55 protein-coding genes, 1 tRNA gene and 1 pseudogene (2 of these 57 running past the window's edge) are annotated in these 56,155 nt (G+C 68.6%); 38 read left to right on the top strand and 19 right to left on the bottom strand.

All coding sequences use genetic code 11. The features are described 5' to 3' along the window. The 5 genes in view from ACGFSB_RS22200 to ACGFSB_RS22180 are tightly spaced (at most 25 nt apart) and all read left to right on the top strand, a layout consistent with a single transcriptional unit that may run on beyond the window. Positions 1-67: the end of an ABC transporter substrate-binding protein gene (locus ACGFSB_RS22200; protein WP_393401848.1), read on the top strand. 1,190 nt of this gene lie to the left of the window's left edge; 67 of the gene's 1,257 nt are visible here — the last part of the coding sequence; the start codon falls outside the window, past its left edge; it ends in the stop codon at positions 65-67. Continuing rightward, positions 64-1,017, top strand: a complete 954-nt coding sequence (locus ACGFSB_RS22195) for a carbohydrate ABC transporter permease (protein WP_393401845.1) — start codon at positions 64-66, stop codon at positions 1,015-1,017. Before ACGFSB_RS22200 ends, ACGFSB_RS22195 begins: the two co-directional genes overlap by 4 nt. Continuing rightward, the gene (locus tag ACGFSB_RS22190; protein ID WP_393401843.1) at positions 1,010-1,864 is read left to right on the top strand and encodes a carbohydrate ABC transporter permease; all 855 of its coding nucleotides are present in this window, start codon (positions 1,010-1,012) and stop codon (positions 1,862-1,864) included. The genes ACGFSB_RS22195 and ACGFSB_RS22190 overlap by 8 nt, the downstream gene beginning before the upstream one ends. 25 nt (positions 1,865-1,889) lie before the next feature. Further along, positions 1,890-2,954 carry a Gfo/Idh/MocA family protein gene (locus ACGFSB_RS22185; protein WP_393401841.1) on the top strand — a complete coding sequence of 355 codons (1,065 nt, stop codon included), beginning with the start codon at positions 1,890-1,892 and terminating at the stop codon, positions 2,952-2,954. Next, complete coding sequence (locus tag ACGFSB_RS22180; protein WP_393401839.1) at positions 2,951-3,964, top strand: Gfo/Idh/MocA family protein; 1,014 nt, start codon at positions 2,951-2,953, stop codon at positions 3,962-3,964. Before ACGFSB_RS22185 ends, ACGFSB_RS22180 begins: the two co-directional genes overlap by 4 nt. A gap of 45 nt (positions 3,965-4,009) precedes the next feature. On the opposite strand, the gene ACGFSB_RS22175 is transcribed toward ACGFSB_RS22180, so the two are convergent. Then, positions 4,010-5,347 carry a CAP domain-containing protein gene (locus tag ACGFSB_RS22175; RefSeq protein WP_393401835.1) on the bottom strand — a complete coding sequence of 446 codons (1,338 nt, stop codon included), beginning with the start codon at positions 5,345-5,347 and terminating at the stop codon, positions 4,010-4,012. A gap of 148 nt (positions 5,348-5,495) precedes the next feature. On the opposite strand from ACGFSB_RS22175, the gene ACGFSB_RS22170 reads away from it, so the two are divergent. The 5 genes from ACGFSB_RS22170 to ACGFSB_RS22150 all read left to right on the top strand — a co-directional run bounded on the left by ACGFSB_RS22170 (position 5,496) and on the right by ACGFSB_RS22150 (position 10,417). Continuing rightward, entirely contained in the window at positions 5,496-6,833 is a 1,338-nt protein-coding gene (locus ACGFSB_RS22170; protein ID WP_393401833.1) for a radical SAM protein, read from the top strand. Positions 6,834-6,953: 120 nt separating this feature from the next. Next, a complete protein-coding gene (locus tag ACGFSB_RS22165; RefSeq protein ID WP_393401831.1) occupies positions 6,954-8,015 on the top strand; it encodes a saccharopine dehydrogenase NADP-binding domain-containing protein in 1,062 nt (353 codons plus the stop codon). A 5-nt stretch (positions 8,016-8,020) separates the two neighbouring features. Further along, a complete protein-coding gene (locus ACGFSB_RS22160) occupies positions 8,021-8,905 on the top strand; it encodes an NAD(P)H-binding protein (protein ID WP_393401829.1) in 885 nt (294 codons plus the stop codon). A 117-nt stretch (positions 8,906-9,022) separates the two neighbouring features. After that, on the top strand, positions 9,023-9,766 hold the full coding sequence (locus ACGFSB_RS22155; protein WP_393401827.1) for an SDR family oxidoreductase: 744 nt from the start codon (positions 9,023-9,025) through the stop codon (positions 9,764-9,766). 96 nt (positions 9,767-9,862) lie between these two features. Continuing rightward, positions 9,863-10,417 (top strand): GNAT family N-acetyltransferase, encoded by a 555-nt coding sequence (locus ACGFSB_RS22150; protein WP_393401825.1) that lies wholly within the window; start codon positions 9,863-9,865, stop codon positions 10,415-10,417. A 16-nt stretch (positions 10,418-10,433) separates the two neighbouring features. Here the strand turns inward: ACGFSB_RS22150 and ACGFSB_RS22145 are convergent, their stop codons facing one another. After that, on the bottom strand, positions 10,434-11,963 hold the full coding sequence (locus ACGFSB_RS22145; protein WP_393401823.1) for an amino acid permease: 1,530 nt from the start codon (positions 11,961-11,963) through the stop codon (positions 10,434-10,436). Positions 11,964-12,022: 59 nt separating this feature from the next. Continuing rightward, a complete protein-coding gene (locus ACGFSB_RS22140) occupies positions 12,023-13,015 on the bottom strand; it encodes a hypothetical protein (protein WP_393401821.1) in 993 nt (330 codons plus the stop codon). A gap of 263 nt (positions 13,016-13,278) precedes the next feature. On the opposite strand from ACGFSB_RS22140, the gene ACGFSB_RS22135 reads away from it, so the two are divergent. The 7 genes from ACGFSB_RS22135 (at position 13,279) to ACGFSB_RS22105 (ending at position 22,246) form a co-directional block, all read left to right on the top strand. Next, positions 13,279-14,751 carry an FGGY family carbohydrate kinase gene (locus tag ACGFSB_RS22135; RefSeq protein ID WP_393401818.1) on the top strand — a complete coding sequence of 491 codons (1,473 nt, stop codon included), beginning with the start codon at positions 13,279-13,281 and terminating at the stop codon, positions 14,749-14,751. Beyond that, positions 14,748-16,193, top strand: coding sequence for an FAD-dependent oxidoreductase (locus tag ACGFSB_RS22130; protein ID WP_393401816.1), 1,446 nt, complete (start codon positions 14,748-14,750; stop codon positions 16,191-16,193). Before ACGFSB_RS22135 ends, ACGFSB_RS22130 begins: the two co-directional genes overlap by 4 nt. Positions 16,194-16,207: 14 nt before the next feature. Next, on the top strand, positions 16,208-17,419 hold the full coding sequence (locus ACGFSB_RS22125; RefSeq protein ID WP_393401813.1) for an FAD-dependent oxidoreductase: 1,212 nt from the start codon (positions 16,208-16,210) through the stop codon (positions 17,417-17,419). A 256-nt stretch (positions 17,420-17,675) separates the two neighbouring features. Beyond that, the gene (locus ACGFSB_RS22120; RefSeq protein ID WP_393401810.1) at positions 17,676-18,863 is read left to right on the top strand and encodes a thiolase family protein; all 1,188 of its coding nucleotides are present in this window, start codon (positions 17,676-17,678) and stop codon (positions 18,861-18,863) included. Between the two features lie 83 nt (positions 18,864-18,946). After that, the gene (locus ACGFSB_RS22115) at positions 18,947-20,464 is read left to right on the top strand and encodes a long-chain fatty acid--CoA ligase (protein WP_393401807.1); all 1,518 of its coding nucleotides are present in this window, start codon (positions 18,947-18,949) and stop codon (positions 20,462-20,464) included. Between the two features lie 75 nt (positions 20,465-20,539). Further along, positions 20,540-21,364, top strand: coding sequence for a sulfite exporter TauE/SafE family protein (locus ACGFSB_RS22110; protein ID WP_393401805.1), 825 nt, complete (start codon positions 20,540-20,542; stop codon positions 21,362-21,364). A 51-nt stretch (positions 21,365-21,415) separates the two neighbouring features. Further along, entirely contained in the window at positions 21,416-22,246 is an 831-nt protein-coding gene (locus tag ACGFSB_RS22105; protein WP_393401802.1) for a precorrin-6A/cobalt-precorrin-6A reductase, read from the top strand. Here ACGFSB_RS22105 and ACGFSB_RS22100 read toward each other — a convergent pair. The 3 genes from ACGFSB_RS22100 to ACGFSB_RS22090 form a co-directional block, all read right to left on the bottom strand. After that, entirely contained in the window at positions 22,243-24,330 is a 2,088-nt protein-coding gene (locus ACGFSB_RS22100; RefSeq protein ID WP_393401799.1) for an MDR family MFS transporter, read from the bottom strand. The genes ACGFSB_RS22105 and ACGFSB_RS22100 overlap by 4 nt on opposite strands. Positions 24,331-24,475: 145 nt before the next feature. Continuing rightward, positions 24,476-25,255 carry a precorrin-6A synthase (deacetylating) gene (gene cobF, locus ACGFSB_RS22095; RefSeq protein WP_393401797.1) on the bottom strand — a complete coding sequence of 260 codons (780 nt, stop codon included), beginning with the start codon at positions 25,253-25,255 and terminating at the stop codon, positions 24,476-24,478. 85 nt (positions 25,256-25,340) lie between these two features. Beyond that, positions 25,341-25,919 (bottom strand): DUF309 domain-containing protein, encoded by a 579-nt coding sequence (locus tag ACGFSB_RS22090; RefSeq protein WP_393401795.1) that lies wholly within the window; start codon positions 25,917-25,919, stop codon positions 25,341-25,343. 108 nt (positions 25,920-26,027) lie between these two features. Between ACGFSB_RS22090 and ACGFSB_RS22085 the strand changes: the two genes are divergently transcribed. From ACGFSB_RS22085 to ACGFSB_RS22065, 5 genes are all read left to right on the top strand, one after another. After that, positions 26,028-26,101 (top strand) — tRNA-Pro (locus tag ACGFSB_RS22085). A gap of 1,662 nt (positions 26,102-27,763) precedes the next feature. Further along, the gene (locus tag ACGFSB_RS22080; RefSeq protein ID WP_393401792.1) at positions 27,764-28,342 is read left to right on the top strand and encodes a hypothetical protein; all 579 of its coding nucleotides are present in this window, start codon (positions 27,764-27,766) and stop codon (positions 28,340-28,342) included. A 36-nt stretch (positions 28,343-28,378) separates the two neighbouring features. Then, the gene (locus tag ACGFSB_RS22075; protein ID WP_393401790.1) at positions 28,379-29,311 is read left to right on the top strand and encodes a hypothetical protein; all 933 of its coding nucleotides are present in this window, start codon (positions 28,379-28,381) and stop codon (positions 29,309-29,311) included. A gap of 235 nt (positions 29,312-29,546) precedes the next feature. Next, positions 29,547-30,575: an NAD-dependent epimerase/dehydratase family protein gene (locus ACGFSB_RS22070; RefSeq protein ID WP_393401788.1), complete on the top strand. Its 1,029-nt coding sequence runs from the start codon at positions 29,547-29,549 to the stop codon at positions 30,573-30,575. Between the two features lie 55 nt (positions 30,576-30,630). After that, positions 30,631-31,755 (top strand): IS630 family transposase, encoded by a 1,125-nt coding sequence (locus tag ACGFSB_RS22065; protein ID WP_393401786.1) that lies wholly within the window; start codon positions 30,631-30,633, stop codon positions 31,753-31,755. Here ACGFSB_RS22065 and ACGFSB_RS22060 read toward each other — a convergent pair. Then, positions 31,752-32,162 (bottom strand): VOC family protein, encoded by a 411-nt coding sequence (locus ACGFSB_RS22060; protein WP_393401783.1) that lies wholly within the window; start codon positions 32,160-32,162, stop codon positions 31,752-31,754. The genes ACGFSB_RS22065 and ACGFSB_RS22060 overlap by 4 nt on opposite strands. A 170-nt stretch (positions 32,163-32,332) precedes the next feature. Then, a complete protein-coding gene (locus ACGFSB_RS22055) occupies positions 32,333-33,697 on the bottom strand; it encodes a DNA-binding protein (RefSeq protein ID WP_393401781.1) in 1,365 nt (454 codons plus the stop codon). Between the two features lie 232 nt (positions 33,698-33,929). Between ACGFSB_RS22055 and ACGFSB_RS22050 the strand changes: the two genes are divergently transcribed. The 4 genes from ACGFSB_RS22050 to ACGFSB_RS22035 are packed head-to-tail and all read left to right on the top strand — an operon-like array spanning position 33,930 to position 34,955. After that, positions 33,930-34,313, top strand: a complete 384-nt coding sequence (locus ACGFSB_RS22050; RefSeq protein WP_393401778.1) for a hypothetical protein — start codon at positions 33,930-33,932, stop codon at positions 34,311-34,313. Then, positions 34,310-34,504, top strand: a complete 195-nt coding sequence (locus ACGFSB_RS22045; RefSeq protein ID WP_393401775.1) for a hypothetical protein — start codon at positions 34,310-34,312, stop codon at positions 34,502-34,504. The genes ACGFSB_RS22050 and ACGFSB_RS22045 overlap by 4 nt, the downstream gene beginning before the upstream one ends. Beyond that, positions 34,501-34,638, top strand: coding sequence for a hypothetical protein (locus tag ACGFSB_RS22040; RefSeq protein ID WP_393401772.1), 138 nt, complete (start codon positions 34,501-34,503; stop codon positions 34,636-34,638). The genes ACGFSB_RS22045 and ACGFSB_RS22040 overlap by 4 nt, the downstream gene beginning before the upstream one ends. 26 nt (positions 34,639-34,664) lie before the next feature. Beyond that, complete coding sequence (locus ACGFSB_RS22035) at positions 34,665-34,955, top strand: hypothetical protein (protein ID WP_393401770.1); 291 nt, start codon at positions 34,665-34,667, stop codon at positions 34,953-34,955. 234 nt (positions 34,956-35,189) lie between these two features. On the opposite strand, the gene ACGFSB_RS22030 is transcribed toward ACGFSB_RS22035, so the two are convergent. Continuing rightward, on the bottom strand, positions 35,190-36,134 hold the full coding sequence (locus ACGFSB_RS22030; protein ID WP_393401767.1) for a LysR family transcriptional regulator: 945 nt from the start codon (positions 36,132-36,134) through the stop codon (positions 35,190-35,192). An 89-nt stretch (positions 36,135-36,223) separates the two neighbouring features. On the opposite strand from ACGFSB_RS22030, the pseudogene ACGFSB_RS22025 reads away from it, so the two are divergent. From ACGFSB_RS22025 to ACGFSB_RS22015, 3 genes and pseudogenes are all read left to right on the top strand, one after another. Further along, positions 36,224-37,144 (top strand): annotated as a pseudogene (locus tag ACGFSB_RS22025) (zinc-binding dehydrogenase). Next, positions 37,141-38,133: an alpha/beta hydrolase family protein gene (locus tag ACGFSB_RS22020; protein ID WP_393401764.1), complete on the top strand. Its 993-nt coding sequence runs from the start codon at positions 37,141-37,143 to the stop codon at positions 38,131-38,133. The pseudogene ACGFSB_RS22025 and the gene ACGFSB_RS22020 overlap by 4 nt, the downstream one beginning before the upstream one ends. After that, the gene (locus ACGFSB_RS22015) at positions 38,130-38,876 is read left to right on the top strand and encodes an SDR family oxidoreductase (protein ID WP_393401762.1); all 747 of its coding nucleotides are present in this window, start codon (positions 38,130-38,132) and stop codon (positions 38,874-38,876) included. Before ACGFSB_RS22020 ends, ACGFSB_RS22015 begins: the two co-directional genes overlap by 4 nt. Positions 38,877-39,061: 185 nt before the next feature. On the opposite strand, the gene ACGFSB_RS22010 is transcribed toward ACGFSB_RS22015, so the two are convergent. After that, entirely contained in the window at positions 39,062-39,502 is a 441-nt protein-coding gene (locus ACGFSB_RS22010) for a hypothetical protein (protein WP_393401759.1), read from the bottom strand. After that, positions 39,499-40,062 (bottom strand): hypothetical protein, encoded by a 564-nt coding sequence (locus ACGFSB_RS22005; RefSeq protein WP_393401756.1) that lies wholly within the window; start codon positions 40,060-40,062, stop codon positions 39,499-39,501. Before ACGFSB_RS22005 ends, ACGFSB_RS22010 begins: the two co-directional genes overlap by 4 nt. A gap of 512 nt (positions 40,063-40,574) precedes the next feature. Here ACGFSB_RS22005 and ACGFSB_RS22000 point away from each other — a divergent pair. The 4 genes from ACGFSB_RS22000 (at position 40,575) to ACGFSB_RS21985 (ending at position 44,271) form a co-directional block, all read left to right on the top strand. Next, a complete protein-coding gene (locus ACGFSB_RS22000; protein WP_393402023.1) occupies positions 40,575-40,874 on the top strand; it encodes a hypothetical protein in 300 nt (99 codons plus the stop codon). Positions 40,875-41,001: 127 nt separating this feature from the next. After that, positions 41,002-41,496, top strand: coding sequence for a hypothetical protein (locus ACGFSB_RS21995; RefSeq protein WP_393401753.1), 495 nt, complete (start codon positions 41,002-41,004; stop codon positions 41,494-41,496). Positions 41,497-41,967: 471 nt separating this feature from the next. Beyond that, complete coding sequence (locus ACGFSB_RS21990; RefSeq protein ID WP_393401751.1) at positions 41,968-43,050, top strand: integrase core domain-containing protein; 1,083 nt, start codon at positions 41,968-41,970, stop codon at positions 43,048-43,050. A gap of 252 nt (positions 43,051-43,302) precedes the next feature. Continuing rightward, complete coding sequence (locus ACGFSB_RS21985) at positions 43,303-44,271, top strand: Dyp-type peroxidase (RefSeq protein ID WP_393401748.1); 969 nt, start codon at positions 43,303-43,305, stop codon at positions 44,269-44,271. A 77-nt stretch (positions 44,272-44,348) separates the two neighbouring features. On the opposite strand, the gene ACGFSB_RS21980 is transcribed toward ACGFSB_RS21985, so the two are convergent. From ACGFSB_RS21980 to ACGFSB_RS21965, 4 genes are all read right to left on the bottom strand, one after another. Beyond that, positions 44,349-44,543: a hypothetical protein gene (locus ACGFSB_RS21980; RefSeq protein WP_393401746.1), complete on the bottom strand. Its 195-nt coding sequence runs from the start codon at positions 44,541-44,543 to the stop codon at positions 44,349-44,351. Between the two features lie 203 nt (positions 44,544-44,746). Beyond that, on the bottom strand, positions 44,747-47,065 hold the full coding sequence (locus ACGFSB_RS21975; protein WP_393401743.1) for an FdhF/YdeP family oxidoreductase: 2,319 nt from the start codon (positions 47,063-47,065) through the stop codon (positions 44,747-44,749). 69 nt (positions 47,066-47,134) lie between these two features. Beyond that, positions 47,135-47,542: a cofilin family protein gene (locus tag ACGFSB_RS21970; RefSeq protein ID WP_393401741.1), complete on the bottom strand. Its 408-nt coding sequence runs from the start codon at positions 47,540-47,542 to the stop codon at positions 47,135-47,137. 176 nt (positions 47,543-47,718) lie between these two features. Beyond that, the gene (locus tag ACGFSB_RS21965) at positions 47,719-50,271 is read right to left on the bottom strand and encodes an ATP-dependent Clp protease ATP-binding subunit (protein WP_393401739.1); all 2,553 of its coding nucleotides are present in this window, start codon (positions 50,269-50,271) and stop codon (positions 47,719-47,721) included. A 238-nt stretch (positions 50,272-50,509) separates the two neighbouring features. Between ACGFSB_RS21965 and ACGFSB_RS21960 the strand changes: the two genes are divergently transcribed. Further along, positions 50,510-51,022 carry an Hsp20/alpha crystallin family protein gene (locus tag ACGFSB_RS21960; protein ID WP_393401736.1) on the top strand — a complete coding sequence of 171 codons (513 nt, stop codon included), beginning with the start codon at positions 50,510-50,512 and terminating at the stop codon, positions 51,020-51,022. 91 nt (positions 51,023-51,113) lie between these two features. Here ACGFSB_RS21960 and ACGFSB_RS21955 read toward each other — a convergent pair whose 3' ends face one another. Then, positions 51,114-51,344 (bottom strand): hypothetical protein, encoded by a 231-nt coding sequence (locus tag ACGFSB_RS21955; protein WP_393401734.1) that lies wholly within the window; start codon positions 51,342-51,344, stop codon positions 51,114-51,116. A gap of 265 nt (positions 51,345-51,609) precedes the next feature. Then, positions 51,610-51,978 (bottom strand): NUDIX hydrolase, encoded by a 369-nt coding sequence (locus ACGFSB_RS21950; protein WP_393401731.1) that lies wholly within the window; start codon positions 51,976-51,978, stop codon positions 51,610-51,612. A gap of 927 nt (positions 51,979-52,905) precedes the next feature. Here ACGFSB_RS21950 and ACGFSB_RS21945 point away from each other — a divergent pair. From ACGFSB_RS21945 to ACGFSB_RS21930, 4 genes are all read left to right on the top strand, one after another. Then, complete coding sequence (locus ACGFSB_RS21945) at positions 52,906-53,109, top strand: 3-hydroxyacyl-CoA dehydrogenase family protein (RefSeq protein WP_393401729.1); 204 nt, start codon at positions 52,906-52,908, stop codon at positions 53,107-53,109. Further along, positions 53,106-53,276, top strand: coding sequence for a hypothetical protein (locus tag ACGFSB_RS21940; protein WP_393401727.1), 171 nt, complete (start codon positions 53,106-53,108; stop codon positions 53,274-53,276). Before ACGFSB_RS21945 ends, ACGFSB_RS21940 begins: the two co-directional genes overlap by 4 nt. A gap of 32 nt (positions 53,277-53,308) precedes the next feature. Continuing rightward, positions 53,309-54,208: a hypothetical protein gene (locus ACGFSB_RS21935; protein ID WP_393401725.1), complete on the top strand. Its 900-nt coding sequence runs from the start codon at positions 53,309-53,311 to the stop codon at positions 54,206-54,208. Positions 54,209-54,446: 238 nt separating this feature from the next. After that, positions 54,447-54,575, top strand: coding sequence for a hypothetical protein (locus ACGFSB_RS21930; protein WP_393401722.1), 129 nt, complete (start codon positions 54,447-54,449; stop codon positions 54,573-54,575). Positions 54,576-54,599: 24 nt separating this feature from the next. Here the strand turns inward: ACGFSB_RS21930 and ACGFSB_RS21925 are convergent, their stop codons facing one another. Continuing rightward, positions 54,600-55,391 carry a DUF2637 domain-containing protein gene (locus tag ACGFSB_RS21925; RefSeq protein WP_393401719.1) on the bottom strand — a complete coding sequence of 264 codons (792 nt, stop codon included), beginning with the start codon at positions 55,389-55,391 and terminating at the stop codon, positions 54,600-54,602. Positions 55,392-55,796: 405 nt separating this feature from the next. Next, positions 55,797-56,155, bottom strand: partial view of a YhgE/Pip domain-containing protein gene (locus tag ACGFSB_RS21920; RefSeq protein ID WP_393402002.1) — the final stretch only. 922 nt of this gene lie beyond the right edge of the window; only the last 359 of its 1,281 coding nucleotides appear in the window; the start codon falls outside the window, past its right edge — the gene reads right to left on this strand; its stop codon occupies positions 55,797-55,799.

The raw sequence follows: 56,155 nt of genomic DNA, 5'->3' as shown, positions 1-56,155 counted from the left end.
CATCGAGAGCGCCGCCCGCACCCTCGGAGAACAGATGGACCGGGCCCTGAAGGAGGAACGCACATGATGAGTGTCTTTCCCTCCACGGCGGCGGCGAAGGCGGCCGGGCGCAGGAAGACGGCAACAGCAACCGGACCCGCGCCCAAGTCCCGCGGTCAGCGCGCCGCCTACCTCTTCATCGCGCCCCTCGGCATCGGCTTCGCCGTCTTCTACTTCTGGCCGCTGCTCCAGACCTTCTACTACAGCTTCACCGAGTTCGGCGCGTTCGGCGGCAACACCTGGGTCGGCACGGACAATTACGTACGCGTCCTCAAGGACGTCACGGTCTGGCAGGCGCTCGGCAACACGCTGATCTACTGCCTCATCGGGCTCCTCGCCCTGCCGCTCGCGATAGGTGTCGCCGCGCTGCTCAACCGGCGCGGACTGCGCGGAGTACCGGTCTACCGCGCCCTGTACTTCATCCCGTTCGTGACGCTGCCCGTAGCCGTCGGCCTCGTCTGGAACTGGCTCTACAACGGAGACTACGGACTGATCAACGAAGTCTTCGAGTGGTTCGGCGCCGACCGCCACTACTGGGTCTCCGACCCCTCGACCGCCGTGTACGCGATCGGCACCGTCATGGTCTGGTCGACCACCGGCTACTACTTGATCATCTTCATGGCGGGCATCAAGGGAATCCCCCAGGACTACTACGAGGCAGCCGAGTTGGACGGCGCGGGACCGCTGCGGCGCTTCTTCACCATCACGCTGCCGCTGCTCAGCCCGACGATCTTCTTCGCTTCCATCATCTGCATGATCAACTCGCTGCAGACCTTCGACCTCATCTACATCATGATGGCCGAGAAGAACCCGGCGATCGGCGACACGCAGTCGGTGGTGAGCCTCTTCTACAAGTGGGCCTTCATCGAGAACGCCCAGGGCGCCGCAGCCGCGCTCGCCTTCCTGCTCATGCTGATCATCGCGGCGCTGACGCTGGTGCAGTTCAGGCTGCAGAAGAGGTGGGTGCACTATGCGTGAGTCCGCAGCCAGGCCATCGAACCGTCGACGTATCAACAGCGGATCACTCGCCACCCACGCGGCGCTCTCGCTGGGCGCCCTGGTGATGGTGTTCCCCTTCCTGTGGCAGCTCCTCACGGCGGCCAAGTCCCTCGCCGAGACGGCAAAGGTGCCGCCGACCTTCCTGCCCGACACCTGGAACTGGTCGAGCTTCGAAGAGGTCTTCACCGCGCTGCCGTTCCGGGAGATGCTCTTCAACAGCGTCTTCAACACCGTGGGGCGCACGGTCGGGCAGCTCGTCTTCTGCTCCCTCGCCGCCTACGCGTTCGCCCGTATGCAATTCCGGGGCCGTAACGTCCTGTTCGCGCTCTTCCTGTCGGTCCTGATGGTCCCCAGCTCGCTGCTCGTGCTTCCGCAGTACGACATCATCCAGCGCCTCGGCCTGCTCAACTCGGCGCCCGCGCTGTTCCTGCCCGGCATGTTCAGCGCGTTCGGCACGTTCATGCTGCGGCAGTTCTTCCTGACCCTGCCCAAGGAACTGGAGGAGGCCGCGCGGATCGACGGCGCGGGGGCGTTCCGCATCTTCTGGTCGATCATGCTGCCGCTGGTGCGGCCCGCGCTCGCCGCGCTCGCCGTCATCACCGCGATGTGGTCGTGGAACGACCTTCTGTGGCCGCTGATCGTCAACACCGACCCGGAGAAGATGCCGATCAGTGCGGGACTGACCTCGCTCGAGGGGCAGTTCGAGACCAACTACCCAGTGATGATGGCTGGTTCACTCATCGCGAGCCTGCCCATGCTGGTCGTCTACGCCTTCCTGCAGAGGCACTTCGTGCAGAGCGTCGCACTCTCCGGATCCAAGAGCTGACCTCCCAGGAAAGGTAACTCCCTTCATGCGACCGCTTCATATCGGCCTGCTCGGCGCGGGCGGCATCGCCCGCGCGCATCTGCCGGGCTGGCTCGAACTGGGTGCGCGCGTCAGCGTGTACACCGTCGACGGCTCGGCGGAGAAGCTAGCCGCCGAGTATGCCGAGTACGCGGGGCGCGGTGTCACCGCCGTGTCGAGCCTCGACGAACTGCTCGCCGACTGCACGGCCGTCGACATCTGCACCCCGACCCCCACCCACAAGGAGCTCGCCCTCGCGGCCGTCGCCGCGGGCCTGCACGTCATCTGCGAGAAGCCCCTCGCGCTGAACGCCCCGGACGCCGAGGAGATCGCGGCAGCCGCCGAAGCGGCGGGCGTCCGGCTGCACCCCGCCCACGTCGTGCGGTACTTCCCGGCGTACGCCGCCATGCGACAGGCCGTCGAACGCGGTGAGCTGGGTGATCTCGCGGTCCTGCGGTTCACGCGGGGCGGCGCGCGTCCGCAGTGGGCACCCTGGTTCGCCGACCCCGCCAAGTCCGGCGGCGTGATCATGGACCTGATGGTCCACGACATCGACATCGCCCGCTGGATCGCGGGAGACGTGATCCGCGTGCACGCCCAGACCCGTGGCGTCGAGCACGCCACCGGCGACGCGCGGGCCGAGGTCGTCTCCGCCACGGCCGTCCTCACCCACGCCTCCGGCGCGGTCAGTCACATCACCGGTCTGTGGGGACTTCCGGACCAGCAGTTCCGTACGACGTTCCGGATCGCGGGCGGCGACGGCCTGCTGCGGCACGACTCCACTGCCGTGCCCGGCTACCGGATCACCGCTCAGGGGGTGCGCGCGGCCGACGAGGGCATTCCGTCGAGCCCGATGACGGAGAGCCCCTACCTCGCCGAGCTGCGGGAGTTCGCGGCTTCCTGGGCGGAGGGCGGTGGCGAACCGCGGGTGAGCGCGCGGGACGGGATCGAGGCGGTGCGGATCGCGGCGGCCGCGGTCGAGTCGAGTCGTACGGGCCGTGCGGTGGAGATCCGCACGGGCGCCACGGGTGTCGAGACGGGCACCACGGATGCCAAGGAGGTCACGCGATGAAGGTCGCCGTGTTGTCGTTCGCCCATGTCCACGCCGGTGGATATCTGCGGCTGCTCTCCCGGATGCCGGGGGTGGAGGTCATCGGCAGCGATCCGGACACCGGGTCGGCCGTGCCCGGCGAGGTGCGGGGGCGCGCGTTCGCCGAGGAGCTGGGGGTCGCGTACGCGCCGACGTACGACGAGGTCTTCGCCTGGGGCCCTGACGCGGTGATCGTCTGCTCCGAGAACGCGCGCCACCGGCCGCTGGTCGAGCTCGCGGCGGCCCACGGCGTGGACGTCCTGTGCGAGAAGCCCCTCGCCACGACGGTCGAGGACGGCGAGGCGATGCTGGCCGCGTGCCGCGCGGCCGGTGTGCGGCTCTCGGTCGCCTTCCCGGTCCGTTTCAGCCCCGCGTACGCGGCAGTCAAGGCGGCCGTCACGTCGGGCGACACGGGCCGGGTCCTGACGGTGTCCGGCGCGAACAACGGCGCCATGCCGACGCGATCACGGCGCTGGTTCGCCGATCCCGGACTCGCGGGCGGCGGCGCCCTGATGGACCACACGGTCCACATCGCCGACCTCCTGGACGACCTCTTCGGCGAGGCCCGCCCCGTCGACGTATACGCGCAGACGAACAACCGCATGTACCAGGGCGAGGTCGACGCCGAGACCAGCGGTCTGGTCACGGTGACCTACGACAACGGCGCGGTGGCCACGATCGACTGCAGCTGGTCCCACCCGCGCTCCCACCACTCGTGGGGCGGGCTGGAACTCACCGTCGTCGCTGAGCGCGCGACCCTGGAGATGGACGCGTTCGACCAGTCGGTCGAGGGCTACAGCGAACGCGACCGGCAGGGGTTCGAACTCCCCTTCGGGGCTGATCTGGACGAGCGGATGCTGCGTGCGTTCCTGTACGGGCCGCGGGAGGGCGGCATGGAAGTGGCCGACGGAGAGGGCGGGCTGCGGACGCTGAAGATAGTGGCGGCGGGCTATGCGTCGGCCCGCAGCGGGGTTCCCGTGCCGGTGGGCTGAGGGCTGCCGCGCCTCTCGGCGGTCCGCGTCAGTCCTCGGCGGTCCTCAGCCGCCGAAGAGCTGGGTCCAGTACGTCCCCGCCGAGCCGCCGCCCGCGAAGCCGACGCCGAGGTGGGTGAAGGAGGGCTTGAGGATGTTGGCCCGGTGGCCTGGGCTGTTCATCCAGCCGTCGACCACCTCGGTGGGGGTGCGCTGCCCGCAGGCGATGTTCTCGCCGATCGCGCGGTGCGAGCTGCCCGCGGCGGACGCGCGGTGCCAGGGTTCGCCGCCGTCCGGTGACGTGTGGGCGTAGAAGGCTCGGGCGACCATGTCCGCGCTGTGACCCTGCGCTGCCGCGGTCAGGAGCGGGTCGGGAGAGAGGGGGCGAAGACCGGCCGCCGTGCGTTCGGAGTTGGTGAGGCGCAGCACGGCGGACGCCCAGTCGCCCAGGCCCTGCGGAGTGAGCGGGGTGGCCCACACCGCCGTCCAGTACAGGTCGCCGGTGCGGGCGTCGGCGGTGTGGGCCACGCCGACTTCCGTGTACGCGCGGTTCTGCACCGTACGCTGCGACTGCTCGCCGGAGAGGCAGTACTCCACGAAATCGGCGGGCGTGCGCGGACCGGAGACCAGATGCTCGCCGATGGCCAGGTACGCGTACCCGCCCGCGACGACGCGCTGATAGAGCGACGTACCGTCCGCGTTCTCCGAGCTGAGCGCGGACCGCGCCGCCATGCCGGTGGCGTGCGCGTGCGCGGCGGCGGTGAGGCGGGCGTCGAGGACGACGGGCGGGGCACCGGCCGACGCCCGCGCGGCGTTGACCAAGGGCAGGAATCCGTCAGGGGATGGCAGGGACGGCGGGAGCGGCGGGGCGGAACGAGCCTGTGATGGCCGCCCCGAAGGCGCAGCAGGCGGCTGCGTGGCCTCGTCCTCCGCCACGTCCACCCCGAAGTCCCGAGCCACCCCCGCGAGCCCGTCCGCGTACCCCTGGCCGAGCGCCCTCAGTTTCCATCCAGGACCCCGCCGGTAGATCTCCGCGAGCAGCAGCACCGTCTCGCTGTCGGGCCGGGGCGGTGTGAAACGGGCCACAAGCCCGCCGCCGGGCCCGTGCACCTGGAGCGCGATGGCGGGCAGCCGGCCGAGGGGAGTGCCGGGCTCGGCGGGGCTGACGGCCACGGTGACGCGGCTCGCACCGGCGCGCAGGCGCCGCCCGTCGACTGTGACCGTGTCGCCCTGGAGCCGGGCGCCGGACGTGGTGGGCTGGTTGTAGAAGACGAAGTCGCCGTCGCCCGCGACCTTTCCGCTGTCGCCGGTGACGATCACGGACAGGTCGAAGGGGCCCGGTACCCGAAGGGTGACGGCGCCGTCCGGCAGGGGCACGTTCCCCCCGGCAACCAGCTCGTTCATGCGACCAGCTCGTTCATGCCAGGACAACGTGAGGCCGGTACCGGGAGGTTCCCGCCGCCATCGCACCGGCGGGCAGGTATTAGCGTTGGAGCAAGTCAGTACCAGGGGGAAAGCACAATTCACCGACAGGATCCGAGGTGCCCGGCAGATGGCAAGCCGCAGCGAGAGCCGTACCCAGCTCGTAGAGGGACTCATGGAGCGGTTCCCGCAGGTGCCGCGGGAGGCGGTGATCAAGGAGGACCTGCTCAGGGGCGGTATGGCGTTCGACGAGTCCGCGCTCAGCGACAATGAGGGCGGCGAGGTCAAGCCCAAGTCGTACTTCATCTTCTCCTTCGACCACAGCACGCTCCCCGAGCTCGGCGCCGCCGCCCTGCGCCGCCCGCCCGAGGAGATCGTCCTCACCGGCGGCCCGTACGACCTGCGCCGCACAGTCGTCTCGGTCCGCGTGAACCCCTCGTCGCCGTACCGCGTGGCGGCCGACGACGACGGCGTACTCGGCCTCTATCTGGACGGCGTACGGATCTCCGACGTCGGCCTGCCGCCGATGCCGGACTACTACCGGCACACGCTGGAGAACGGCAAGTCGGTCATGGAGGTGGCCCCCACCATCCAGTGGGGCTACCTGATCTACCTGACCGTCTTCCGGGTCTGCCAGTACTTCGGCGCCAAGGAGGAGTGCGGGTACTGCGACATCAACCACAACTGGCGCCAGCAGAAGGCGGCGGGCCGCCCCTACACGGGTGTGAAGCCGATGGACGAGGTCCTCGAGGCCCTCGCCATCATCGACAAGTACGACACGGCGAAGTCCTCCACCGCGTACACGCTGACCGGCGGCGCCATCACCACGCAGCTCCAGGGCAAGGACGAGGCCGACTTCTACGGGCAGTACGCGAAGGCCATCGAGGAGCGCTTCCCCGGCCGCTGGATCGGCAAGGTCGTCGCGCAGGCGCTGCCCAAGGCGGATGTGCAGCGCTTCCACGACTACGGCGTACGGATCTACCACCCCAACTACGAGGTGTGGGACCCGTATCTCTTCGAGCGCTACTGCCCCGGCAAGGAGCGCTACGTGGGCCGCGACGAGTGGCACCGCCGCATTCTCGACTCCGCCGAGGTGTTCGGGCCGCGCAATGTCATCCCGAACTTCGTGGCGGGCGTGGAGATGGCGGAGCCGTTCGGCTTCAAGACGGTCGGCGAGGCCATCGACTCCACCGTCGAAGGGCTCCAGTACTTCATGTCGCGCGGCATCACGCCTCGCTTCACCACGTGGTGCCCGGAGCCCACGACACCGCTTGGCAAGGCGAACCCGCAGGGCGCCCCGCTGGAGTACCACGTCCGCCTACTGGAGGCGTACCGCGCGACGATGGAGGACAACGGCCTGACGTCGCCGCCCGGTTACGGTCCCGCGGGGCCGGGACGCGCGGTGTTCTCCGTCTCCTCCTTCATGGACAGCCTGGCCCCGGACGCGGCGGCCGAGGAAACGGTCTGAGGAAGCTCCGCCTCCGCCGTCACCCAAGTGAGGGTGGCGGCGGAGGCGCGTTGACGAACATGCTCAAGGTACGTAGGTTCCGCACCAGTTGCGTACCTTTGGTATGAAAGCGAGTTGAGCATGACAAAGAAGTCGCTCTTCGCAATCTACGGAGCCTATGGCCACACCGGACGCCTCGTGGCGTCCGAACTCCTTGCAAGAGGTGAGGAGTTACTCCTGGTCGGCCGCAACGTCGAGGCGTTACGCGCACTGGCCGATGAACTCGACGCGGGGGAGCGGGTCCGCACCCGTACCGCCTCCGTGGACGACGTCGCGGCCCTGCGCGAGGTCATGACGGCCGCCGACGTCGTCATCCACTGCGCGGGCCCCTTCGCCATCACCGGTGCCTCCGTCGCCATGGCCGCCGCTGAAGCGGGCTGCCACTACATCGACCACGCCCTCGAGCCCCACCACGTGAAAGGGGTCTTCGACACCGCGCAGGCCACAGCGCAGCGCACCGGCGCTGTCATGATCCCCGGCCTCAGCTTTTACGGGGGCCTGGGCGACCTCCTGGCGGGGGCGCTCGCGGACGGCATCGCGCGCATCGACCGGATCGACCGGATCGTCATCGCGTACGCCGTGAACGGCTGGCGTCTGACCACCGGCGCCAAGAACACCGCCACCCACCTCTTCGCCGAGACCGAACGCCTCACCTTCAGTGAAGGCGCCCTGCACGCGGGCTATGTCGAGCCCCGCAACGCGGTGTTCCCCTTCCCGCCGCCCCTGGGCCCGCGCACGATGATCGCGCCGTTCCCGTCGTGCGAGGTCGTGACGGTGCCGCGCCACGTCCCCGTCCGCAACGTGGACCTGATGCTCAGCACCAGCGCCTTCGAGGCGAAGGACGCGTTCGAGAGCGAGCACATCGGAGCGGCGGAACGGGCGGGCACCGACTTCACCATCGCCGCCCAGGCCATCTGGGAAGGCGGCGGTGTGGCAGGGCAGTTGACGGGCCACGACCTCTGGCGGGCCGGAGCGCTGGCCTCGGTGGAGGCGGCGGTACGGATCGCGGAGGGGAGAGGCCCGGCGAAGACGGGCGTCCTCGCACCCGGCGAGGCGTTCCCGGCGGAGCCGTTCCTGCGGGAGCTCGCGGGGCAGGGCGCGTTCGCGCTGACTCTGCGGCGCGGAGAAGGCGGAGAGGAGTGAGCGGGATGCCGTCGAGCAAGGAACCGGTCCTTGTCACCGGAGCCGCGGGTGGACAGCAGGGTTCCACCGGCCGCCATGTGGTGCGGCTGCTTCTCGAACGTGGTGAGGCGGTACGTGCCTTCGTGCGCACCGATGACGAACGCGCCGCCGCCCTGCGGGAGATGGGCGCGGAGGTGGTAGTCGGCGACCTGCGCGAGATCACGGACGTGCTGGCGGCGGTGCGGGGTGTGCGGCGCGCCTTCTTCACGTACCCGGTGACCGATGGCCTGCTGGAAGCGTCCGGCGCGTTCGCGGCGGCGGCCCGGCAGGAGGGGCTCGAACGGGTCGTCGAGGTGTCGCAACTGGCGGCGGCGCCGGATGCCGGGACGCCGCGGATGCGGCAGCACTGGGTGGCCGAGCAGGTCTTCGACTGGGCCGGGGTCGGAGCGGTGCACCTCCGTGCCGGGGTCTTCTTCGAGAACCTGGACTTCCTGGTACGGGCGGGCGGCGGGCGAGAGCTGGTCATGCCGCTCGGCGCGCCGGACACCGTGCTTCCGCTGATCGCGGGGGAGGACGTGGCCCGGGTGGGCGCGGGGCTCCTCGCGTCGCCGGTGCCGGAGTGCCCGGACCCCGTGGTGCTGCTGACGGGGCAGGTGCTTTCCGTGGCCGAGATCGTGGAGACGTTCGGTGGCGGCCTGAAGTACGTGGACGCGGCGCCGGAGGAGTGGCGGGAGCGGGCGATGTCCCTGTACGGGGACGCGCATGTGGTGGCGCACTTGGACAAGCTGTGGGAGCTGTTCCGTGTGATCGGGTCGCACCATGAGCTGTATCAGGTGACGGGGGCCATCGAGGGGTTCGGGGGGAGAGGGCCGGGGGTGTTGCGGGGGTTTGTGCGGGGGCGTCGGGACTGAGGTTCGCCCCCGGCGGTACCGGTACGAGGTCCGGGGGCGGAGCCCCGGTTTCGGGAAGGGGCGGGATTGGGGAATGATCGATCAAACAGCAATCCCCACCCACCCGTCGGAGGAACCGTGCAGCAGCCCCCCGTCACCGTCGTATCCGGCGGTAGCCGCGGCATAGGCGCAGCCATCTCCACCCGCCTGGCCAAGGACGGCCACCACATCGCCCTGGGCTACCACTCCGACGCGGAAGCCGCCGAAAAGGTAGCCGCAGAAGTCCGCGCGACCGGCGCCGGCGCCCGCTGCGTCACCGTCCGGATGGACACCGCAGATGAGGCGGACGTCGACCGCCTCTTCGAGACCGCCGCCGCGGAACTCGGCCCCGTCACGGGCCTTGTCAACAACGCCGGCTTCGGCGCCCCGGTGGGCCCCCTCGCCGATGCCGACCCCGCCGCCATGCGCCGCGCGCTCGACGTGAACGTACTCGGCTATCTCCTCTGCGCCCGTCGCGCGATCCGCGACATGACGCGGACCGGCGCGGGCGGCGGCATCGTGAACATCTCCTCCGCGGCTGCGACCCTCGGCGCGCCGGGCGAGTACGTCCACTACGCCGCCGCGAAGGGCGCGGTCGACACGATGACGATCGGCCTGTCGAAGGAAGTCGCGGCGCACGGCATCCGCGTGAACGCCGTCGCCCCCGGCGTGATCTGGACCGAGTTCCACGCCGACCCCGAGCGCCCGGCGAAGCTCGCCGCGGGCATCCCCCTGGGTCGCTCGGGTCAGCCCGAGGAGATCGCGGCGGCCGTCGCCTGGCTGCTCTCGGACGAGGCGTCGTACGCGACAGGCACGATCCTGCGCGTGGCGGGCGGAAGGTGAGCACACCGCGAGGCGGAAGACACGCAGGAAGGTGAGCACACCGGCACGCGCGCATGTACATGCACACGCACCCCCGGCAGTCCCTACGCTTGGCGCATGATCACCGAATCCGCCCGCATCACCCCGGACGTCGTCATGCGCCCCGCCACGCTGGAGGACGCGGACGGTCTCGCCCGCGCCTTCCTCCGTAGCCGCGCCCACCTGGAGCCGTGGGAACCCACAAGGCCCGAGGACTACTTCACCTCGCGGGCGCAGGCCGCCCGGCTCCGTGTCCAGCTGGAGGAGTGCCGGGCCGGGCGGGCGGCGCCCTGGGTGCTCGACCGCGAGGGGGACATCGTCGGCGCGGTCACCCTGACGACCATCGTCCTCGGCCCCCTGCGCAGCGGAGCCCTCGGCTACTGGATCGACGTGGACCACATCGGCCAGGGTCTCGCCACCGCCGCGGTGACGTACGCCTGCGCCGCCGCCGACACCGAGCTCGGCCTGCACCGCGTCGAGGCGGGCACGCTCCTCGACAACGTGCCCTCGCAGCGGGTCCTCACCAAGTGCGGCTTCGAGGAGTTCGGTGTCGCGCCGGAGTTCCTGCACATCAACGGCGCCTGGCGCGACCACCGGCTCTTCCAGCGGATCCTCAACGACCGCCGCCCATAGGCGATCGCCGCCTCGCCTAGACGATGTCCTCGGCGATCTCCGCCTGCTCCCGCTCCGATCCGTACGCCGACGGCGTGCTGTAGGAGCGCCGTGCCACGAACCACCACACCGTGGCGAGGATCAGCACCACGGCGAGCGCGATCGCCGCGTAGTTCATCGTCTGGGCCGTCACCGGCGAGACCTGCGGCAGGCAGAACAGGACCGTCACGAACGCCACCCAGAGCACGGCCACCCAGCCGATGGGCTTGCTCCAGCGGCCCAGGTTCCACGGGCCCGGCTGGAACCGGTCGCCCGCGCGGAGCCGCAGGAAGATCGGGATGGCGTACGCGGGCGTGATCCCGATGACGTTGATAGCGGTCACGGCGGTGTACGCGGTCGCCGAGTACAGGGACGGCAGGGCGATGGCCGCGGCCAGGCCGACCGAAAGCCACACCGCGGGCACCGGGACCTGGGTGCGGGAGCTCACCTTGCGCCATATCTTCGAGCCGGGCAGGGCGTTGTCGCGGCTGAACGCGAACACCATCCGGCTGGCCGCCGCCGTCTCCGCGTTGCCGCAGAACAGCTGCGCCACGATCACGATGAGCAGCAGCGCCGTCGCCCCTGACTCGCCGAGCGCGTCGATCATGATCTGCGCGGGCGGCACGCCGGTGTCGGTGCCCACCGTGCCCGCGTAGTCCTGGATCGCGAACGTCAGTCCGGCGAGCAGGATGAAACCGGCGATCCACGAGGCCCAGATGGCGCGCACGATGCCGCGCGCCGCGGACACCGACGCGTTGGAGGTCTCCTCCGACAGGTGCGCGGACGCGTCGTATCCGGAGAACGTGTACTGGGCGAGGAGCAGGCCGATCGCCGTGACGTAGAGCGGGTTGTCCCACCCGGTGTTGTTGACGAACTCGCCGAAGACGAACGACGGCGACTGGTGGTGGTCCGGCACGATCGCGAGGACGCCCACGATGACCGCGACACCGGCCACGTGCCACCACACGCTGATCGAGTTGAGCAGACTCACCAGACGTACGTTGAACAGGTTCAGGACGGCGTGCAGGAACAGGACGCAGAGGAAGATCAGGAAGGTCTTCTCGGGCGTCGGCGTGAAGCCGAACTGCAGGTTCAGGAACGCCCCGGTGAACAGAGCCGCTCCGTAGTCGATGCCCGCGATCGCGCCGAGCAGGCCCAGGAGGTTGAGCCAGCCCGTGTACCAGCCCCAGCGGCGCCCGCCGAGCCGGTCGGCCATGTAGTAGAGGGCACCCGACGTCGGGTACGCACTGGTGACCTCCGCGAGCGCGAGGCCCACGCAGAGCACGAACAGACCGACTCCCGCCCAGCCCCAGAGCATCACGGCCGGGCCGCCCGTGTTGAGGCCGAAGCCGTACAGGGTCATGCAACCGGACAGGATCGAGATGACGGAGAAGCTGATGGCGAAGTTGCCGAAGCCGCCCATCCGCCGTGCGAGGACCGGCTGATAGCCGAGCTCCCTGAGCCTCTGTTCCTCGTCGGGCAGCGGAGCTGAGGTCGAGGCGGGGCTCGTCCAGGTGGTGCGGGACACGGGGGTACCTCCGTCGGGGAGCGGGTGGTGCTGATTCGGAAGGCCGAGTTCGGGGGGACTCAGCCCGGATCTCGTACGGCGCTCAGACAGCGTGTACGTGCCTGCATGAACACATCGGCTGCCGCGTCAGCGTCGCCGGGGGACCGCGTCCGGTACGTCCACGGCGCCACGGTGTAGAACGGGTCGAGGACGTCGAACACCCTTACCGCGTCCTGGAATTGATGTGCTCCCCATAACGCGTGGGCCAGCTGGTTGAGGTCGAGGAGCGAGGTCGCCGCCGGGAGCGCGTGCTCGAACCACAGGTGCAGCGCGCGCAGGGCGGAGCGTGTCGCGTCCTCCCCGATCCAGTGCAGATCGAGGGCGTGTTCGCCGCCGCCGTCCTTGCGGTAACGCTCTACGCGTACGTACAGGGGAAGCAGGTGGAGCGCCGAGCCCGCGGGCGCCGAACTCGACGCCCAGTGTCCAAAGTTGACCGCTTCGGTGAGGGGGCCTCCGGGCCTGCGCGCGTACGCGAACTGAAGCATCCGGTGGTAGGCCTCGCGGTTGCCGGGGTCACGCTTGTCGGCCTCGGCGAGCAGGTGCCAGGGGCCGGGGAACAGCATCGGCTCCGGGGCGGGAACCCGGTGCTCGTCCCACCGCTGCCCCTTGTCGAGCTGGGCGAGGGCGAGCAGACAGACCCACGGCACGGGATCCTCGGGCGAGGCGTCCACCGCGGCCCCGCACGCGGCGGCCGCCTCGCGCCACAGCTCGTTGGTGTGGCGGTGTCCCGCGCGGTGGGCGCGCAGGGTCCGCTCGACCAGGACCCGGGTGTGCAGAATGACGGCCGCCGCACTGCGCGGCTCCTCGGCCTGCCACGCCCTGACCACGTCGGAACCGGCGACTGCGGCCGCCAGGATCTGCGTACGTTGCGTCCAGAGCCCCCAGTCGGGCGTCGAGTCGAGCAGATTGCGCGTCGACACCCAGCGACCCGTCTTGAGGTCCTGGAGCACGGCACGCAGCTGTTCGTCGTGGCCCGCCGGGTGGTACACGGGGCGGCCGGACGGAGTGGGCATGAATCCTCTGTGGGGGGAGGTGGGCGAAGGACTGGTGGCGTGAACTCGCCTATGAGGAGGCGATGTTGTTCGGCGGTCAGTGTAGATCTCCAACTTCCGTTTCCAGGGCGGTTCGTGGATCTTTTGAGACCGATATGTGTTCAACTCGGCGCGCCGGTTGGCTTTTTGAGTCCGAGTTACTTCGACGTCAGGGCCAAAAAGGGGTTCGAGGGGGGTTCTTGACGCTCTTGACGCCTTCCTGGCCGCTGTAGCAGGCTTCCGCGGTGATCACGAATGGCAGCGCTTCGCGCGGCGAGGCCGTACTCGCCATCGACCAGGGCACGTCCGGCACCAAGGCTCTTGTGCTGTGCCCGGAGCGCGGAGTGATCGGTTCCGGCGCCGCTCCCGTGCGCCCGCGCCACCTCCCTGGCGGCCTGGTGGAGGTCGACCCGGCCGCGCTCCTCGCCTCGGTCGTCGACGCGGGGCGCCGCGCTCTGGCCGACGCGGGGGAGCCGGTCGCCGCGGTGGGCCTCGCCAACCAGGGTGAGACGGTGCTCGCCTGGGACCCCGCGTCGGGCCGCCCGCTGACCGAAGCGATCGTGTGGCAGGACCGGCGTGCGGAGCCCTTGTGCACGGAACTCTCCCAGTACGCGGACGAGTTGAGGCATCTGACAGGCCTCCCCCTCGATCCCTACTTCGCCGCGGCCAAGATGGCGTGGATACGCCGCCATCTCACCCGGGAGGGAGTCGTCACCACCAGCGATTCCTGGCTGGTCCACCGGCTCACCGGTGCGTTCGTCACCGACGCGTCGACGGCCGGACGCACTCAGCTCCTCGACCTGGACGACGTGACGTGGTCACCGCGCGCACTGGACGTCTTCGGTCTCGCCGACGAGCGGCTGCCGCGCGTCGTCGACGCGGCGGGCCCGGTCGGCACCACGAAGGCCTTCGGCCCGGAGCTCCCGCTGACCGGCCTCCTCGTCGATCAGCAGGCCGCGCTGCTCGCCCAGAACGTGACCGAGCCGGGAACGGCCAAGTGCACTTACGGCACCGGCGCGTTCCTGCTCGCCCAGACCGGTTCCCGCCCCCGCCGTGGCGACTCCGGCCTGGTCAGTTGTGTCGCCTGGCGGTTCGCCGGGGAGAGCAGCTACTGCCTCGACGGGCAGGTCTACACGGCGGCCTCCGCCGTCCGCTGGCTGACGGACCTCGGGGTGATCGAGGGGGCGGCCGACCTCGACGGGGTGGGCTCGGCTGTGCCGGACGCGGGCGGCGTCACGTTCGTCCCCGCGCTCGCCGGGCTCGCGGCGCCCTGGTGGCGCGGTGACCTGCGCGGCTCGATCACGGGACTCGGCCTGGACACGGCCCCCGGACATCTCGTCCGCGCCCTGTGCGAGGGCATCGCCGCCCAGGTCGCCTCGCTCGCCGACGCGGTCGCCGCCGACCTCGGCGAACCCCTGACGAGCCTGCGCGTCGACGGCGGCCTGACCCGGTCGGCCCTGCTCATGCAGACCCAGGCCGACCTGCTCCAACTCCCCGTAGAAGTCTCGGCGTTGCCCGATGTCACCGCTCTCGGCGTGGGCGTCGCCGCACGTCTGGGCCTCGATTCGAAGCTCACGGTGAGGAAAGCGGTCCCGCGATGGCGCCCCGCCACGGTCTACGAGCCGAAGATCGACGCCACGCAGGCCGCCGAGCGGCTCGGCGTCTTCCGTGCGGAGATCACCGCGCTCCTCGACCGCGCGCCCGCGCCGTCGTCATGACGGTCACCACCAAGGGCCCGCTGCCGTCCGATCCGTACGCCGAGCCCTACGACGTGACCGTCGTCGGTGCAGGAGTAGTCGGCTCGGCCATCGCCCGCGAACTGGCCGGATACCCCGGCATCCGCGTCGCCCTGGTGGAAGCGTCCGGCGACGTCGGTGACGGCACGTCCAAGGCCAACACCGCGATCCTGCACACCGGTTTCGACGCCGTTCCCGGCTCCCTGGAATCCCGCCTGGTGCGCGAGGGGCAGCGCCTGCTCGCCGCGTACGCCGCCGAGTCCGGGATCCCCGTCGAGCCGGTCGGAGCGCTGCTGGTGGCGTGGGACGAGGTCCAACTGGCCGTGCTTCCCGAGCTGTTGAAGAAGGCCGAACGCAATGGCTACGACGAGGCCCGGATCATCGGTGCCGAAGAGGTGCGATCCCGCGAACCGCACCTGGGAGGCGGCGTATTGGGGGCGCTCGACGTCCCGGGGGAGTCCATCATCTGCCCCTGGACGACGATACTCGCGTACGCCACCCAAGCCGTACGCGCAGGTGTCGATGTGCACCTCAACGCGAGGGTGGGGAAGGTGAGTTCACCGTCCCCGAGCGGCCTCCACGAACTGGCCACGCCCCGTGGCGCCGTACGCACCCGCTACCTCATCAACGCCGCCGGTCTGCACGCCGACGCGCTCGACCGCGGGCTGCTGGGGCGCGGCGACTTCACGGTGACACCGCGCCGCGGCCAGCTCATCGTCTTCGACAAGCTCGCCCGCGACCTGGTCAGCCACATTCTCCTGCCGGTTCCGACGGCGCTCGGAAAGGGGGTCCTGGTGGCGCCGACCGTGTACGGGAACGTCCTTCTGGGCCCCACCGCCGAGGAGTTGGACGACAAGGAAGCGACGGGAACGACGGAGGACGGCCTTGCCGGACTGCGCGCCAAGGGGCGGCGGATCCTGCCGTCCCTGCTCGACGAGGAGATCACCGCGGTCTATGCCGGACTGCGTGCGGCCACTGAGCACGACGACTACCAGATCCACTCCTCTCCGGAGCGGCGCTACCTCACCGTCGGCGGCATCCGGTCCACGGGTCTGACCGCGTCGATGGCGATCGCGGAGTACGTCGTGGGGCTGCTCGGCGAGTCGGGAGCCGACCTCGACCTGGCGACACGAAGGGAGTTGGACCCCATCCACATGCCGAACATCGGAGAGTCCTTCCCCCGCCCCTACCAGCGCGCCGACCTCATCGCGACCGATCCCGCGTACGGCAGCATCGTCTGCCACTGCGAGCGAGTGACGCGCGGGGAGATCAGGGACGCCCTCATCAGCACGATCCCGCCCGGCTCGCTCGACGGCCTGCGGCGGCGCACTCGGGCGCGGGGCGGGCGCTGTCAGGGGTTCTACTGCGGGGCCGCGGTGCGTGAACTCTTCGAGGGCTGGGGCGAGTTGGGGGCGGCGCGGTGAGGCGTCAGCGAGGTGTGGACGTACTCGTGATCGGCGGCGGCCCGGCGGGACTCGCCGCGGCTGCGGACCTCGCGGCTTCGGGCGTGGGCGAGGTGGAGGTACTGGAGCGCGAGGCGCGGGCGGGCGGGGTGCCCCGCCACTGTCACCACGGAGGGTTCGGGCGGTTCGGGGTGTCGGGGCCGCAGTACGCGGAACGCCTCGTCGAGGCCGCGCTCGGCGCCGGAGCGGCGCTGCGGACCGGGGTGAGCGCCACCGGATGGGCGGGGCCGCTCTCCCTGGACACGACGGGGCCGCACGGCCTGGAACGGATCACCGCGCGTGCCGTCATCCTCGCCACGGGTGCGCGGGAGAGGCCACGTGCGGCGCGGCTCGTGCCGGGGACGCGACCGGCGGGGGTGTTCACCACAGGGGAGTTGCAGCAGGCGGTCCACGTCCACCGGCAGGAGATCGGCACGCGGGCGGTCGTCGTGGGGGCGGAGCCGGTGAGCTACGCGGCGCTGTCCACCCTGCGGCACGCGGGCGTGACGGTCGCCGCGCTCGTCACGGAGGAGGCGCGGGCGCAGGTGGGGTGGGCGCGGGCCGCGGGTATGCGGCTCGGGGTGCCTCGGGTGCCGCTGGTGACGGGGGCGGTGGTGGCCGAACTCCTGGGCCGTGGGCGGTTGTCGGGGGTGCGGCTGAGGCGCGGTGACGGGCGGGAGAGTGTGCTCGCCTGCGACACGGTGGTGTTCACCGGGGACTTCGTTCCCGACCACGAGCTGGCGCGACGCGGGGGCGTACCGCTCGACCCCGGGACGCGGGGACCGGCGGTGGACGGCTCCTTCCGCACCGCTTCGCCGGGGGTCTTCGCGGCGGGGAGCGCGGTGCACGCGGTGGAACCCGCGCGGGTGGCCGCGGGGGAGGGGGTACGAGTCGCCGGTGCCGTGCGGAGCCTTCTGGGCGGCGCGGGGTGGCCGACCGATGGCCCGCCGATCGAGGTCGTGGCCCCCCTGCGGTGGGTGACACCGAACCGCCTCGTGCCCGGTGCCGGTGCTCCGGGGGACCGCTTTGTCCTGCGGACGGCGGAGGTCTTGGTCTGCCCGGTGCTGATGGTCACGCAGGACGGGCGATGCCTGTTCCGCGGGCGGGTGCGGCGGAGGGTGCTGCCGGGGCAGGGGGTGCGTCTCCCGGGGGGTTGGGTCGGCGGGGTGAATGCGGGTGGTGGAGCGGTGCGGGTAGGGGTCGGCTAGGGCTTTGCCTTTCCCCTTTCCCTTTGGGCTGAAACAGCCCGTCCGGCGTTTGAGGACGAACTCGGCGAAGCCGGTGATTTCCGGTGCGCACGAGCCGGCGGAGCCGGAATTTCGGGAAGGGGCGGGACCGGGGGGAATGACCGCCCTTCCCCCCAGCGCAACCTCCCCGTACACTCCAAAACTAGCAGTGCTAATTTAAGTCAGCCGTCAGCGACCACCCCGCAGACGACGACCGCAAACGATCCGGAGCCGTATCGTGCGCCCAGTCCACTTCGCCGCAGCCCGCCGCACCCCCATCGGCAAACTCCGCGGCACCCTCTCCACCGTCCGCCCGGACGACCTCGCCGCCACCGTCGTACGAGGCCTCCTCGCCGGCACGCCCCAGCTGGACCCCGCCAGGATCGACGACATCTACTGGGGCGCCGCCAACCAGGCGGGCGAGGACAACCGCAACGTGGCCCGCATGGCCGCCCTGCTCGCCGGGCTCCCGGAATCCGTGCCCGGCGCCACCGTGAACCGGCTCTGCGCCTCCGGCATGGAGGCCGTCACCGCCGCCGCCCGCACCATCGCGGCCGGCGAGGCCGACATCGTCCTCGCCGGCGGCTCCGAGTCGATGAGCCGCGCCCCCTTCGTCCTGCCCCGGCCCGACGAGGCGTTGCCCCACAAGATGGAGACCGCAGACACCCGCCTCGGGTGGCGCCTGGTCAACCCGGCCATGAAGGACCTGCACGGAGTCCTCGCCATGGGCGAGACCGCCGAAGAAGTGGCCGAGCGCTACAACATCTCCCGCGAGCGTCAGGACACCTTCGCGCTCCGCAGCCACCAACGCGCCGCCGAGGCCCGCAAGAACGGCCACTTCGACGACGAGATCCTCCCCGTCACGAGGCCCGACGGCACTCTGGTCGATCTCGACGAATGCATCCGTGAGGACACCTCGTACGAGAAGCTGAGCAGCCTGCGCCCCGTCTTCCGCAAGGGGGGCACCGTCACCGCGGGCAACGCGTCGCCGATGAACGACGGCGCGGCGGGACTCCTGCTGGTCAGCGAGGAGGCCCTCAACGACCTGGGCCTCGAATCCCTCGGGCGGTACGTCGCAGGCGCCTCCGCCGGTGTGCACCCGGACGTCATGGGCATCGGGCCCGTGCCCGCCACCCAGAAGGCGCTCAGCCGCGTCGGCTGGTCCATCGGCGACCTCCAGGAGGCCGAGTTCAACGAGGCGTTCGCGGCCCAGGCCCTCGCCTGCGTGGACGCCCTCGGCATCGACCCGGAGCTCGTCAACCCGACCGGCGGCGCCATCGCCATCGGCCACCCCCTGGGCGGCTCGGGCGCCCGCATCCTGACCACGCTGCTGCACCGGATGCGTCGTACCGGAGCCGCTCGCGGTCTCGCCACGATGTGCGTGGGCGTCGGCCAGGGCAGCGCGCTGCTCGTCGAGCGCGCCTGACCCCGCCTGACCGCCTGGCCCCGCCTCACCACCCACGCCGCACGGAACGCACGGAACGCACGGAACGAAACGGAGCACCACCCATGGCCACGCTGTCCCTCGCCGCGATCCTCGCCGAGCCCGCCCGTCGCAGGCCGGACCGCACGGCCCTCGTCGAGGGTGAACTGCGGTTCTCCTTCGGCGAGTTGTGGGGGCAGGTCCGCGCGCAGGCCGCGGCGCTCGTGGGGCTCGGGGTCGGGCCGGGGGACAGGGTAGCCCTCCTTGCGCCCAACACCGCCGAGTTCCCGCGCGCCTACTACGCGATCCTCGCCGCGGGCGGCGTCGTCGTCCCCGTACACCTCCTCCTCTCCGCCGAAGAGGTCGAGCACGTCCTGCGGGACAGCGGCGCATCCCTGTTGCTCTGCCACCCCGCACAGGTCGGCACGGGCAAGGCCGCCGCTGCCGCCACCGGCGTACGTATGGTGACCCTCGGCGGGGACGGCGAGTTGGAGACCCTGACGGGCGCGGCCGAGCCGCTCCCCACCTACCTCACCCGCGACGCCGACGACCCGGCCGTCGTCTTCTACACCAGCGGCACCACCGGCGTCCCCAAGGGCGCCGTGCTCAGCCACCTCAACCTGGTGATGAACGCGACGATCTGCGCCTTCGACGCCCACGATGTACGCCACGACGACATCGCGCTCGGTGCGCTCCCCCTCTTCCACGCGTTCGGCCAGACGGTCTCCATGAACGCGACCTGGCGCGCGGGCGCGACGCTCGTCCTGCTGCCGCGCTTCGACGCCGCGCGGGCCATCGAGCTGATGGCGGTGGAAGGCGTGAACACCTTCCACGGGGTGCCGACGATGTACGTGAACCTCGTGGCCGCCGCGGCCACGGCCCGCGAGCTGCCCGCGCTGCGGCTCGCGATCTCCGGCGGCGCCTCGCTGCCCGTCGCCGTACTCGAACGCTTCGAGGAAGCCTTCGGCGTGCCGGTCTACGAGGGCTACGGGCTCTCCGAGACCTCACCCACCGCCGCCGTGAACCAGCCCGTCTTCGGCACCAGGGCGGGCAGCATCGGCCACCCGCTGTGGGGTGTGGACGTGGAGATCGCCCGCGCCGACGTCGAGGGGCGCATCGAACTGCTGCCGACGGGCGAGCTCGGTGAGGTCGTGATCCGCGGCCACAACGTCTTCTCCGGATACCTGGGGCGCCCGGAAGCGACAGCCGAGGCCGTCGTCGACGGCTGGTTCCGCACGGGGGACCTCGGTACCAAGGACGCCGACGGGTTCCTGGCCATCGTGGACCGCAAGAAGGACGTCATCATCCGTGGCGGTTTCAACGTCTACCCGCGCGAGGTCGAGGAGGTGCTCATGCGCCACCCGGACATCGTGCACGTGGCCGTGATCGGCCTGCCCGACGAGGTGCACGGCGAGGAGATCTGCGCCGTCGTCGTCACCGCGCCCGGTTCCACTCCCGACACTGCTCAGATCACGGCGTGGTCGAAGGAGCACCTGGGACGTCACAAGTACCCGCGGCGCGTGGAGTTCACGGACGAGCTGCCGCTCGGCCCCAGCATGAAGATCCTCAAGCGGGAGCTGCGCGCCACGTACAGCGGCACGTAGGTACCGCCCTGCCGTCCCAGGATGTGGCCGCCCCTGACGGCGCGGAGATAGCTGGGTCTAGCATCTGTCTCCGGCATGGACATATCTATCTGGGGTTTCGCCGCGCTCGCAGCGGCCGCGGTGCTCGTCGGCTTCTCGAAGACCGCCGTCAGCGGGGCCAACACGGTCAGCCTCGCCGTCTTCGCGGCGGTACTCCCGGCCCGCGAGTCGACCGGCGTCCTGCTGCCCATCCTCATAGCGGGCGACGTACTGGCGGTCCTCACCTACCGCAGACACGCCCACTGGCCCACCCTGTGGCGGCTGTTCCCCGCCGTCGCGGGCGGAGTGGTGGGGGGCACGGTGTTCCTGATGTGGGCGGACGACGCCATCGTCCGTACGTCGATCGGGGCGATCCTGCTGATGATGGCGGCGGTCACGCTGTGGCGCCGCAGGGCCCCGGCGGACGAGGCAGCAGAGGCAGACGGGACAGACGAAGCAGACGAAGCAGCCGAGGCAGACGAGGCAGCCGAGGCGGCAGAGGCGGCAGAGGCGGAACCCTCGCGCGGCTCCCGGCTGAAGGCGCCCTCGTACGGCGTACTCGGCGGCTTCACCACCATGGTCGCAAACGCGGGCGGCCCGGTCATGTCGATGTATCTACTCTCCGCGGGTTTCCGGAAGCTCAGCTTCCTGGGGACGTCGGCGTGGTTCTTCCTCATCGTCAATACCTCCAAAGTGCCGTTCAGCGTGGGCCTCGGCCTGATCGACGCCCACTCGCTGCTGCTCGACGCGGCGCTCGTGCTCTTCGTCGTCCCGGGCGCCGTCATCGGCAAGGCGGCGGTGCACCGGATCAATCAGCGGCTCTTCGAGCAACTGGTGATCGGAGCTACTGTCCTCGGCGGACTCCAACTTCTGCTGCGCTGAGGGAGCGGGCGGCGGATGGGCGGTCGCACAGCGCCACGTAACCTCGTCGCCATGCATGTGCTCGTCCTGGGCGGAACTACCGAAGCCCGCCGACTCGCCGCCGAACTCGCCGCCCGCCCCGGCATCCGCGTGACGACCTCGCTCGCGGGGCGCGTAGCCCGTCCCGCAGCGCTCGAAGGGGACGTACGCATCGGGGGATTCGGCGGCGTCGACGGTCTGGCGGCCTGGCTGCGCGACCAGCACGCGGACGCCGTCGTCGACGCCACGCACCCCTTCGCCGCCACCATCAGCGACCACGCGGTCCGTGCGGCAGCGGCCACCGGCATCCCGGCCGTCATGCTGCGCAGGCCGGGCTGGGAGCCGGTGCCGGGCGACCGCTGGCACGACGCCGACTCACTCGCCGCTGCCGCGGCGCTGCTGCCCGCGCTCGGACGCCGGGTCTTCCTGACTACGGGGCGCCTGGGCCTAGCCACTTTCGCGGACACGGATGCGGGCACGGACACGGATGCGGGCACGGACACGGATACGGACACGGATACGGACACGGACACGGATACGGGCACGGACCTGGCAGACCTGCACTTCCTCGTACGCTCTGTGGACCCCCCCGAGCCGCCGCTGCCCCGCCACACCGAGATCCTCCTCGACCGCGGTCCCTACACCGTCGAAGGCGAGACGGCGCTGCTGCGGGAGCACCGCATCGACGTCCTGGTGACCAAGGACAGCGGTGGCGAGGCCACGGCGGCCAAACTCACCGCGGCCCGCGCGCTGTCGGTACCAGTGGTGATCGTCCGCCGTCCGCGCCCGCCGGAGGGTGCGACGGTGCTGCCCGACACGGCGAGCGTGCTGGCACACCTGGACCTCGGCCCAAGACCGGCCTAGGTGGTTCCTGACGTGACGGGCCGCCTCGTGTCGGCGGGGACAAGCCCATGCTGCAGGTCCTCCACGAGCAGCCGCTTCGCGATCGTGTCGACCGCCTTGATGAGGTCCTGGTCGGCAGGGCGTCCGCTGTCCTTCCGCACCTGCTCGCCCAGCCACGTGGCCCACGCCTTGCCGATCACATCGGCCTCGCGGGCGCCCGCCGGGGTGTGCGAGAAGAGCATGCCGGAGTGGGTGAGGTAGCCCTCCTCGACCATGCGGTCGAAGACAGGCACCAGTACCTCGGGCGGCAGATGGCGCCGGGCGGCGATCAGAGTCAGATTGGCGTGGCCGACCATCCGGTCGAAGAGCGAAACCTGCATCACGGCCCAGGCGCCCGCGATGTCGAGGCGCGAGTCGGATTCGCTGACGACCCGGCGGGCGGTGTCGGGACCGGTCTTGCGGATGATGTTCCCGACCGCCAGTTCGAGCACCTGGGCGGGGCTGCCGCTCGACGTGGGTGACGCGAAACCCTCGCCCATGTCCGCGGAGCTCATCCGCGCGCTGTCCCGCAGCTGGACCTGCTTGAGGAAGAGGGCCACCACGAACCCGAGGAGGGCGACAGGCACCGTCCACAGGAAGACGGTGTGCAGCGAGTCGGCGTACGCCTTGATGATGGGCGCGGCCACCTCCTTGGGCAGGTCGTGCAACCCCTGCGGGCTCTGCGCCGCCTTGGCCACCACGGCGGGATCAGCGGCCCCCGCCTTGGCCGCGGCGGCGACACCGTCCGCCAGGTTCGGCTTCAGGGTGTTCGCGTAAATCGTCCCGAAAACGGCGGTGCCGAAGGAGCTGCCGAGCGTACGGAAGAAGGTGACTCCGGAGGTCGCGGTGCCCAGGTCCGAGTAGACGACGGTGTTCTGCACGGCGATCGTCAGGACCTGCATACAGAGCCCGATACCGGCACCGAGAACGAACATGTACAAGGACTCGAGCCAGGTGCTTGTCTCGCTCCCCATGAGAGAGAGCAGATAGAGCCCGAGCGCCATCACCAGAGCACCCACGATGGGGAAGATCCGATATTTTCCGGTCTTGCTCACCACATTGCCGCTGAAGACCGACGCGATGAGCAGCCCGATCACCATCGGCAGCGTCCGCACGCCCGAGATGGTGGCCGAGTCCCCATCTACGTACTGCAGATAGGTCGGCAGGAACGTCATGGCGCCGAGCATCGCGAAGCCCACGATGAAGCTGAGGATCGAGCAGACGGTGAAGACGGGATTGGCGAAAAGGCGCATGGGCAGCATGGGTTCGGCGGCCCGAGTCTCGACCACGCAGAACAGCGCGAGCGAGATGGCACCGCCCACGAACAGCGCGATGATCGTGCCCGATCCCCACGCGTACTGATTGCCGCCCCAACTGGTCGCCAGAATCAGCGCGCTGGCGCCGATCGCGACGAACGCGATGCCGAGATAGTCGATGACGGGCCGCACCGCCGACTTCACGACGGGAATCGTGCGGGCCGCGGCGATGACCACGACGATCGCGATGGGTACGTTGACGTAGAAGGCCCAGCGCCAGGTCAGATGGTCGGTGAAGAGCCCGCCGAGGAGCGGCCCGATGACGGTGGCGACGCCGAACACGGCACCGATCGCACCCTGGTACTTCCCGCGCTCGCGCAACGGGATGACATCGGCGATCAAAGCCATCGACGTCACCATCAGCCCGCCCGCGCCGATGCCCTGGAGGGCGCGCCAGGCGATGAGCAGCGTCATGTTCGTCGACAGACCGCACAGGAACGAGCCGGTGATGAAGACGATCGCCGAGACCTGGAAGACGACCTTCCGCCCGAAGAGATCACCGAACTTCCCGACGAGCACCGTGGCGACGGTCTCCGCGAGCAGATACGACGTCACGACCCACGACATGTGCTCGGCGCCGCCCAGATCCGCCACGATCGTGGGCAGGGCGGTGCCCACGATGGTCTGGTCGAGTGCGGCGAGCAGCATTCCCAGCATGATCGTCACGAAGACGATGTTGCGGCGGCGCTTGTCCAGGACGGGCGGCCCCTGGGCAGGGGCCTCGGCGGCGGGGGCGGCGGTGGTGGTCACACGGCCACCCTCACACCGGGTGTGTGCCTGTGCATGTGGGGCCGGTCCGGTCCGGTGACGGTTCCGCGGGCGGCGGCCCGACAGGCTGTGCCCGCCTACTCACCCCCTCACCCCCTCACCCACTCACCCCCCATCCCCCACCCCCTCAGTCCAGATTGCGACGCAGCAGATAGGTATCCATGATCCACCCCTTGCGCTCGCGGGCCTCGGCGCGGAGGGCTTCGATGCGGGGAGCGGCTTCGTCGAGGGGCCCGGAGACGAGAATCTCATCGGCGGTCCCGATGTAGGCCCCCCAGTAGATGTACATGTCGCCCTCTTCCTCTCCCTGGTACCGCCGGAAGGCCTGATGGGCATCGAGCATCACCACGACGTCATCGACACCATCAGGAAAACCACCGTCGGCGAGGCGACGCCCGGTGGTGATCTGCACGGGCCGCGCGACGCGGTTCAGGCCGGTGCGGTGCCTGGCGGCGAGCGAGGAGACACTGCTGATACCCGGCACGACGTCGTACGAGAAGGTCACGGCGCCCCGGCCGAGCACCTCCTCCAGAATCCCGAGTGTGCTGTCGTAGAGGGCGGGATCCCCCCACACCAGGAACGCGCCGCTCTCGTCCTCACCCAGCTCATCGGCGACGAGCCGCTCATAGATATCCGCACGACGGCTGCGCCAGTCCCCGACGGCGGGGGAGTAGTCCACGCCGCCCGCCTTCCGGTCACGCGCGGGATCCCGCGCCTCGACAAGCCGGTACGCGCCGTCCGCGCGATGCTCCCCGAGGAGATCACGCCGCAGCTGGACGAGGTCGTCCTTCTCCCCGCCCTTGTCGAGGATGAAGAACACGTCGGTGCTCTTCAGGGCTTTGACGGCTTGCAGGGTCAACTGGTCGGGGTCGCCCGCGCCGATACCGATGACATGAATCTTTCGCACGCCGAGAGTCTGCCGTATGGGGGTGCGGGAGATGGGGGTGGGTCGGCCACGGTGGGGCTACCACTGTCGGCTGATGGCGAGGGCGTCACGCGCTGCCGGTTCCGCGCAACCGAGGCGCACGCGCGGCGGCGTCCACTGGCGCCCCGCCCCCCTCCCTTCCGTCATCCGAGCCATTCTCACCACCCCTCTCATCCCCGCCACCCCTCTCATCCTCATCCAGGAACTCCGCCAACTCCCGCGCCCACACCACAAGTCCATCCACATCGATCCCGTAGGGCCGCTCCCCCCACTTCCCCGAGCTGACCGCGCCCGCACCGCGGAGCAGCAGCCGCGCCCCGCCCGTGAGGTTGCCCCGGGCCGCGTGGGTGAGCCCAACAGCCATCTGTGCGAGCCCCTTCCACAGGTCGCGCTCGTCATCGGGGCCCGACTTCCACGCGTCCTCGAAGACCTCGTGAGCATGGAAGGGCCGCCCCGCGTCGAGCAGGGCCTGCGCCTGAGCGACCGTCTCCTCGGGCTTGCGCGTGACTCCCTCGGGCTGCCGCTCCACCCCTTCAGCGCCGTACGGCAAGGGCCGCCCGAGCCCATCACGCGGCCGCGCGTTGCGGGCCCGTCCCTCGGCATCACGGTCACGGCCACGGTCATCGGGGCGAGGTGCGGTGCTCATACGGAGATTGTCCCTCGCCAAACGTCCAACGGGGGGCGAGGACCACCCCCGGACGTGGGGTAAAGTTCTGTCTGCGCGATCACGCAGAACACCGCGGGACACGCGCACCGGGACGTGGCGCAGCTTGGTAGCGCACTTGACTGGGGGTCAAGGGGTCGCAGGTTCAAATCCTGTCGTCCCGACGGAAACGTCGCAGGTAGGGGCCATCTTCGGATGGCCCCTACTTCGTGTTTGGGAGCGATTTTGGGAGCGGGGAGCCGCTCCCTGTGCTCCCTGGGAGCGGGAGTTTGGGAGCGACGTCAACCGGTGGTCGACGGCGGGTCACCCGATCCGGTCGCTCCCACGGAGAATCTGCGCTGCGTGACGCGGCGCGGGTGTCAAGGGGTTTCACCCTTCGCCCCCTTGTCCGAATATTGGTCAAGGGGCTGCGCTCCCACTCGACCCCTTGACGGCTTTTGCCGACCCCTTGTCTGGGCGGGCTCCGTGTCTTGGTGCGCACGGCATCCAGAGGTTGAACGCTGTAGCGAGATGCTGTGCAGGTCGTAGGCGGGGAGGGGCTGGGGGCGACTGCTCCTGTGGGTCCCCTTGCCGGGGCGCGAGTGGACGTTGGCGTCTGTAGGGCGCTGTACGGAGACTCTGGTGGTAGGCGCGCTTCCGGGCTGCTTCGTGACGGTGGATCTGGCGGTCACGTGTGATGTTGCGCCTGCTGAAGACCTCATTGCGTGCGCCTGGCCTGGATTCGCGTGAGCTGCGCACGGGGGGAATGCAACCCTGAATGTTCGGTGGCGGAGCTGGATCCCCGCTCTGTTGTAGAGCGCCGACGGTGCGGGTGCGAGGAGCACTGCTTGTCTTTGGACGGTGTGTTCGATGTCAAGGCGCCGCCCCTGCTGTTGCGGGAAGCTCCGGCGGGAGCTTTCGTGGGTTTCGTCAGGTGAGGGAGGCGTCCCTAGCCGATCGGTGAGGCCACCGGCCTGAGACCGCAGCATGTCGCCGGTGCGGCGCTCGCCTATTACGCCGCTCACCTGCGGCGACGGCTTCTTGAGCGGTACAGGACCAGGCTCGTTGGAAGCGGCCCGGAGTATCCTCTCCGCCTTGGTGATCTCGTGTGATGTACAGGGCGGAGTGAGTTACAGCTTGGACTCGTTCCCCTTAGCTGGTCTGGGCACAGGCATGCTCGGGTCATGGGGAGACGCGACGGGGTGCGAAGTGGAACGGCCGGGGGTGTCTGTTCAACGGTTGTCTAGCTGTTCTCGTGCTGCTTCTTGTGTGCGTCATCGGACTGTGGATCTGGGCGGCCACAGCGGATGACCGCGCCGAGGGAGAGGCCCGCACTGATATACGCAATGGTGCTGAGACTCGGCGGGAAAAGCTCGTTGGGGCGGCGGCCGACGGTGTGCTGGACGACAGCGAGATCGCTCGGGCTTTCCCTCAGGAAAGCCAGCTCAGGGACTGGTCAGGATCGAGCGGCACGGTCCTGATGTCATAGTGACGGCAGAGCTACTGGGCGTCGGACCGGGAGTCTTCCTCACCAGCGAGACATTTATGACGGGGTGCTTCACCTTCACCGTCACACCGGGCGGGCGCGGCCATCGGAGGCCTGAGGTCACCATCAGGGAACTCGCCGTAGAGAACGAGCCGCAGTCCGCGTGTAGAACGGCAGGAGTGCCGCCCCCCAGCGTCTTCCCAAGCCGCTGACTGAGGGATGCGGCTGGGGCGACCAGCCGAAGCGCTGACCCGGCAAACCACTGTGAGCAGCAACGATCTATGCCGAGGGAACTCTCAGGAGAAGAGCTACACCCTGTCGAGATCAGCCTGCCGAAGGCTGGCAGTGAGGAGTGGAAGCCTTGAATCAGAACCAGCCGCAGAAGTCGCGATCTGATGGAGTGTCGGTCTCGTATGAGAGGGACGGCACGCGCGTGGTGTCACGGCTGTTGCCGGCAAACGAGAACGGGGAGCGCCATGAGCTGGTGCATCGGTTTCCCGACGCCATCGAGCACTTCTACGCACCACGCCCCCTGAACGAGGACGTACCCCTCTTCGCCGGCAGGCTGGAGTTCACCCACGAGTCGAACGCCGTCTACGACGCCCAGGTCACCTACCGTTGGTCACCGCGACCGCGGATCGAAGCGGAAGGCACACGCCCGGCCGCGAGTGGGGACGTCGCAGCTTTCATGGCCTCTGAGCAGTCCGCTGGCATGTGGGGGACCCTCCCCGGCGTCCTGATCGACCTTGAGGATGGGACCATTCCGCCCCCGGCGGAGCACACCGCTCGCCCGGACGCTGATGTCGCAACCGAACAAGCAGTCGACCAGGAACTTGGTGACGGGAGTCAGCTAGATGAGATCACCTGTGTAGTGCCCAACCTCTGGCCGACCGTCCGAGGCACCGGTATCTGTGACTCTCGCGATCTTGGCCACACCTGACACGGGAGGACGACGGCTGAGGGCGACGGATGGAGAGTGGAATTCGACAGAACCCGCAGCGCTCCCCGTGCCGTTTTCAAGCAACTGCAAAGGGGAGGGGGGCATCTGTTCACGCACACAGCCCGTCTGACCCGCATCGATGGCTCGTCTTTCAGCTCGATGGAGGCCTTGGATGCGCTCGACCGTATCCGGCTTGGGCTGGGACTGGCGCTCGGACGCCGTACGGGCTGTGTCCTGCCGGTCGGGTCCTTTGGCGGTAAGCCTGTCTGGACGCTGTGGCGGGGCCAGCGCGTCGATCGATACCGCAGCACCTCGAGCCACTGGTTGGACGACACGGTCGACTCAACCCAGTTGTCTGAGATCGTCGGTAAGACGCTCGACGTCACCCAGGACGCCACGGCCCGCGAGGCGCTGTCTCAGGCGATCGGCTACTACGTCGCCGGTCTGGGAGACGTCGACGTGGAGCTGCAGGCAAACATGGCTGTTTCGGGCATGCAGCTGCTGTCCCACTACCGCTTCGTGACGGCCGGCCCCTATACCTCCAAGGAGTGGGATGACCTCAAGCCCCGTCAGGGCCCCACCGAGTGGGAGATCAGGCAGCTCTTGTCTGGCATTGGCATCACCACCCCAGTGCCTGGCCACTTTGCCCATCTCGCCGCGGTTCAGCAGCGGCTTGCCGCCAACGGGGCGCAATTCGATGGGCTGGGAACCGTGGTCAAGATGCGCAACGTCGCTACTCACCCGACCAAGGATCAGCCAGCGTCGTACTCGGCGCAGGAGTGGGCCGAGGCCGGTCTCCTTGCCTGCTACTGGTTTGGTTTGAGCCTCCTCGACTTCATCCACTACAAGGGGAAGATCGCTGCGATTTTGCAACCACGGCCGCGCTACGGCGGCGAGTTGCGCGATGGACCATGGAGTTCCACGGTCCAGGCCGGGACGTGGCAGGCCGGTGACGCTGCCGATGCCTGATCAACAGATCTGGCTGCGGGGCCCACTGCCCTGCCAGCCGGGCCCAGTTGCGGTGGGACTACAGCGAGCGCCGGAGCAGGCCTTCCTGCCCAAGTGCGACAAGGCTGGATGAGCCACTGCCTTGCGGGAGGAACTTCGGGTTGCGCACCATAGTGTCCCGGCTGAGGCAGGAGAGTGGGTGCTCCGATGCGATCACGCGCAGCGCGGGCGAGAAGGTTGGGGGAGCATCTCCGTCATGTCGATGTCGATGCTGGTATTAGGCGGTTCTCATTTCCTGGGCCTGCAGGTCGCTGAGCAGGCTCGTGATCACGGTTGGCAGGTGTCCGTGTTCAATCGAGGCAAGACCGGATCCAACCCCGACGGGGTCCGCGGGGTGGTGGGGGACCGCATGAACGATAGCGATCTTGCCCGTTTGGTCGAGCTCGGTGCGTGGGATGCGGTGGTGGACACGTCGGGGATGAACGCCGAGGCTGTGGAGTCGGCGACGGCCGCGCTGGCTCCGGTGGTGGGCCGCTACGTGTACGTGTCGACCGTTTCGGTCTATGCCGACTGGCCGCTTCACCCGCTGCGCGAAGAGTTGCCCACCCTCACAGAGGCGGCGCCGGCCCACGGCATGCCCCCTGATGTGAACGTCTCCTACGGGCGGGACAAAGCTGCCTGCGAACAGGCAGCCCGTACCCATCTCGACAAGCGGCTGACCATCCTGCGACCCGGCGTGATCCTGGGCCCTGGTGAATACGTAGGCCGTTTGCCCTGGTGGCTGGCCCGTACAGCTCGCGGGGGCCAAATCCTGGCCCCCGGCTGTCCGGACCAGGCCCTTCAGCCGGTGGATGTACGGGACTTGGCGGTGTTCGCATGCCGCCGGGCTGAAACCGCCACGGGCGGCGAGGTGTTTAACATCGCCGCCCCGCAGGATGCCGCCACGATGGGCGGCTTCCTGGCCGACTGCCTGAGCGCCACTGAGCCGGCGCGTGCAGAGCTGACGTGGGTCAACAGTTCGTTCCTCGTGGAGCATGAGGTCCGGCAGTGGACCGAACTACCCTTGTGGCGTACGCATTCCGGTACCTGGCAGGTCGATGCCGGCCGGGCCCGTGAGGCCGGTCTGCTGTGCCGGCCGTTGGAGCAGACGGTGGCGGATACGTGGTCGTGGATGCAGGCGGGCAACAAGGCTGTCTACAACGACCGTGCGGCCCTGCACGGCATCGACCCTGCCAAGGAACAGGCCGTACTCGCCGCGTGGGCCACACGGCGGGAACGGCCCTAAGCGGCTCGGGGGAGGTTGGCTGCTGGTTGGGTAGGCGTCCTGTGGGAGGGACGCTATGTCGAACATCCTCCGCGTCGAGTTGGCTGTCGATCAGCGTCGCGAGTTGCGTGGACTGCTGGCTCGGCGGGATCTGACCCGCTACACCCGGCAGCGGGCGGAGTGCATCCGCCTGCTCGACCGCGGCAAGACCGCCCCCGAGGTCGCCGACCTGCTGGAGTGCAACGTGGTTACGGTCCGCGCGGCGGCCCACCGCCTCCACGACGGCGGGGTCAAGGCACTGCCGGATGCCCCACGCCCGGGGCGTCCGGCCAGGGTGCTCGGCGACGACAACCGCGCCGCGCTGGCACGGCTGCTGGACGTCTCCGCCGCGGGAGGGACCACCTGGACCGTCCCGGCACTGCGCGACTGGCTGCGCGAACAGCGCGGAGTAGAGATCTCCGCTGACTGGCTATGGAAGCTGCTGCGCCGTGACGGCTTCCGCTGGAAACGCACCCGCGACACGGTGCGGCACCAGGCCGACCCCGTCCTCCAGCAAGCGGCCCGGGCCCGGTTGGAGGACTTACGGATGGAGGCGCACGCGGGCGAGCGCGACCTGATCTTCCTGGACGAGTCCGGCTTCGCCCCGACCATGCCCACCGGGTACACCTACTCGCGCGTCGGGCAGCGGGCGCTGGTACCCCGCGAGGACACCAAGAACCGCCGGGTCAACGTGCTCGGCGCCCAGATCGTGGGCACCATGCCGGACCTTCTCTGGCAGCCCACCTGCGGGAAGATCGACGCCGGGATGCTGCTGGAGTTCGTCTGCGCGGACCTGGCCGGCCTGCCCGGTGGGGCCGCAGCCCTGGAGCTGGCCGCCGACGGCCTCGATGGACAGCTGCCCGTCTGGGCACGCTCGCGGCCGTGCACCGTGGTGCTGGACAACGCCTCAGCGCACACGGCCAAGGCGTTCAAGGGTCGCCGCGGGCAGCTGACCAAGATCGGGGTGGAACTGTTCTACCTGCCACCGCGCAGCCCGGAGTTGAACGACATCGAGTTGGTCTGGCGCCAGGCGAAGTACCAGGATTGCCCGCAACGCGCCCAGACCAGCACCGACGCCATCGGCAAGACCGTCGACCAGGCCATGAACCGTCAACACGACCGGATCCGACAGTCAGCAACGAACCTCATCCAAGCCACTTAGTCGCGCTTGGGCCAGATCGGGCCCTGGTCGGTCCAGATCACGCCCTTGTTGCGGCACAGGCAGAAGGGGTGGCCGATCGGGTCGGTGTAGATCTGCCAGCCGTAGCCGTTGGGGCCGATGAAGTCCTGCCTCAGCGTCGCGCCGAGGTCGAGGACGCGGCGCTGCTCGGACTCGATCTCGTCCACTTCGAAGTCGAGGTGGAACTGCTTGGGGTGCTCGCTGTCGGGCCACTGCGGAGCGCGGTAGTCGCCCACCCGGATGAATGCCAGCTCGATCTCACCGAACTGGATGCCAGCCCAGTCCTCGGAGCTGCCTTCCTTGATCGGACGGCCCGTCACCTCGGAGTAGAAAGCCGCCAGCTTCATCGTGTCCGGGCAGTCGATAATGAAATCGGTGAGTCGCAGCATCCTGCGATCTTGCCACAGGCTCACACCCGACTTTGTGACAGGCCATAAGCAGCTCCGCTGAGGTGCGGGAACAAAGAGTTCCTGGGGGCTTCGCCCTCAGACCCCGTTCGCCTGGGGCGGCCGAGTTCGTACCGCAGGTGCGGATCAGCAGCGGACTTCGGCGGAGCCGCTTAGCTGTCGAGTTCGCTAGCGCCGGGGGCTCCAGCAAGGGTGCGCGCTGAGACAAGCGTGAATTCCTCCAGGCGCTCGGCCAGCGAGATCGCCTGTCCGGCCCTCCGCATATCAGGTGCTGCGAGCCGTACGCGTACTTGCGCGAGGCGGCTCATCAGGCCGTCCACGCGTTGCTCGGCAGGCAGTGTGAACACAGGCTTTATGGCGTGAGCGGCGGCCTCCAGTTCGCCGGCTGCGAGGAGCCCGCTTGCCAGGTCGGCGGCGGCTTCTGCCTCTACCTTCGCCGATCGCAGTGCTTGCGGGCGGCCTCGTACGAGTTCAAGTGCGCGTTGTGATGCCGCCACTGCCTGCGCACTTTCGCCAAGGACTTGCCAGGACGTACCAGCGGACATTGCGGCGCGCTCGGGTGTGAAGCCGAACTCGCCGCCGATGTCGTCGTGCAGGTCATCGCGCACGCTTTGGTCGGTGGCATCGACGGCTGCCAACTGCCGTGCCGATTCGGCATGGTCGCCGAGATGAGCGTGTGCGCGGGCGGAGATTGCATGCAGACGGGCCTGTGCGGTGCTCGAACGCGCGAGAGATTGCGCTGCCTGTACGTAGTCGACGGCTTGCCCCGGCCGGTCGTCCCAGTAGGCCAGGAGCGAAAGGTTGCCGCTCGCCCAGGCCATGAGCGGGTGGTGGTCGATGGGGCGGGCGTAGGCGAGGGCGGCGAAGGTGAGGGTCTCGGCGGCCTGGCGGCTGCCCAGGTCAAAGGCGGCCGATGCCATCAGGGCGCAGGACTGCCCTGCGAGCAGATACAAGGAGGAGGACTGGTCGGGGCGGTGGGTCAGCGGCATCCGGCGCTCGACCTGCGTGCGGACCTTACGGGCCTCGGTGAACACGTGCTGGACCGGTGTGCGGTGGTAGTCGCGTGCCAGGGAGGTGATCGACCGGCGCAGGAGCTCGATGGCTTCAGGCGCAAGGAATTGGGAGGCGGCGTCACCCGCGTGGGAGGCGGCGTCGTTGGCTGTCATCAGCAGTTCTTCTTCCGTGATGTGCGGCTGTGACAGGACAGTCGGCCAGGCCGCCGTGGGGGCTCGCTGCGGGGGCGGAATCGGGGGTGGAGGCGCTAAGAGCTCGGATGCGGGCCGGTCGAACATGGCCCGCATCACCCGGCAAGCCACTGGGTGGGGCTGCTTCTTGACCTGGCCGGTGAGCCACCGGTTGTACTGGCGCTCACCGACCGTCGCTCCGCGCACGTCGGGGTCGTTGTCCTGCTCGCTCAACGCACGTGCCGCGCGCTCGAACTCGGGGCGGAAGGCGCCGAACGCCTCGATGCCGCGTTGTTTGGCCAGTAGCCGCAGCAGCGTCTCCGGGACGTCCATCACTTACTCCCTCATCTGGCATTCGCGCGGCAGGTCCTCTACCAAGTACCAGCCGCTGTAAGCGCCATAAGCAGATGCGGGCAAGAAGGCGGGCAGATGTCCGGCCCATGTCCCCCACGGTCACGGCTGTCACCCGATGGTGCCGCAGAAGGCACCTCCGCGGCATGGATACGTCCAGCTCGGGGCGTGATTCTGGACCACGCCAGATACCCGACCACATCAGGGCGGACCCGTGACCACGATCAGCGCCAGCGCCCAGCACCTGAGCCCCGCCGCACACGGTCGACCGGATCTCGTCGCCATAGCGAACGCCATTGAGCGGGGCCAGGCGCTCGCCCAGGCCCAGCCCATGGGCGAGGTCGCCGACGCCATCGCCGCCGAATTGACCATGCATCTCAAAGCGCTGATCCGGCCGGCACAGCACCGCCTCACCGCCCTCGGCGCCGCCGCCGCCCGTGACGTGCTGCGTGCGACTGTCGAGCACGCCCGCCACGTCTACCTCGATGTCACGCACGGCGTCCACACGAGTCCTGCCGCGCGCTTGCATCTCCTTGCCGGCGCTTGTCGGCTCCTCCTGCCCCACGTCGAATCGCAAGGGAGGAGCGGTCGGCCGTGAGTATCAGTTCGGGCCTTGGGATGGCCGCGCTCGCCTCACTGTGCTGGGACATTCGCCACGACGATGACACGGTGCTGCACTGCACCGAGCCAGCCGGCCACCGAGGCGACCACTTCCACGCCTACACCCGCCGGCACTGGCCTCGCCTCCCCACCAACGAAGCGGAACAGAACGACAGGGCACGGCGGTGAGGGGCGTAGAGCGCTGGCGGACCCATCGCCCCGTCCGCTCTCAGGTCGTCGAGACGGTCATCACGACCGTGCTCGTCGCGCTGGTCGTGGTGGCGTTCAGCACGCTGCTGGCCACCGTCCTCACCAACCCCTAATCGACCTCCAGCGAAGGGCAGCCATCGTGCATCAACTGGTTGCGAGCCCGCAGCAGAAGACTCACCTGATCGCCCGGCCCGGTACCAAGCGGGGCCTTCAACTTCCCACCGCCCGCTACGACGAGCTCGCCCGCGCCGCCCACGATGGCGCGAGGGTTCCGGGCTGGCTCGTTGAGACGGCCCGCAGTGTGTGGGGCATGGACTTGGACGGGCAGCCCATTAACCCGGCCGTCCTCGTCCGCCCCCGCACCGTACTGGGCTACTCCCGCGCCACCTGGGAGATCAACAAGGGCTGCAACTTCAACTGCGTTCATTAGGCAAATGGGCTGTCGGAATGAAGGTTGTCGGGTTGCTCCGGAGTATCGAAGAGGGACACCGACGAAAGGCGTTCGGTAGCACCGGCGAAACGGGCTCATCTTGATCACAATGAACCCGTTTCCCCACGGGCCCGCCCGACCAGCTCGGCGCCGATGTCCCCGGTCGTGACAGCCCTGCCCGGATCGAGCCCGGTTTGCACATGGTGGGGGACGGCACGCTAGGGGCAGTCCTGCTCAATGCTGCTTGCTCCGAGGTGCGTTCGCGGGCGGTTCGGTCAGCCAGTCGCGCGCCGGGTCGTACTCCAGCCATCGGCTCTGCCCTGCTTGCGCGGCGCAGGCGGCGGTGAGGCTGTTCAGTCCCGGGTGCCTGTTGCCGCTGCGCCACAGCAGTGACCAGGCGTACAGCGGTGTGGGGTTGACCAGGGGGACGGAGCACAGCCCGGGGACCTCCGGCAGTGGTACGTCGGCGGGCAGCAGCGAGAAGCGGTGTGAGTCTTGTGCCAGCTCGGCGAGGAAGTGGGTAAGGCCCAGGTTGACGCTCGGGGCCCGGTCCTGGATGTCGAATCGGTCGGCGAACTGGTGGAGGAAGTCGAGCCGGTCCAGCGCACCGGGTGCCCACAGCGTGCTGCCACGTAGCTGGTCAGGTCGTAGTGCCGGTTCGGCTGCGAGCGGGTGGTCCGCGCTGAGTACGGCGTCCACCGGTTCGAGGCGGACGAGGCGGTGGACCAGTCCGGTGTGCAGCGGTGGGTGGACGCGGCCGAAGGCCGCGTCGATGTCGCCGTGCAGCAGTGCGTCCGTCACCGACGGTAGATCGCGCCCGTGCCCCAGCACTAGCTCCCCAGTCTGTCCCGCCACCTGGGCCAGTGTCCGCATCGGTGCGTAGAGGTGCCCCCAGACGTCTATGCGCAGCGGACGGTCCTTCCCGACCGCCGCTGCGACCGCGGCGTCGGCGGCGGCCACGGTCTGCCGGGCCGGTGGGAGGAAACGCTGTCCGGCCTCGGTGAGGCGCACCCCGTTGCCGTCGCGCTGGAACAGTTCGGTGCCGAGTAGGCATTCCAGCCGCGCGATCCGCTTGGACAGCCCCTGCTGGGAGATGGCGAGCGTCCCTGCCGCCCGGCCGAAGTGCAGTTCCTCGGCGGCGCGCACGAAGGCACGTACCTGCGCCATGTCGAGATCCATGGCTTCCACCATAGGCGACAACCGATAGTTGTCGGTTTTGCTTGTTCGTTGTTGGATCATGGGGTGGCCGCGGGGGTTGCATTCTTGGCATGCAAAGAATGATTCCCACGGGGGATGCGGCGCGTCCGGTCGCTTTCACCGAGGTTCCCCAGCCCGTCCCGGAGCCCGGTGAGGCACTGGTCAAGGTCGAGGCGTTCGCACCGAACCGGGGCGAGACGTTCCTCCTCGAAAACCCCCGGCCGGGGTTTCTGCCCGGCAAGGACATCGCGGGGCTCGTCGTGCAGGCCGCAGCGGACGGCTCGGGTCCTGGTATCGGCGCCCGTGTGGTCGGGCATCCGGCGCACAGCGGCTGGGCCGAGTAGGTGGCCGTGCCCACGCACTCCCTCGCGGTGCTCCCGGACAGCATCGACAGCGTACGGGCGGCGGCCCTGCCGCTGGCCGGGATCACCGCCCTGCGGCTGCTGCGTTCGGCCGGTTCCGTCGCCGGCCGACGGGTGCTGCTGACCGGAGCCTCGGGCGGGGTCGGCCACTACGTCACCGAGCTGGCCGTCGGGGCCGGAGCCGAGCTGACCGCGGTGACGGCCACGGCGGCGCGCGGTGAGCGGCTCGCGGAGCTGGGTGCACAGGTGGTGCACGAGGTCGCGGCGGCGCAGGGACCATTCGACGTGGTGCTGGAGTCCACGGGCGGGACGGATCTTCCACTCGCCCTCTCGAAGGTTCGCCCGGGTGGAACGCTCGTCTGGTTCGGCCAGGCGAGCCGCGCCCCGGTGACCCTCGACTTCTTCCAGCTCCTCGGCGGGCCCGAGCGCGTCGCGATCCAGCACTTCCACTACGCCGGCGCCCCATACGGCTCCGATCTCGCGGCGCTCGTGCGCCTCGTGGAACGGGAGCGGCTGCATCCGGAGATCGGCCGGATCGCGGACTGGGCAGAGACCGCCGACACATTGGTCGACCTGCGAGAGCGCCACATACGCGGCAAGGCCGTCCTGCTGACGAGAGGAACACTATGAGCATCACCGAGTTCGCCGCCGCCCAGTGGACCCGCGCCACCGGCGCGGGCCTCGACCCCCACGAGTACCGGCGCGTCACCGACCGCCTCACCTCTGTCGCCGACTGGGGGCCAGCCTTTCTGAACACCGGACACGCCTACCTCCAGCGCGCGGAGAAGGCAGCATCCTCCGTCTCGGCGGGCGAGCACCTGTTGATGGCGGCCCGGTGGTTCCACGTCGCCACGCTCGCGCCGTACGCGGAGGCACATCGCGCCACCGTCGAGGCGGATCATGCCCTGAGCCGAGCACTCACTGCGCTGGAACCCGATGCACGGCAGGTGAGCGGCGAGGGATTCACCGGATGGCTGAGGGGCCCCGCCGACGCCCCCGGCACCGTGGTCGTCGTCCCCGGCCTGGACTCGGCCAAGGAGGAGTTCCTCGATCTGGTGTCCGCGCTGCTGGCCAGGGGGCTTGCGGTGTTCGCGATGGACGGCCCAGGGCAGGGGATGCTCGCGGCCACGACGGCCTTCAGGCCGGACTACGAGCAGGTCGTGGGCCAGGTCATCGACGCCCTCGATATTGCACGCATCGGGCTCGTCGGCCTCAGCCTGGGCGGCTTTTTCGCGGCCCGGACCGCGGCGCTGGAGCCGCGTGTGGCGGCGGTCGCCACCGTCAGCGGCCCCTTCCGCCTCGACTGGGAGGAACTGCCCCTGCCCGTACGGGACATCATGGCCCAGCGCGCCGGAGGAGCCGACGCCGCCCGCGACTTCGTCGACCACGTTGACCTCGCCGCCCTGGCACCGCGCATCGCGGCCCCCATGCTGGTCGTGGACGGAGGCCAGGACGTCATCCCCGGCGTGACGAACGCCGAGCCGCTGGCCCGTCTGGCACCGCACGGCACCTACCTGTCCGTCCCCCACGGCGATCACCTCCTGGGCAACGCACGTCCCGACTGGCTGCCCCACCTCACCGACCACATCACGCACACCCTGACGGGAGCACAGGCATGAACCGCTTCACTGACAAGACCGTCCTCATCACCGGCGGAACCAGCGGCATGGGCCTGGCGACTGCACACCACCTCATCACCGAAGGCGCCCACGTCGTCGTCACCGGCCGCACCCGCGCACGGGTGGACGCCGCCGTCAAGGAGCTCGGCCCGGGCGCCTCGGGAGTCGTCGCCGACACCACCGACCTCGGCGCGGTGGACGCGCTGATGGAGACGGTCCGCGACCGTCACGGCCGTCTCGACTGCCTCTTCGCAAACGCGGGTACCGGCACGTTCCTGCCGTTCGAGAACATCACCGAGCAGGACTTCGACCACGGCGTCGACGTCAACTTCAAGGGGCTGTTCTTCACCGTCCAAAAGGCACTGCCGCTCCTGGCGGACGGCAGTTCCATCGTCATCAACGCCTCCTGGACCCTCCACCGGGGCAACAGCGTCCTGACCCTGTACTCGGCGACCAAGGCCGCCGCGCACAACCTGGCCCGGACCCTCGCCGCCGCACTCGCCCCGCGCAGCATCCGCGTCAACTCCATCAGCCCCGGGTACATCGACACCCCGATGTACCCCTCCGCCGCACTGAGCACAGCGGAGGCGAAGGCGCTGACCGACGGGATCGTCTCAGGCCGCTTCGGACGCTCGGAGGAGATCGCATCGGCCGTGGCATTCCTCGCCTCGTCCGACGCGTCCTACGTCAACGGCCAAGACCTCGTCATCGACGGCGGCCTGATCGGTGCCGCACCCGCCTGACGAGCGGTCGCACACCCGCAGCCAGTCAACCTCTGTCAGGACTGCGCTGCCGACCACCCTCAAGCCTCTGCCTCGGACGCGGGGAAACGGCCGGACAGAACGGGAAACGATCTCCATCAGCGCCTGCGTGGACCCAGGTCAGTGACTCTCGTCGGTGCACCAAAGAGCCAGAGCCTGCGGGCTGATCAGCGCTGCCAGGATGGGGAGTTGGTGCGGCTGCCAGACAGTCGCACCACATCCGCATTCTGGGTGAGTTCCTCCTTCGCCTGCTCCAACTCCAGAGACAGTTCGACGGCGACCCTGGTCAGGGTTTTGTTCCTCTTTCGCTCGGCGGCCAGGTCGGCTTTGAGGGCGGCGTTCTCCCCCTTGAGGGCCCGATTCTGCTCGGCGATCTTCTCGGCGGCGGTGGGGACCGTGTGCTGGGCTTTGACGCGGGCCTGGAACTCCTCGACCAACTCTTTGTGGTCGCCGTAGACGACGTCGCGTCGCAGACCGGACTCGGTGATCAGCTCGGTGCCGGTGAGCTTGCCGCTGGTGGACCGCAAGGGGGTGCCCGCGAGCAGGCGGTCTGCGGCGGCACGGACGGCCGTGCGTTCGGCGTCGTGGTCACGGGGCTGACGGCTCATGAGGTGCCCTCCTTGGCGGACTCAGTGGCGGGGGCGACAGCGTCGTGGCGGTCCAGGACCTTCCGCACTTGGGCGGCCTGGGCGGCGGCGCGATCACGTAGGGGGCGGGGAGCCAGCAGGTCAGCAGCGCCCGTTTCCAGCACGCCCAGCCGCTCACGGAGTTGGGCGATGTCGCGGTCGGTGTAGGCGAGGTTCTGGCAGGACGACTGGCAATCGGCCTCGTCGGGGGCATCGTTGGCGGGCAGCCCTTGGGCGAGTCTGGTGTTGCGGCAGGCGGCGGTCTCGGCTCGCCATACACACGTCATCCCTTCCCCGTGGTGGATGCTGGGGTCCGCCTGCGCCAAGAACCTCTCGATGTTGCGGGCCCGACTGATGGCCCGGCCCACGAACTGACGAGCACGGGTGACGCGGCTCTTGTACTCCGACGCGGACGGGCCACTGACGTGCTCTCCTTCTCCGAGAAGCCGCCAGTCCTCCTCGCTCTGCTCGACCAGCAGCTCCAGCCGTCGGCCAGGAACTGCACTACGAGGGAGTCGGCCAGCGAAGGCGAGGTCGCTCAACGAGGGAGGGGGCCCAGGCTCGTTGGAAGCGGCCCGGAGCGTTCTCTCCGCCTTGGTGATCTCGTGGGATGTACAGAAGAAGCCAGCAGGTTCTTCGTCTGCTGGTGGTACACAGCCGCGTGTGCTTCTGACCTGCGTAAACGAACAGAATCGCCTGGCGAGGAGCGGAGTTGGTCCGCTCCTGGTCCGGATCTTGCAAGACGGTATCCGACTGGCGGGCACCGATGCTGGGCGTGTCCCTGCGGTACGACATGGCACATGCTGGCTAAGCCGTCCAGGGGCGTCCAACCTGATCCAGTCCAGTCTCATATGCGCAGGTGAGAGCCTTCCGTCCAGGGGGCTGCCCAGTCTGTGACAGCCCTGTGAGAGCAGTGACGAGTCCGTGACAGGGAGCCTCGTGAGAGCCGCGTGACAGGAGAGGCCTCATCGGTTCCGGCCGGTGGAGCTTCTGCGTGCGGCGGTCTGCGAGTGGTCGAATTGCTCCCTGACGAGGTCGGCGTCACCAACGCGCGGTGCTCGAGCAGCTGGCTGGCTTGGTGGGTGGCCCAGGCGGCAGTGGGGTGGGCGGTGACGCCCAGGACGTGTACGGCACGGGTGCGTACCTCCATGACGAAGAGGACGTACAGCCGCTGCAGCGCGACGGTGTCCACGTGGAAGAAATCAGTGGCGAGCAGCCCGCTCGCCTGGGCTTGGAGGAACGTGGCCCACTCTCGGCGCGCCGGGTGCCGGCGCGGTGCGGGGCCGAGGCGACGTCGGACGCGGTGGACGTGTCCGACACCGAGCTCGCCCGCCGGATCATCGAGGGGGAGTAGGAACGGCTTGGTGTGGGCGGCCAGAGGCTCTGATCGGAGAGCGGCTCGGAGCGTGCCAGGAAGAAGTAGCATCCTCGTCGACGTGGCGAGGTGAAGGCCGTCGCTTGCTGACAACGCGGTGTGAAGCGTGGAACAGAAGAAGACCTGGACGATCCAGTGGCATATTGCTGCAGATGGGACGGTGATCAAGCAGCGGTCCCGGGGCAGCAGGGAGCACGAACAGCTGTTCCAGCAGTTTGCAACGGCGCAGACGCCGAAGATCGAGCAGCTCGATGCCATGGAGGAGGGGCTGCAGCGTGCCAGTGCCTCTGGTGAGCGAAGGTCCAGGGTCCTCCTCTACCTGGGCTACGTGGCTCTCGCAGGGCTCGTGGCCGGGGTCGTGTCGACCTGGGCCGGCATCGATACCGGGTTCTTGACGCTGGGGTCGCTCGCTGTCGTCGTTCTCCTCGCGCTCAGCACGGGTGTCATGATGCGGGCATCGATCAGTCGCTATCAGGGCGCCCACCGGGTGGCCGGGTTTGAATCGTCGAACGGCGTCACGCTCGCCGCCCGCGAGGCCCGCATGATGATCAGCGATCGAGGTGCCGTCTCCGGCAGGGAGTTCGCCGCCGTCCGAGCCTGAGGGCCGACGTGGGTGGTGGTCTTAAAGCGGGAGGCGGCAGCGCCTCGTCGAGGGCGTTCGCAGGAGCCTCGACTCCTGAGCTGGGCGCGGGGTCGATCAGAGCTGCTGGATTGGACAGTTGCCGTTCGCGCACCAACACCAATCAAACGTGACGCCGTCCCAGGCGTATGCCAACGATCTGGGTGCCCCGGCGTCGTTGGTGGCTGTCACGGTCCGTCCCACAGGTCCAAGGCTGATCAGCACCCGTCCCAGTGGATGCCGCCGCTGTCTTCGGCGCACTGCCGGTACGCATCGGAGTGGGTGGCCACCAAGCTGCGTTGGGACCTGGCGGCGGATCCGGCCGAGCTGGATGCCGTCGCGGTCTTCGCTTCCCGGCCGGTGCAAGGACGCACCGCTGTCACCTTGTGCCGCTCGAAAAGTCGTCGCCCCTGGTGGGCGCAGTGACGGTCCGTCTGCTGGGAGCATGTGCGGATGATCGTGTCCCTGCTGTACAAGGTGGCCCGGAAGTTGCTGTCGCTCCCGTCAGTGCTGCTTCGCGGCGATGCGGCGAAAGACGCGGAGCTTCTCGTACTGCGGCACGAGAATGTTGTACTGCGCCGACAGCTGGCCGGCCCGGTCCGCTACGAACCAGCCGATCGATTCTGGTTCGCCGCCCTGTCCGGGCTGATACCACGTCGGCGCTGGCGCGAGATCTTCCCGGTCAGCCCCGGCACATTGCTCGGCTGGCACCGCCGAGTCATCGCGGCACAGTGGAACTACACCGCGTGCCGACGCACCGGACGGTCGCCCACCCGGGCGGCAATTAAGAACCTCGTGCTGCGACTGGCCCGGGAGAATCCGGGGTGGGGACACAGACGGATCCACGGCGAGCTCGCTCGACTCGGGCACCGGATCGCTGCCTCGACGGTCTGGGAAATTCTCCACGCAGCGGGCGTTGACCCGGCGCCACGTCGGTCCGGTCCGACCTGGCGCGAGTTCCTCACCGCCCAGGCCGAAGGCTTCATCGCGGCAGACTTCTTCCACATCGATACCGTGCTCGGCAAGCGGCTGTACGCGCCGACGTTCCTCGAGCACGGCACCAGGCGCCTGCACATCACCGGCGTCACGACCCATCCGACGCGAGACTGGACCGTGCAAAAGGCGCGGAATCTCGCCGCCGAACTCGGCGTGCGCATGGAATCCTTACGTTTCCTGCTGCGTGACCGCGATGGTAAGTACGGCGAGGCGTTCGACGCTGTCTTCGAGGCCGAGGAACTTGACGTGATCAAGACCGCGCCGCGTGCACCCCGGATGAACGCCCACTGCGAACGGATCATCGGCAGCCTCCGGCGCGAGCTCCTCGACCACGTTCTCGTCCTCGGGGAAGCCCACGCACGTCAGGTTCTCGAGGCCTGCCAAGGCCACCACAACGAGCACCGACCCCACCAGGCCCGCAACCAGTTACCACCCGACGCCCACGAACACCCTGCCGCGGTCCATGACCTCAGCAACCGCAGACTGCTGCGCACCCGCCTCCTTGGCGGACTCATCAACGAGTACAGATACCCCGCATGACCTGGAGCGGCGACTTTTCGAGCGGTACAAGGTTGGCCGGGGGACTGTTGGACCGACCAAGTCGGCTGGGCTTGGCGGCATCGCCCGCCGCAGCTCGGCAGGGCCGCCACATGCCGCGGCGACGGCGGGCGGGTTGCGGCGCGCATGGGCTACCGGTGGCGGGGTGCCGCACGGTGGCCGAAGCTGGTGGCGAATCTCTGCATCACAGACCGCACGCCAGGCGCGTGCCCGCTGCCCACTCCGGGAGGGGACATGACTGCACCCGCACCACAGGGACCTGTCGACAATCGGGCCGTCGAGACTGAGCCCCAGTCCATCGACGCGCCGATGAGCCTGGCAGCCGGATTCCTGGTGCTGACGGTCAACGACGGCGAGCAAGCGGTGTCCACCGTCCGCTCCGTGCTCGCGAGCACGGACGACCTGATCAAGGACGTCCGGATCCGGGGCAACGGTGAACTCTTCACCTGCAATGTCGGCATCTCGCACCACGCGTGGAAGCCGCTCACAGGCAGGCCGCTCCCCCAGGGGCTGGAGCCGTTCCAGGAGATCAGGGGCGCCAAACACACCGCCGTTGCCACGCCGGGGGATCTGCTCTATCACATCCGGGCGCAGTCGACGGACCTCGTCATCGAGTTCGAAAAGCTCCTGCTGCGGGCCTTCGGATCCTCAGTGACCTGTGTGGACGATGTCGCCGGCTTCCGTTACTTCGACGGCCGCGACCTGCTCGATTTCGTCGACGGTACGGCCAACCCCGACGGACTCGACCTGCCGGCCTCCACCATCGTCGGGAGCGAGGACCCCGACTACGCCGGCGGAAGCTACGTCGTCATCCAGAAGTACCTGCACGATCTAACTGCCTGGCAGGCGCAGACGACAGAGACCCAGGAGGAGATCATCGGCCGGACCAAGGCCGAAAACTCCGAGCTGCCCGACGCGACGGAAGGCCAGAAGTCGCACAAAACCCTGTGCACCATTGAGGACGTCGCGGGCGAGCACGATATTCTCCGCGACAACATGCCGTTCGCGGTCCCCGGAAAGGGTCAGTACGGCACCTACTTCATCGGCTATTCACGATATCTCTGGGTCGTCACGAAGATGATGGAGCGCATGTTCATCGGCGACCCTCCGCCGCTGCACGACCGGATTCTCGACTTCTCCAAGCCTGTCACCGGAGTCGCGTTCTTCGCGCCTTCCCGTTACTTCCTCGCCCAGTTGGGGTGAGTCGCGCGGCGGACCGGGACCAGATGATCACGGCGAGGGCCGGGGCAGTGGCGTAGCGACCACCCTGGCCACGCTGATCAGCGGCGGTTGCGCTCCGCCTCACGTGGGTCGAACAAGGTCCGGATCTCCGCAATCCGTCCGTCTCTGATCTGCAGCCAGGTCGCTGTCTCCAGGGGCGACGCGGTGGCGGTACGCATGACAGACCAGATGAGAACGTTGCACTCGTCAGCCAGTTGTACCTTGACGTCGTCGCTGGTCGTCATGTGTGCCATTGCTGCCACCTGGCTGCGCAGTCCTCGACTCCGGCAGCCATGGCCAACGGGCCGGTGGACGTCACATCGAGTGCCAGGATGGCCCTGAGAGTGTCCGCGTCGCCGGCCAGCATCGCTGCGTGGAACTGTTCAGCAAGGTGTTCTGACTCTGCCATTGCTCGCTCTTCTCATTTCACTCAGGTTGTGGCGAGCGGCCAAACTTTTCAAGTGGCTCGCGTGATAGTGACTTTGACGTGCTTCATGATGGGTTGGTCGCTCTGGGTGCTGTAGTCGACGAGCGCGCACAGGACGTTCATCTCGGGCATGTAGCCGGCCGCGCAGCCGCGGGGGATGTCGTAGGGGATGGCGAGGTAGCCGTTGAGATGGCGCGTGCTGCCGTCCTTGGCGGTGCTGGTGATGTCGACCGGGTCGAACTCGTCGATCCCGCGTTCGCGCATGTCGGCCGCGTTCATGAAGACGAGGGTGCGCAGGTTCTTGATGCCCCGGTAGCGGTCGTTGTCGGAGTAGATGGTGGTGTTCCACTGGTCGTGGGATCGCATCGTGCCGAGCGCCAGGGTGCCGGGCGCAGGGACGACGTCGGGCAGCGGGGCCGAGGAGAATTCGGCGCGGCTAGAGGGAGTATCGAAGACCAGTTCGCGGGCGGGCTGCTTGATGCGGAAGCCGAGGGGCAGGCGTACCCGGCGGTTGAAGTCCTCGAAGCCGTCGAGGGCCTGGGCCATGGTGTCGCGGATGCGGTCGTAGTCCTCGACGTACCACTGCCAGGGGGTGGCGCTGTCGGGCAGGGCGGCGCGGGCCATCCCGGCGACGATCGCGGGCTCGGACAGCAGCTGCGAGGAAGCGGGGCGCTTCATGCCGACCGACAGGTGCACCATGCTCATGGAGTCCTCGACGGACGTGCTCTGGACGCCCGCGCGCTGATGGTCCTTCTCGGTGCGGCCGAGGCAGGGCAGGATGAGCGCCTGGCGTCCGTGGACGAGGTGGCTGCGGTTCAGCTTGGTGCTGACCTGGACGGTGAGGTCGCAGGTGCGCAGGGCCTCGTAGGTGTACGGGGTGTCCGGTGCGGCGAGGGCGAAGTTGCCGCCCATGCCGACGAACACCTTCACATCGCCGCGGTTCATCGCCTGGATGGTGCCGATGGTGTCCAGGCCGTGCGCGCGGGGCGGGTCGATCTTGCAGACCTCGGCGAGGCGGTCCAGGAATTCCGGGGACGGGCGGTGGTCGATGCCGCAGGTGCGGTTGCCCTGGACGTTGCTGTGTCCGCGGACGGGGGAGGGGCCCGCTCCTTCCCGGCCCAGATTGCCGCGCAGCAGAAGGAGGTTGACGATCTCTCGTACGGTGTCGACACCGTGCTCGTGCTGGGTGACGCCCAGGCACCAGCTCACGATGCTGCGGTCGGCGTCGCGGTAGACGTGTGCCGCCTTGAGGATGTCGTCGCGGCTCAGGCCGGACTGCAGCTCGATCTCCTCCCAGGGCGTCGCCTCGCACAGGTCCCGGTACTCCTCGAAGCCCGAGGTGTGGCGGTCGATGAACTCCGGGTCCAGCGCCTTGGGGTCGGTCCCGGACTGCTCCAGGACTGCCTTGGAGATGCCGCGCATGAGGGCCATGTCGCCGCCGATGCGCACCTGCAAGTTCAGGGTGCTGGTGCGAGTCGCCCTGAACAGGGCCATGTCCGCGATGTCATGGGGGATGATGGTGCGGGTGGCGGCTGCCTCGACCAGGGGGTTGATGTGCACGATCTGGGCGCCGCGGTGGTAGGCCTCGGCGAGCGCGGTGAGCATCCGGGGTGCGTTGGAGGCCACGTTGACGCCCATGATGAACAGGGCGTCGGTGGCGTCCCAGTCCTTGAGGTCGACGGTGCCCTTGCCGGTGCCCAGTGAGGCTTGCAGGGCGCGGCCGCTGGCTTCGTGGCACATGTTGGAGCAGTCGGGCAGGTTGTTGGTGCCCAGCTCACGGGCCATCAACTGGTAGAGGAAGGTGGCCTCGTTGCCGAGCCGGCCCGAGGTGTAGAACGCGGCCTGGTTCGGGTCGTCCAGCTCGCGCAGCGCGCGGCCGACCGTCGCGAAGGCGTCCTTCCAGCTGATGGGTACGTAGTGGTCCGACTCGGGGTCGTACCGCATCGGCTCGGTCAGCCGGCCCTGGTCCTCCAGCGCGAAGTCGCTCCACTTGGACAGCTCGCTCACCGAGTGCTCGGCGAAGAACGTCCGGTCGACGCGCTTGCGGGTCATCTCCCAGGTGACGTGCTTGATCCCGTTCTCGCAGATGTCGAGTTTGAGGCCCTTGGTGTCGTCCGGCCACGCGCATCCCGGACAGTCGAAGCCCGACTTCTCGTGGTTCATCTTCATGATCGCCCGGGGCCCGTCCACCAGCTCACGCTCACGCAGCAAGAACCGGGTCACGCTCTTGGCGGCACCCCATCCGGCCGCCGGGTGGTGATACGGGTGGAACTCCGGGGCGGCCTCGGGGATCGGGCCCACGTTGGGCTCAACTCCGTCCTGCTCCTGCTGATTGTCGGAGGCGTTCAAGACACTCCACCTTCCACCCACTTGGGTGTGAGTCGACTGTTTACTTTCCTGGACCGAGTGGTGATCCACTCAGCCGGTCGGTCCCAGCTTCTGCCGCACTACGTCCTCGCTCATCTCTTCGAGGTTCACACCCTGCACGGTGACGACGGTCCCGCTGAGCGCGGGTGCGAAGTCGTCCTTGACGAGGTCGTAATTGGCCCGGTCTACTACCCCTGCTTCGAGAGGCAGCCATACGAAGCGCACGAGCGCGCTGCGGGCGCTCTCGGGCAATTGGTAGTGGTAGAGGGCGAATCGGGGCTCCGCGGAGGGCAGCGCGGCAAGAAAGTCCGCATACGTTGCAGACCTCTCGCTCACCACGTCCAAGGCAAGGTCGTTCTGCCCCTCATCGAGCAGAAAGACTGCGTAGGACGACTGCCCCTTCTCCACTGCAATGAGTGCTGTGTTGGCCGCATCGCTGACGTTCATGCCTGTACTCATGACAGCTCGTCCCTTCAGAGTCGGTTGGACTTGTGGTGGCCCATGGCTTCCTCCGCAGGGTGGGCACCCAGGTGCCCGTCAGCCGTCGTGCGACCCGTGATAGACGGACGACGTGACTGTCAAGGTCAAGATGTGGCTTCGTCCGCCGACTCGTCGGCCAGAGCGGAACTTCCTGCCTAGGCCGGCTGCTCGGCGTTGGAGGTAGCCGGCTCTTCGGTCGGTGTGGGGTTCTCGCCGTGGGTTGTGTCGGGCTGCGTCTTGGTGACGGTGCAGTGCAGGGTGTCGTTCTCGACGTCGGCGACGATGGTGTCGCCGGGGTCGGCTTCGCCGCTCAGCAGGAGGGAGGCGATGCGGTTGTCGAGTTCGGTCTGGATGGTGCGGCGCAGCGGGCGGGCGCCGAACTCCGGCTGGTATCCGTGTGCGATGAGCAGCTTCTTCGCGGCCGCAGTGACGTCCAGCTTGAGGCCCTGGGCGTGGACGCGGTGTTCGCTCTGGGCCAGCAGGTGGTCCAGGATGCCTGTCAGGTCGTCCTGGGTGAGGCTGTGGAAGACGATGATGTCGTCGATGCGGTTGAGGAACTCGGGCAGGAAGCGTCCCCGCAGATCCTCCATCAGCTCGTCCTTGAGGTCGGCGGCGTCGCCCTCGTGGGCGAGGATGCGATGGGCGCCGATGTTGGACGTCATGATGACGACGCAGTGCCGGAAGTCGACCGTACGGCCCTGACCATCCGTCAGGCGCCCGTCGTCCAGGATCTGCAGCAGCGTGTTGAAGACGTCCGGGTGCGCCTTCTCCACCTCGTCGAACAGGACCACGCTGTAGGGCTGTCGGCGGACCTTCTCGGTGAGCTGACCGGCCTCTTCGTAGCCGACGTAGCCGGGCGGCGCGCCGACGAGCCGGGCGACCGTGTGCTTCTCCTGGAACTCGCTCATGTCGAACCGGATCATGCGGTTCTCGTCGCCGAACAGCAACTCGGCGAGGGTCTTGGCCAGTTCGGTCTTGCCGACACCCGTGGGTCCCAGGAAGAGGAACGAACCGACGGGCCGGTTCGGGTCGCCCATGCCCGCGCGATTGCGGCGTACCGCTTCGGAGACCGCGGTGACCGCCTCGTCCTGGCCCACGAGCCGGGAGTGCATCTCCTGCTCGAGCTTGAGGAGCTTCTCCTTCTCGCTCGCGGTGAGCTGGGAGACCGGGATACCCGTGCGCCGCGAGACGACGTCGGCGATGTCGTTGGCGGTGACCGAGACGACGCCCTCGCGGCGCTCCTCGATGCCCGCGAGTTCGCCCTCGGCCTCGGCGATCTGCCGCTTCAGCCCCGAGGCCCTGTCGAACTCCTCACCGGAAACCGCCTGATCCAGCTCGCGGCGCAGCTTGGCGATACGGTCCTCGCGGCTGACCACCTCGGTGGACCGGCCCGCACTGCGCAGCCGCACCCGCGCTCCGGCCTGGTCCATCAGGTCGATGGCCTTGTCGGGTAGGAACCGGTCACTGATGTAGCGGTCGGAGAGTTCGGCGGCGGCCGCCAACGCCCCATCGGCGAAACGGACTTGGTGGTGGGCCTCGTACGCGTCGCGCAGCCCTTCGAGGATCTGCACCGTCTCCTCGACCGACGGCTCGGGAACCAGCACGGGCTGGAAACGACGCTCCAGGGCCGCGTCCTTCTCCACATGCTTGCGGTACTCGTCGATCGTCGTCGCGCCCACCACGTGCAGCTCACCGCGTGCCAGGGCCGGTTTGAGCATGTTGCCCGCGTCCATCGAGCCCTCACCTGTGGCGCCCGCGCCGACGACCGTGTGCAGCTCGTCGATGAAAAGAATGATCTCGCCGCTCGATGCCTGGACGTCCTCGATGACCTTCTTCAGACGCTCCTCGAACTGCCCCCGGTACTGCGCACCGGCCACCATCCCTGACAGATCCAGGGACACGACCCGCTTGTCCTTGAGCGTCTCGGGGACCTCGCCCGCCACGATGCGCTGGGCCAGGCCCTCCACGATGGCGGTCTTCCCGACGCCCGGCTCACCGATCAGCACCGGATTGTTCTTCGACCTGCGCGAAAGGATCTCGACGGTCTGCTCGATCTCGTCGGCCCGCCCCACGACCGGATCCAGCTTCCCCGCCTTGGCCTCCTCCGTCAGATCCCTGCCGTATTCGTCCAGTGTCGTGGACGGTTCCTTGCCGGCGGCGGGAGCGCCGTCCGCGCGCGCCCCCTGCTCGGTCAGGCGCGAGAGCCTCTTCGGGTCCAGGCCGTCCGCACTCAGCAGCCGGTCCGCGCCCGTGTCGCTGCCCTCCAGGAGCGCGCCGAGGATGTGCTCGGGGCCGATGTAGGACACACCGGCCGCCTGCGATTGGGCATACGCGGCTGTGAGCGTGCGCTTGGCCGCAGGAGTGAGCCCCGGCTCCGTCGACGGCTCGCTCGACTCCCGCGGAAGCACCTTGGCGATCTCGGTCGCCAGGCTGTCCGGGTCGACACCCGCCTGAGCGAGCAAGGAGCGTGCAGGATCCACCTTCGTACAGGCCCACAGCAGGTGTTCCGTGTCCAGGTCCGGCGTCCCGTCCTCGACCGCCCGACCCGCCGCCAGGTTAAGGAGCTCCTGCGAGGACTCCGTCAGCAGTCGGCCGATCGGCACACGCTGCACCGCCGGCGGCGACGAAGCCGGGGACATACCAAAGAAGCGATTCAACAACTCACTGAACGGATCCGAAGAACCAAATCCGAACGACGACATCGACATAGCAACTCCTGGAACTCAGGGCTTTCCCCCACCCAATCGCTACACCCGCCACCCCGCAACCGCACCCTTGCAACTGGGCGCTGCGAAGTGGTGTCCAGCCTATTACCTGTCCTTGATCACAAGAAGCTTTGTGATCCTGCACAGGAATGCTTCGGCATGCTGGCGCAGCCCGCCCTGAGTGGCCGTGCCCGTCGCATAGGTGGAGGCTGCTCGCAGAGGCGCCAACAGCAGACCAAGCGTGGGTGAAACCACCGGCGTGAAGGGGACTTCCATGGGTGACAATTCAGGTATCACGCGATCTGGCTCTGCGAGGAGCGCCTGGTGGGTAGGAAGCGATCCGGCATCGGAACTCCAGCACCTTTGGGGCGAGCTCAGCCGCCTGTTCGAACACTCCTCCCAGGCCACGGAGATGTCGAGGCATTGGATGCCCCTCGCCGAGGAGGAGGACTCGGGCAATGCCTACGTCGTACGCGCTGAGCTCCCGGGTATCCCCCGGGAACGCGTCAACGTGGAAATCGACGGCCGTGAACTGCACATTCACGGCTCCATCGAAGAAGCGGCGGACACCTCCGCGCTGCGCCGCCGCACGGGGGCCTTCTCCTACGGCATTCGGATCCCGGCAGATGTGGACCCTGTCGGAGTAAAGGCAGACCTGGCCGACGGAGTGCTCACGGTAACTCTCCCGAAGTCCGGAGACAGTGCGCCGCGTAGAGTCGAAATCGGATCACCCGGCGACGCGACGGGGGACTGAACCCCGACTACTGACCTTGGCGTTGATGCCCACCACGTGGCTGGGCCCGGTCGGCGTTCCGCTTTCCCAGCGCCACTTCGGCGCCATGCCGTCACGGATGCATGCCACGCTGGACCTGGTCGTCGAGCAGCCCACGGCCGACGGCAGGTCGGGCGAGTGCCAGAGATCGGCGAGCTGGCGGGCAGCCCAGGGCGGTGGCGATGACCATGTTGCCCAGCACGTACGCGGTCACGTCGAGAGTGTGGGCGTAGCCGATGAAGTAGGTGCCGAGTTCGGCCTGTCGCAGACGGCGGATGGAGCCAGCCCTTGCAGACCGCTGCACCCTTCAGCGAGCAAGGACTGATCACTGTGGGCGCCGCGGTCCGCATCCAGCACCTTCGCCCGACCCGCGTGGGCGGCCGCGTGGAGGTGATCGCCGCGCGGCCAGCCTCGGCTCCCAGCGCCTGGGTCACTTACCGCCGGACGGTCATCGACGGCTCGGGCGAACTCGCGCGACGGGCTAGATCGTCAGTGTGACCGTGAGCCGCGAGTGATCCCTTGCAGTGGCCCTGACCTGCAGCAAGCCGAACACCGACCCTGGTCGGTCTTCATGTGGGGCTGTGACCCCGGAGGAAGTCTCGTACTGCTCTGGGCAGTTCGCTTTCGGAGACCTCGTGGACCGAGGCCCAACGAAGCTGCTCCCGCGTGAGGCTTCCGCCCTCCGACGGGTCCTCGCTCAGGAGTTGGCACACCACGGCCGGTATTCCCTCGTCGTTGGGCCGCAGCACCTGCGAGCCGTCCACGAGATAGCCGGTCAGCTCGTACACGACGCGCGCCGCGGTAGCCGTCGCCATTTCGGCGGGCTCCGGACTCCCTGATGGCAGTTCCCAGCCTCCTGGTCCTTCCACCAGCAGGAATCGGCCGTCGTACGGGACGACGGCCTGCACCAAGTCTGCCGCGGTCTCCTCTAACGTCATGGCTATTTTCCTTATCAACAAGGGGAGAGTCGCTTGACCGATCGGTCAAGCGACCAAGCTCTACCCGGCGTTCAGGGCTTCATGCTGCTTGCTCTCCGCGTAGCTTCGGCCAACGGAGCCGCAATCGCCGCAAGTCGATCACTGTGCGGCGCAGGCCGATGTCGGGCACGATGTTCCCATGGGCCTCTTCAAGCGCAGCACTTCAGGTACGCCTCGCGAATGGTTTTACTGCCTCAAGCACCAATCTGTCGAGGATGGACCGACATGCCCGGGCGCTGACCGTCTCGGTCCTTACGCCTCGTCCGCAGAGGCAGAACGCGCCGTGGAATCCACTGAAATGCGTAACGCAGAGTGGGATTCGGACCCGCGGTGGCAGGACATCGAATCCCCGAAAGGGAGACGAATGGCTGTTGAGTCTTCAGAAGTCGTTGTGGTGCACCACAATTGGGCCGAGGGCGATCCGGGATGCGGCCAGTCGGATTCCGCGATGCCGAGTAATGGAACCCGACGCAATCCCGAGTCCCGCCCAGCCCTGCAATTCACCTGTAGCTTTGCGCGACGAAAAGGTCATCGGCAGGCAAGCTGAGCCCATGGTGTGGGCCCCTGAAGCACCGTACGCAGCTCTGCCTCCGTCGCCGAGCATCCCAGTACGCGCCGTCCCATGTCAGTGGCTGGGACGGCTGTCAGTATGCGAGCGTGTCGTGGAGGGAAGCGTCTGTGCAGGAGGCCAGTCGAGGGGGCCAGCGGGCAAGATCATGTCGCTGCGGTGCACCACCTTCAGCCGGGCGTCGAGCATGAGTACCCTGAGTGGCCCTGTGCCCGCTGCCCGTGGCGTACGGATGCTGATCTCACGGCGTTTTCCGAGCAGCACATGGACATGTCTCGTCGCCCGCCACGGCGACGTGGGCCGCAGACCGTGCGGTCGAGATGTACCGCGAGCTGGCCCGGCTGCCCATCCGGCTGAAGAAGGAGATTCCTGGTTTTGTGGGCAACCGGCTGCAGTGCGCCTTCAACGACCAGGCCACCTACCTCGTGCAGCAGGGCGTGATCGACCCGACCGATCTCGACGATCTGGTCAGGGCATCGCTCGGCATCCGCTGGGCCACCGTCGGCCCGTCGGTTCGCAGATGACCTACGACCTGGGCGAGCCCGATCCTGCCGATTCCGGCCCGGTGATCGAGGCTGTCAACAAGGCGTACGGAACAGGCCCCAACGCCTACGAGGCGAACGTGCGCCGCCGAGACCGCTGCACCCTGGCCATCACCGACGCGCTCGCGGCCAGCGACGCGCATGCCTAGGACCAATGACCCCCGACTCAGGAGAAAAGGGTATGTCTCGCAAGCTGATCGCCCTCGGCATTTCGACCGACAGCATCTTCACCATCGACAGCACAACCGGTCGCTTCGAGCGCGTCTACGCCGAAACGGGCTCGAACCCCGACGGAGTGCAGATCGCCGACGGCGTGGCGTACTGGACCACGATGGGCGAACCGTCCATCCGGCCCGGCGTGACCGGCGAGGCCGCGCTCGACTACACGGCCCGCAACGGCGGTGTCCACTCCATCAACGTCGATGGCACTGCCCGCCGCGATCTCACCGCGCCGGGCGACATCACCACCGGCAAGCAGCTCACCCTCGCCGAGGGGTGGCTGTACTGGGGTGACCGGGAGGGGCACCGGGTCACCCGCGCGCGCCTCGACGGGACAGGTCGCGAAGACCTGGTCGTCAACGCACCTGGCATCGAGAACCAGTGTGTGGGCGTTGCCGTGGACACCGAACGCGGCTACCTCTACTGGACTCAGAAGGGTCCCGCGAAGGGCGGCACCGGCAAGATCCTTCGTGCGCCGCTGGCGTTGGCCGGGGGCGAGACCGCCGAGACCCGCATCGACATCGAGGTGCTGTGGGACGCGCTGCCGGAGCCGATCGACCTGGAGATCGTTGACGGCGTCCTGTATTGGACCGATCGGGGCGCGCCGCCGAAGGGCAACACCCTCAACCGAGCGCCGCTGCCCGCGCCGGGTGCACACGGCGCGGCGCCGGAGATCTTGGCCGACGGCTTCGACGAAGCCATCGCCCTGGTCGTGGACACCGAGGCGGGCGCGGCATACGTGTCAGACCTCACCGGGCACATCTACACGGTGCCGCTGCCCGAGACGCCCGGCGGGGCAACGGGCAAACGCCTGCTGGCAGATCTGGGCACGCACGCGTCCGGGATCGCCGCGATTCCCTGACGCCGGCGATGGGTCGCAGGTAGAGGTTTACCCCGGCGCGACCTGGGGATCGCGGCGGGTGAGCGAACGGCCGCGGCGACCGACTCACGCTTCAATAGCCCACCCAGAGAGGCACATTGAGCGGTCCGGACTGCTCACGCCACCGCACAGACGTTGAGCCCGGTAGGGCGCCAGTTGGGGGCGGTGGCTGTCGACAGGGTCATCGCATGTCGGCGCGATGGCGATGGTGACGAGGCCGATGAGGGTCGCCGTCGCCGCGAACACCGCACGGGCGGTGGTGCTCACCCGCAGCTCGGCGGCCGCGCGGACCGAGACGCGGGTCCGTTCGCAGAATCCTTTCGTCTACTGGGGTGCGCCGACAGGGTGACAGCGTCCGGGCCAGTCATGTCCCCTACGCCTTGGAACGCTGCTGCGCCTGGGCCCCTTTGCGGGTGTGGTGCTTGGAGGACACCTGGCCGATGAGTTCCCAGAAGCAGACAAGGGCGGTGATCGGCGGAATCCCGAGGGTCACGAAGGCCAGCACCGAGCGGGTCGAGTGACTGACACACAAGGCCACCGCCATGGCGGAGGCCACCAGGAGGACGCCCCAGGAACGTTTCGCCTGCTGATGCTGAACGGTCGCCCGCAGAATCGAGAGAGCCGCGACGAACCACGGGCCATATACGGTGAGCGGCCACCAGTGCGCCAGCTCCGGCGGCAGGATGTACTCGGCGAACGCGCGGAGTTGGCCGTAGGAGTAGGCGATGGACCAGCCCAGCAGGCATGCCACGCACACCGCGATCGCGGCGAACAGGACCGTCACCTGGGTGATGCGCCGACCGGCCACGAGGAATGGCTGTTGCCGCTGCATACGCCTGCGGTCGATTCTGGACATGGGCTGTTCGGCGGGCTCGAGAGGCGGTTCGGGACGTGACGCGGTGGCCAGCATCTCTACTAATTCCTCACGGGACAGCGGTTGTTCCGTAGGCTCGGGAGCCGGCTCGGGACCCGATGCCGTGGCCATCATCTCGGCCAGCTCCGCCTCGATGTCCCGGCGGTTCAGCGTGGCGTCCAGGCCGACCGTCTCCCAGGACTGCTGGCTGGGGATGGGGACGCTGTCGTACGGGCCGAGCGCGCTGGTCTCCGGCCTCCGGGAGTACCGCGGGGTGTAAGTACCTTCCCCGCTGCTGTACCAGTCGTTCATCCGGGTTCCTTCGCCGCCTCGTGGAGTGTTCTGCTGGAGTGTGGAACTCGGCCGGTGGTACCGGTGCGGGAATCATCTGGCAACCCGAAGAAGCCCCCCCCCGGCGCCGATCAACCCGTGTGCAGGTCGATCGACGGAAGAATCCTTTCTCCTCGCTCGTCTGCCGTGTTCACGTCCGAATAACGAATGGCGTCGGAGAAGAGGGTGTCCCGCGATCGAGTGATCGACTTACACGAACGAGCCACATCAAGTGCCGCTTCAAACGTTTGGTCGACAAGTACGAGGGACAAGACGTGCATGAGTACTGGCCGGTCCCCGAGACGCACCGACCTCTATCGAGTCGGCGAGATGCATGAGTTGCCCGGTCTGTTCTGGGCCCACAGAGACTTGGAGGGCGAGCACTCCTCAGCTTGGCTGAGGCGCCATGCGATGCAATCCCTTGCGGTCGTAGTACCGCGTCATGAAGAAGCCGAAGGCAAGCGCGGCGGCGACACCGACGCCGATCATGATCCAGCCGCGGGTGAGTCCGGCATCAGCACGGGCGTCGAAGTACAGGATCGCCCTGATCCCGGAGACCAGCTGACGCATGGGCTCGAAGATGCCCAGGAAGCGGTAGAAGCCCGGCACGGCCTCCAACGGGATGGTGGCGCCGGATGACGGGAGAGCCAGGGCGATGAAGACAAACATCGACACGATCTGACCGATGCTCCCGAACGCCGCGTTGATCGCCTGCACTCCGAGACCCACGCTCAGACAGGAGCAGT

The organism is Streptomyces sp. NPDC048441 (assembly GCF_043200235.1).
Lineage (GTDB): Bacteria > Actinomycetota > Actinomycetes > Streptomycetales > Streptomycetaceae > Streptomyces.
Note: the sequence above shows the minus strand (reverse complement) of the source record. Positions and strands in the feature narration are given on the sequence as shown.

Excerpts from the sequence above, each read along its gene's own strand:
- ACGFSB_RS22195 (WP_393401845.1), top strand. The coding sequence starts at position 64 with ATGATGAGTGTCTTTCCCTCCACGGCGGCGGCGAAGGCGGCCGGGCGC.
- ACGFSB_RS22190 (WP_393401843.1), top strand. The coding sequence starts at position 1,010 with ATGCGTGAGTCCGCAGCCAGGCCATCGAACCGTCGACGTATCAACAGC.
- ACGFSB_RS22185 (WP_393401841.1), top strand. The coding sequence starts at position 1,890 with ATGCGACCGCTTCATATCGGCCTGCTCGGCGCGGGCGGCATCGCCCGC.
- ACGFSB_RS22180 (WP_393401839.1), top strand. The coding sequence starts at position 2,951 with ATGAAGGTCGCCGTGTTGTCGTTCGCCCATGTCCACGCCGGTGGATAT.
- ACGFSB_RS22175 (WP_393401835.1), bottom strand. The coding sequence starts at position 5,347 with ATGAACGAGCTGGTTGCCGGGGGGAACGTGCCCCTGCCGGACGGCGCC.
- ACGFSB_RS22170 (WP_393401833.1), top strand. The coding sequence starts at position 5,496 with ATGGCAAGCCGCAGCGAGAGCCGTACCCAGCTCGTAGAGGGACTCATG.
- ACGFSB_RS22165 (WP_393401831.1), top strand. The coding sequence starts at position 6,954 with ATGACAAAGAAGTCGCTCTTCGCAATCTACGGAGCCTATGGCCACACC.
- ACGFSB_RS22160 (WP_393401829.1), top strand. The coding sequence starts at position 8,021 with ATGCCGTCGAGCAAGGAACCGGTCCTTGTCACCGGAGCCGCGGGTGGA.
- ACGFSB_RS22150 (WP_393401825.1), top strand. The coding sequence starts at position 9,863 with ATGATCACCGAATCCGCCCGCATCACCCCGGACGTCGTCATGCGCCCC.
- ACGFSB_RS22140 (WP_393401821.1), bottom strand. The coding sequence starts at position 13,015 with ATGCCCACTCCGTCCGGCCGCCCCGTGTACCACCCGGCGGGCCACGAC.
- ACGFSB_RS22130 (WP_393401816.1), top strand. The coding sequence starts at position 14,748 with ATGACGGTCACCACCAAGGGCCCGCTGCCGTCCGATCCGTACGCCGAG.
- ACGFSB_RS22115 (WP_393401807.1), top strand. The coding sequence starts at position 18,947 with ATGGCCACGCTGTCCCTCGCCGCGATCCTCGCCGAGCCCGCCCGTCGC.
- ACGFSB_RS22110 (WP_393401805.1), top strand. The coding sequence starts at position 20,540 with ATGGACATATCTATCTGGGGTTTCGCCGCGCTCGCAGCGGCCGCGGTG.
- ACGFSB_RS22105 (WP_393401802.1), top strand. The coding sequence starts at position 21,416 with ATGCATGTGCTCGTCCTGGGCGGAACTACCGAAGCCCGCCGACTCGCC.
- ACGFSB_RS22090 (WP_393401795.1), bottom strand. The coding sequence starts at position 25,919 with ATGAGCACCGCACCTCGCCCCGATGACCGTGGCCGTGACCGTGATGCC.
- ACGFSB_RS22070 (WP_393401788.1), top strand. The coding sequence starts at position 29,547 with ATGTCGATGTCGATGCTGGTATTAGGCGGTTCTCATTTCCTGGGCCTG.
- ACGFSB_RS22065 (WP_393401786.1), top strand. The coding sequence starts at position 30,631 with ATGTCGAACATCCTCCGCGTCGAGTTGGCTGTCGATCAGCGTCGCGAG.
- ACGFSB_RS22060 (WP_393401783.1), bottom strand. The coding sequence starts at position 32,162 with ATGCTGCGACTCACCGATTTCATTATCGACTGCCCGGACACGATGAAG.
- ACGFSB_RS22055 (WP_393401781.1), bottom strand. The coding sequence starts at position 33,697 with ATGGACGTCCCGGAGACGCTGCTGCGGCTACTGGCCAAACAACGCGGC.
- ACGFSB_RS22030 (WP_393401767.1), bottom strand. The coding sequence starts at position 36,134 with ATGGATCTCGACATGGCGCAGGTACGTGCCTTCGTGCGCGCCGCCGAG.
- ACGFSB_RS22020 (WP_393401764.1), top strand. The coding sequence starts at position 37,141 with ATGAGCATCACCGAGTTCGCCGCCGCCCAGTGGACCCGCGCCACCGGC.
- ACGFSB_RS22015 (WP_393401762.1), top strand. The coding sequence starts at position 38,130 with ATGAACCGCTTCACTGACAAGACCGTCCTCATCACCGGCGGAACCAGC.
- ACGFSB_RS22010 (WP_393401759.1), bottom strand. The coding sequence starts at position 39,502 with ATGAGCCGTCAGCCCCGTGACCACGACGCCGAACGCACGGCCGTCCGT.
- ACGFSB_RS21990 (WP_393401751.1), top strand. The coding sequence starts at position 41,968 with ATGATCGTGTCCCTGCTGTACAAGGTGGCCCGGAAGTTGCTGTCGCTC.
- ACGFSB_RS21985 (WP_393401748.1), top strand. The coding sequence starts at position 43,303 with ATGACTGCACCCGCACCACAGGGACCTGTCGACAATCGGGCCGTCGAG.
- ACGFSB_RS21980 (WP_393401746.1), bottom strand. The coding sequence starts at position 44,543 with ATGGCACACATGACGACCAGCGACGACGTCAAGGTACAACTGGCTGAC.
- ACGFSB_RS21970 (WP_393401741.1), bottom strand. The coding sequence starts at position 47,542 with ATGAGTACAGGCATGAACGTCAGCGATGCGGCCAACACAGCACTCATT.
- ACGFSB_RS21965 (WP_393401739.1), bottom strand. The coding sequence starts at position 50,271 with ATGTCGATGTCGTCGTTCGGATTTGGTTCTTCGGATCCGTTCAGTGAG.
- ACGFSB_RS21950 (WP_393401731.1), bottom strand. The coding sequence starts at position 51,978 with ATGACGTTAGAGGAGACCGCGGCAGACTTGGTGCAGGCCGTCGTCCCG.
- ACGFSB_RS21945 (WP_393401729.1), top strand. The coding sequence starts at position 52,906 with ATGTACCGCGAGCTGGCCCGGCTGCCCATCCGGCTGAAGAAGGAGATT.
- ACGFSB_RS21940 (WP_393401727.1), top strand. The coding sequence starts at position 53,106 with ATGACCTACGACCTGGGCGAGCCCGATCCTGCCGATTCCGGCCCGGTG.
- ACGFSB_RS21935 (WP_393401725.1), top strand. The coding sequence starts at position 53,309 with ATGTCTCGCAAGCTGATCGCCCTCGGCATTTCGACCGACAGCATCTTC.
- ACGFSB_RS21930 (WP_393401722.1), top strand. The coding sequence starts at position 54,447 with ATGAGGGTCGCCGTCGCCGCGAACACCGCACGGGCGGTGGTGCTCACC.
- ACGFSB_RS21925 (WP_393401719.1), bottom strand. The coding sequence starts at position 55,391 with ATGAACGACTGGTACAGCAGCGGGGAAGGTACTTACACCCCGCGGTAC.